The 55,732-nt window shown below is 62.2% G+C and carries 58 protein-coding genes (2 of these 58 cut by a window edge); 35 read left to right on the plus strand and 23 right to left on the minus strand.

The features are described from left to right. Window positions 1–125 carry the 5' portion of an AEC family transporter gene (locus tag HK439_RS17155; RefSeq protein WP_190292740.1) on the minus strand. Its footprint begins 793 nt before the window's first position, so only the first 125 of its 918 coding nucleotides appear in the window; it begins with the start codon at window positions 123–125; the stop codon falls past the left edge of the window. Then, window positions 122–1,372, minus strand: a complete 1,251-nt coding sequence (locus HK439_RS17160) for an NAD(P)/FAD-dependent oxidoreductase (protein ID WP_190292741.1) — start codon at window positions 1,370–1,372, stop codon at window positions 122–124. The genes HK439_RS17155 and HK439_RS17160 overlap by 4 nt, the downstream gene beginning before the upstream one ends. A 112-nt stretch (window positions 1,373–1,484) precedes the next feature. Between HK439_RS17160 and HK439_RS17165 the strand changes: the two genes are divergently transcribed. The 7 genes from HK439_RS17165 to HK439_RS17195 all read left to right on the plus strand — a co-directional run bounded on the left by HK439_RS17165 (window position 1,485) and on the right by HK439_RS17195 (window position 7,798). Further along, a complete protein-coding gene (locus tag HK439_RS17165; RefSeq protein WP_190292742.1) occupies window positions 1,485–2,450 on the plus strand; it encodes a sodium:proton symporter in 966 nt (321 codons plus the stop codon). Between the two features lie 57 nt (window positions 2,451–2,507). Continuing rightward, window positions 2,508–3,251 (plus strand): DUF2259 domain-containing protein, encoded by a 744-nt coding sequence (locus HK439_RS17170; RefSeq protein WP_190292743.1) that lies wholly within the window; start codon window positions 2,508–2,510, stop codon window positions 3,249–3,251. 124 nt (window positions 3,252–3,375) lie between these two features. Then, the gene (gene rpe / locus HK439_RS17175; RefSeq protein ID WP_190292744.1) at window positions 3,376–4,047 is read left to right on the plus strand and encodes a ribulose-phosphate 3-epimerase; all 672 of its coding nucleotides are present in this window, start codon (window positions 3,376–3,378) and stop codon (window positions 4,045–4,047) included. A 55-nt stretch (window positions 4,048–4,102) separates the two neighbouring features. Next, window positions 4,103–4,657 (plus strand): hypothetical protein, encoded by a 555-nt coding sequence (locus HK439_RS17180; protein WP_190292745.1) that lies wholly within the window; start codon window positions 4,103–4,105, stop codon window positions 4,655–4,657. 75 nt (window positions 4,658–4,732) lie between these two features. Then, window positions 4,733–6,061 (plus strand): adenylosuccinate lyase, encoded by a 1,329-nt coding sequence (purB, locus tag HK439_RS17185; protein WP_190292746.1) that lies wholly within the window; start codon window positions 4,733–4,735, stop codon window positions 6,059–6,061. 223 nt (window positions 6,062–6,284) lie between these two features. Continuing rightward, window positions 6,285–6,869, plus strand: a complete 585-nt coding sequence (locus HK439_RS17190) for a BA14K family protein (RefSeq protein ID WP_190292747.1) — start codon at window positions 6,285–6,287, stop codon at window positions 6,867–6,869. A gap of 371 nt (window positions 6,870–7,240) precedes the next feature. Continuing rightward, window positions 7,241–7,798, plus strand: a complete 558-nt coding sequence (locus tag HK439_RS17195) for an RBBP9/YdeN family alpha/beta hydrolase (RefSeq protein WP_190292748.1) — start codon at window positions 7,241–7,243, stop codon at window positions 7,796–7,798. 65 nt (window positions 7,799–7,863) lie between these two features. Here HK439_RS17195 and HK439_RS17200 read toward each other — a convergent pair whose 3' ends face one another. Next, window positions 7,864–8,427, minus strand: a complete 564-nt coding sequence (locus tag HK439_RS17200) for a hypothetical protein (protein ID WP_190292749.1) — start codon at window positions 8,425–8,427, stop codon at window positions 7,864–7,866. Window positions 8,428–8,519: 92 nt separating this feature from the next. On the opposite strand from HK439_RS17200, the gene HK439_RS27380 reads away from it, so the two are divergent. Further along, the gene (locus HK439_RS27380) at window positions 8,520–8,723 is read left to right on the plus strand and encodes an Imm27 family immunity protein (protein WP_190292750.1); all 204 of its coding nucleotides are present in this window, start codon (window positions 8,520–8,522) and stop codon (window positions 8,721–8,723) included. A 149-nt stretch (window positions 8,724–8,872) separates the two neighbouring features. On the opposite strand, the gene HK439_RS17210 is transcribed toward HK439_RS27380, so the two are convergent. From HK439_RS17210 to HK439_RS17220, 3 genes are all read right to left on the minus strand, one after another. Then, complete coding sequence (locus HK439_RS17210) at window positions 8,873–9,091, minus strand: hypothetical protein (protein WP_190292751.1); 219 nt, start codon at window positions 9,089–9,091, stop codon at window positions 8,873–8,875. A gap of 129 nt (window positions 9,092–9,220) precedes the next feature. Further along, complete coding sequence (locus tag HK439_RS17215; protein WP_190292752.1) at window positions 9,221–9,988, minus strand: HpcH/HpaI aldolase family protein; 768 nt, start codon at window positions 9,986–9,988, stop codon at window positions 9,221–9,223. Window positions 9,989–10,147: 159 nt separating this feature from the next. Continuing rightward, window positions 10,148–10,471: a DUF1476 domain-containing protein gene (locus HK439_RS17220; RefSeq protein ID WP_190292753.1), complete on the minus strand. Its 324-nt coding sequence runs from the start codon at window positions 10,469–10,471 to the stop codon at window positions 10,148–10,150. Between the two features lie 273 nt (window positions 10,472–10,744). Between HK439_RS17220 and purC the strand changes: the two genes are divergently transcribed. The 7 genes from purC (at window position 10,745) to HK439_RS17255 (ending at window position 16,572) form a co-directional block, all read left to right on the plus strand. Continuing rightward, window positions 10,745–11,542: a phosphoribosylaminoimidazolesuccinocarboxamide synthase gene (gene purC, locus HK439_RS17225; RefSeq protein WP_190292754.1), complete on the plus strand. Its 798-nt coding sequence runs from the start codon at window positions 10,745–10,747 to the stop codon at window positions 11,540–11,542. 172 nt (window positions 11,543–11,714) lie between these two features. Then, window positions 11,715–11,957 (plus strand): phosphoribosylformylglycinamidine synthase subunit PurS, encoded by a 243-nt coding sequence (purS, locus tag HK439_RS17230; RefSeq protein ID WP_190292755.1) that lies wholly within the window; start codon window positions 11,715–11,717, stop codon window positions 11,955–11,957. Continuing rightward, window positions 11,954–12,082 (plus strand): phosphoribosylformylglycinamidine synthase-associated small membrane protein, encoded by a 129-nt coding sequence (locus HK439_RS26955; RefSeq protein ID WP_190292756.1) that lies wholly within the window; start codon window positions 11,954–11,956, stop codon window positions 12,080–12,082. Before purS ends, HK439_RS26955 begins: the two co-directional genes overlap by 4 nt. 24 nt (window positions 12,083–12,106) lie before the next feature. Further along, entirely contained in the window at window positions 12,107–12,781 is a 675-nt protein-coding gene (gene purQ, locus HK439_RS17240) for a phosphoribosylformylglycinamidine synthase subunit PurQ (protein ID WP_190292757.1), read from the plus strand. Between the two features lie 9 nt (window positions 12,782–12,790). Next, the gene (locus tag HK439_RS17245) at window positions 12,791–13,993 is read left to right on the plus strand and encodes a hypothetical protein (RefSeq protein ID WP_190292758.1); all 1,203 of its coding nucleotides are present in this window, start codon (window positions 12,791–12,793) and stop codon (window positions 13,991–13,993) included. Between the two features lie 55 nt (window positions 13,994–14,048). Further along, entirely contained in the window at window positions 14,049–14,303 is a 255-nt protein-coding gene (locus tag HK439_RS17250; protein WP_190292759.1) for a DUF2164 domain-containing protein, read from the plus strand. Between the two features lie 238 nt (window positions 14,304–14,541). Continuing rightward, the gene (locus HK439_RS17255; RefSeq protein WP_190292760.1) at window positions 14,542–16,572 is read left to right on the plus strand and encodes a methyl-accepting chemotaxis protein; all 2,031 of its coding nucleotides are present in this window, start codon (window positions 14,542–14,544) and stop codon (window positions 16,570–16,572) included. A gap of 14 nt (window positions 16,573–16,586) precedes the next feature. Here the strand turns inward: HK439_RS17255 and HK439_RS17260 are convergent, their stop codons facing one another. Then, window positions 16,587–17,390, minus strand: a complete 804-nt coding sequence (locus tag HK439_RS17260; RefSeq protein WP_190292761.1) for an AraC family transcriptional regulator — start codon at window positions 17,388–17,390, stop codon at window positions 16,587–16,589. 113 nt (window positions 17,391–17,503) lie between these two features. On the opposite strand from HK439_RS17260, the gene HK439_RS17265 reads away from it, so the two are divergent. Further along, entirely contained in the window at window positions 17,504–18,040 is a 537-nt protein-coding gene (locus HK439_RS17265) for a peroxiredoxin-like family protein (RefSeq protein ID WP_190292762.1), read from the plus strand. A gap of 123 nt (window positions 18,041–18,163) precedes the next feature. Here the strand turns inward: HK439_RS17265 and HK439_RS17270 are convergent, their stop codons facing one another. From HK439_RS17270 to HK439_RS17280, 3 genes are all read right to left on the minus strand, one after another. Next, the gene (locus HK439_RS17270) at window positions 18,164–18,886 is read right to left on the minus strand and encodes a M15 family metallopeptidase (RefSeq protein ID WP_235987984.1); all 723 of its coding nucleotides are present in this window, start codon (window positions 18,884–18,886) and stop codon (window positions 18,164–18,166) included. Between the two features lie 80 nt (window positions 18,887–18,966). Next, the gene (locus HK439_RS17275; RefSeq protein WP_190292763.1) at window positions 18,967–19,359 is read right to left on the minus strand and encodes a hypothetical protein; all 393 of its coding nucleotides are present in this window, start codon (window positions 19,357–19,359) and stop codon (window positions 18,967–18,969) included. Between the two features lie 134 nt (window positions 19,360–19,493). Continuing rightward, window positions 19,494–19,736 (minus strand): DUF1127 domain-containing protein, encoded by a 243-nt coding sequence (locus HK439_RS17280; protein ID WP_190292764.1) that lies wholly within the window; start codon window positions 19,734–19,736, stop codon window positions 19,494–19,496. 101 nt (window positions 19,737–19,837) lie between these two features. Here HK439_RS17280 and HK439_RS17285 point away from each other — a divergent pair, with 101 nt between their 5' ends. From HK439_RS17285 to HK439_RS17305, 5 genes are all read left to right on the plus strand, one after another. Next, window positions 19,838–21,343: a PLP-dependent aminotransferase family protein gene (locus HK439_RS17285; RefSeq protein WP_190292765.1), complete on the plus strand. Its 1,506-nt coding sequence runs from the start codon at window positions 19,838–19,840 to the stop codon at window positions 21,341–21,343. Window positions 21,344–21,504: 161 nt separating this feature from the next. Beyond that, the gene (gene purL, locus HK439_RS17290) at window positions 21,505–23,703 is read left to right on the plus strand and encodes a phosphoribosylformylglycinamidine synthase subunit PurL (protein WP_190292766.1); all 2,199 of its coding nucleotides are present in this window, start codon (window positions 21,505–21,507) and stop codon (window positions 23,701–23,703) included. A 41-nt stretch (window positions 23,704–23,744) separates the two neighbouring features. After that, on the plus strand, window positions 23,745–23,978 hold the full coding sequence (locus tag HK439_RS17295) for a BolA family protein (RefSeq protein WP_190292767.1): 234 nt from the start codon (window positions 23,745–23,747) through the stop codon (window positions 23,976–23,978). Window positions 23,979–24,043: 65 nt separating this feature from the next. Then, a complete protein-coding gene (gene grxD / locus HK439_RS17300) occupies window positions 24,044–24,376 on the plus strand; it encodes a Grx4 family monothiol glutaredoxin (protein WP_190292768.1) in 333 nt (110 codons plus the stop codon). Window positions 24,377–24,643: 267 nt separating this feature from the next. Beyond that, window positions 24,644–24,916, plus strand: a complete 273-nt coding sequence (locus HK439_RS17305) for an antitermination protein (RefSeq protein WP_190292769.1) — start codon at window positions 24,644–24,646, stop codon at window positions 24,914–24,916. Window positions 24,917–24,944: 28 nt separating this feature from the next. Here the strand turns inward: HK439_RS17305 and ttcA are convergent, their stop codons facing one another. From ttcA to rpsD, 3 genes are all read right to left on the minus strand, one after another. Beyond that, window positions 24,945–25,928 (minus strand): tRNA 2-thiocytidine(32) synthetase TtcA, encoded by a 984-nt coding sequence (ttcA, locus tag HK439_RS17310; RefSeq protein WP_190292770.1) that lies wholly within the window; start codon window positions 25,926–25,928, stop codon window positions 24,945–24,947. A gap of 319 nt (window positions 25,929–26,247) precedes the next feature. Beyond that, window positions 26,248–27,042, minus strand: a complete 795-nt coding sequence (locus tag HK439_RS17315; protein WP_190292771.1) for a dienelactone hydrolase family protein — start codon at window positions 27,040–27,042, stop codon at window positions 26,248–26,250. 228 nt (window positions 27,043–27,270) lie between these two features. Beyond that, window positions 27,271–27,888, minus strand: coding sequence for a 30S ribosomal protein S4 (rpsD, locus tag HK439_RS17320; protein ID WP_190292772.1), 618 nt, complete (start codon window positions 27,886–27,888; stop codon window positions 27,271–27,273). Between the two features lie 499 nt (window positions 27,889–28,387). On the opposite strand from rpsD, the gene HK439_RS17325 reads away from it, so the two are divergent. After that, window positions 28,388–30,217, plus strand: coding sequence for an EAL domain-containing protein (locus HK439_RS17325; protein WP_209011896.1), 1,830 nt, complete (start codon window positions 28,388–28,390; stop codon window positions 30,215–30,217). Here the strand turns inward: HK439_RS17325 and murI are convergent. From murI to HK439_RS17355, 6 genes are all read right to left on the minus strand, one after another. After that, window positions 30,206–31,060 carry a glutamate racemase gene (murI, locus tag HK439_RS17330; protein ID WP_419247594.1) on the minus strand — a complete coding sequence of 285 codons (855 nt, stop codon included), beginning with the start codon at window positions 31,058–31,060 and terminating at the stop codon, window positions 30,206–30,208. The genes HK439_RS17325 and murI overlap by 12 nt on opposite strands. Beyond that, window positions 31,002–31,814 carry an RNA methyltransferase gene (locus HK439_RS17335; RefSeq protein WP_190292774.1) on the minus strand — a complete coding sequence of 271 codons (813 nt, stop codon included), beginning with the start codon at window positions 31,812–31,814 and terminating at the stop codon, window positions 31,002–31,004. The genes murI and HK439_RS17335 overlap by 59 nt, the downstream gene beginning before the upstream one ends. A gap of 86 nt (window positions 31,815–31,900) precedes the next feature. After that, window positions 31,901–32,446, minus strand: a complete 546-nt coding sequence (locus tag HK439_RS17340) for a GNAT family N-acetyltransferase (RefSeq protein WP_190292775.1) — start codon at window positions 32,444–32,446, stop codon at window positions 31,901–31,903. After that, window positions 32,443–33,021, minus strand: coding sequence for a helix-turn-helix domain-containing protein (locus HK439_RS17345; RefSeq protein ID WP_190292776.1), 579 nt, complete (start codon window positions 33,019–33,021; stop codon window positions 32,443–32,445). Before HK439_RS17345 ends, HK439_RS17340 begins: the two co-directional genes overlap by 4 nt. 64 nt (window positions 33,022–33,085) lie before the next feature. Then, entirely contained in the window at window positions 33,086–34,348 is a 1,263-nt protein-coding gene (fabF, locus tag HK439_RS17350; RefSeq protein WP_190292777.1) for a beta-ketoacyl-ACP synthase II, read from the minus strand. 77 nt (window positions 34,349–34,425) lie between these two features. Beyond that, on the minus strand, window positions 34,426–34,845 hold the full coding sequence (locus tag HK439_RS17355) for a MarR family winged helix-turn-helix transcriptional regulator (protein WP_190292778.1): 420 nt from the start codon (window positions 34,843–34,845) through the stop codon (window positions 34,426–34,428). Between the two features lie 169 nt (window positions 34,846–35,014). Between HK439_RS17355 and HK439_RS17360 the strand changes: the two genes are divergently transcribed. The 6 genes from HK439_RS17360 to HK439_RS17385 all read left to right on the plus strand — a co-directional run bounded on the left by HK439_RS17360 (window position 35,015) and on the right by HK439_RS17385 (window position 40,534). Then, entirely contained in the window at window positions 35,015–35,581 is a 567-nt protein-coding gene (locus HK439_RS17360) for an HdeD family acid-resistance protein (protein ID WP_190292779.1), read from the plus strand. A 231-nt stretch (window positions 35,582–35,812) separates the two neighbouring features. Further along, complete coding sequence (locus tag HK439_RS17365; protein WP_190292780.1) at window positions 35,813–37,030, plus strand: NADP-dependent isocitrate dehydrogenase; 1,218 nt, start codon at window positions 35,813–35,815, stop codon at window positions 37,028–37,030. Between the two features lie 251 nt (window positions 37,031–37,281). Continuing rightward, window positions 37,282–37,824: an iron transporter gene (locus tag HK439_RS17370; protein ID WP_190292781.1), complete on the plus strand. Its 543-nt coding sequence runs from the start codon at window positions 37,282–37,284 to the stop codon at window positions 37,822–37,824. Window positions 37,825–37,887: 63 nt separating this feature from the next. Beyond that, a complete protein-coding gene (locus tag HK439_RS17375) occupies window positions 37,888–38,247 on the plus strand; it encodes a cupredoxin domain-containing protein (RefSeq protein WP_190292782.1) in 360 nt (119 codons plus the stop codon). Window positions 38,248–38,276: 29 nt separating this feature from the next. Beyond that, the gene (locus tag HK439_RS17380; protein ID WP_190292783.1) at window positions 38,277–39,116 is read left to right on the plus strand and encodes an FTR1 family iron permease; all 840 of its coding nucleotides are present in this window, start codon (window positions 38,277–38,279) and stop codon (window positions 39,114–39,116) included. A 5-nt stretch (window positions 39,117–39,121) separates the two neighbouring features. Next, window positions 39,122–40,534: a 4Fe-4S binding protein gene (locus HK439_RS17385; protein WP_209011906.1), complete on the plus strand. Its 1,413-nt coding sequence runs from the start codon at window positions 39,122–39,124 to the stop codon at window positions 40,532–40,534. Between the two features lie 51 nt (window positions 40,535–40,585). Here HK439_RS17385 and HK439_RS17390 read toward each other — a convergent pair whose 3' ends face one another. The 3 genes from HK439_RS17390 to recA form a co-directional block, all read right to left on the minus strand. Next, window positions 40,586–41,869, minus strand: coding sequence for a cyclic nucleotide-gated ion channel (locus HK439_RS17390; protein ID WP_190292784.1), 1,284 nt, complete (start codon window positions 41,867–41,869; stop codon window positions 40,586–40,588). Between the two features lie 182 nt (window positions 41,870–42,051). Then, on the minus strand, window positions 42,052–44,715 hold the full coding sequence (gene alaS / locus HK439_RS17395) for an alanine--tRNA ligase (RefSeq protein WP_190292785.1): 2,664 nt from the start codon (window positions 44,713–44,715) through the stop codon (window positions 42,052–42,054). Between the two features lie 245 nt (window positions 44,716–44,960). Then, window positions 44,961–46,046, minus strand: coding sequence for a recombinase RecA (gene recA, locus HK439_RS17400; protein ID WP_190292786.1), 1,086 nt, complete (start codon window positions 46,044–46,046; stop codon window positions 44,961–44,963). Window positions 46,047–46,333: 287 nt separating this feature from the next. Between recA and HK439_RS17405 the strand changes: the two genes are divergently transcribed. The 7 genes from HK439_RS17405 (at window position 46,334) to HK439_RS17435 (ending at window position 53,293) form a co-directional block, all read left to right on the plus strand. Next, a complete protein-coding gene (locus HK439_RS17405) occupies window positions 46,334–47,284 on the plus strand; it encodes a PfkB family carbohydrate kinase (protein WP_190292787.1) in 951 nt (316 codons plus the stop codon). Window positions 47,285–47,362: 78 nt separating this feature from the next. Continuing rightward, complete coding sequence (locus HK439_RS17410; RefSeq protein WP_190292819.1) at window positions 47,363–48,256, plus strand: pseudouridine-5'-phosphate glycosidase; 894 nt, start codon at window positions 47,363–47,365, stop codon at window positions 48,254–48,256. A 182-nt stretch (window positions 48,257–48,438) separates the two neighbouring features. After that, entirely contained in the window at window positions 48,439–49,650 is a 1,212-nt protein-coding gene (locus HK439_RS17415; protein ID WP_190292788.1) for a cell surface protein, read from the plus strand. Window positions 49,651–49,709: 59 nt separating this feature from the next. Continuing rightward, complete coding sequence (locus tag HK439_RS17420; RefSeq protein ID WP_190292789.1) at window positions 49,710–50,639, plus strand: DUF6384 family protein; 930 nt, start codon at window positions 49,710–49,712, stop codon at window positions 50,637–50,639. A 37-nt stretch (window positions 50,640–50,676) separates the two neighbouring features. Continuing rightward, complete coding sequence (locus HK439_RS17425; RefSeq protein ID WP_190292790.1) at window positions 50,677–52,152, plus strand: hypothetical protein; 1,476 nt, start codon at window positions 50,677–50,679, stop codon at window positions 52,150–52,152. 39 nt (window positions 52,153–52,191) lie between these two features. After that, on the plus strand, window positions 52,192–52,695 hold the full coding sequence (locus HK439_RS17430) for a DinB family protein (protein ID WP_190292791.1): 504 nt from the start codon (window positions 52,192–52,194) through the stop codon (window positions 52,693–52,695). A 118-nt stretch (window positions 52,696–52,813) separates the two neighbouring features. After that, entirely contained in the window at window positions 52,814–53,293 is a 480-nt protein-coding gene (locus HK439_RS17435) for a hypothetical protein (protein WP_190292792.1), read from the plus strand. Window positions 53,294–53,305: 12 nt separating this feature from the next. On the opposite strand, the gene cckA is transcribed toward HK439_RS17435, so the two are convergent. Beyond that, window positions 53,306–55,732, minus strand: the 3' portion of a protein-coding gene (cckA, locus tag HK439_RS17440) for a cell cycle histidine kinase CckA (protein ID WP_190292793.1). Its footprint extends 123 nt past the window's final position; 2,427 of the gene's 2,550 nt are visible here — the last part of the coding sequence; its start codon lies beyond the right edge, outside the window — the gene reads right to left on this strand; it ends in the stop codon at window positions 53,306–53,308.

A 55,732-nucleotide genomic window follows, 5' to 3' on the forward strand; every position in this document is an offset into this window, starting at 1 on the left:
AACTTGTTGATCGACGTGGCATCCGCCCGGGTGAGAACGCCGCGCCATCCAAGTCCGAGCCCGAGGGCAAGTGCTGCGAAGACCGGCAGGATCGCGGTCTGCAGAGCAGCCAGAATGAGGCTCATGCAATAAACCTCAGGGGCGAAAGCGGGCTCGCATCCGCGCATGGCTTCGCGCCGGTCATCAGCTCCGCCAGGATCCGCGCCGTCACCGGACCGAGCGTGAATCCCTCGTGTCCGTGACCGAAATTATACCAGAGACCGGGATTTTCAGGCGACGGGCCGACGACGGGCAGGGAATCCGGCAGGCAGAGCCGGCTGCCGAGCCAGGGTTCGTTGTCGATCTGGCGCCCGAGGGGAAAAATCTCCTCCGCCCGCTTTCGGGCCATCTTGATCAGCCCCGGCGACGGCGGCGCGTCGCGGTCGGCGAACTCGACCCCGGTCGTCAGCCGGATCCCCCGTTCCATCGGTGTCAGGACGAAACCGTGCTCGACATCGACAACGGGCCGGGACAGGGAGGCGCCGGAAGCCGGACGGAAATGGGAGTGATAACCGCGTTTGACCGCAAGCGGATAGCTCTCTCCCATTTTCTTCAGGAAATCGCCGGACCAGGGACCAAGGGCGACGACCGCCTGGCCCGCCCTGATATCGCTGCGTTCGGCACGCAAGTGCCAGCCGTTTCTCTTGCGCTCCAGTTCAAGGGCGTTTCCGGAAAAGAACCGGCCGCCGTCCTGGATGAAGCTGCGCCAGACGGCATCGGTCACCGCCGCCGGGTTGGACACCGATTCGCTTTCCGGCCAGTAGACCCCGAACAGCCCGTCGGTGATCAGGCCCGGCTCCACGGCATTGATGTCGCCGCCGCTGAACTCCTGGTACTCCACGCCGTAGATCCGGGCGAAATGGCGCTCCGCCTCGCCGGCCGCCGCCCCCTTTGCCGACCGGTAGACGTGAAGCCAGCCGCTCTTGCGGTAGAAACGCTCCGCATTCGCCTTTTTCGCCAGCGCCTTGTGCTCGCCCAAAGCCAGCGCCTTGAGCGGCGCCATGGCCTTGGCATAATCCTGCACGGCCAGCGCCGTATTGGCGAAGCGGTGGTAGCGGTAAAGCCACGGAACCAGGCGGATCAGGGTTCCAAGATCATAGGTCACCGCCGTGGACTGCTTCAGCGCGATGTCGAACAGGGCCGCCGGGTCGGTCGGAAACGGAAACGGGCAGAAACCGCTGCGCTGGACGATGCCGGCATTGCCGAAGGAGGTCTCTTCGCCGGGATGCCGCCGGTCGATCAAAGCAACATCGAGGCCGCGCTGACGCAGATGAGCCGCGGTGGACACGCCCGCAATCCCGGCACCGAGCACAATGACATCGACCTGATGCAAAACCGCCTCTTGGATTTTTCTCCCTTTCCGCTCATACCTTAAAAATCGGAAAAACCATATTCTTTGGCGACGGGGACATACCTTTATGCTCCCCGGAGAGGACAAACCCCGTATGCTGAGACTACCCCTGGAAGCCCTCGGATGGCTGGGACGGCGCGGAACCGTGGCCGTCGCGGCCAGCCTGTTCGTGGGCATGGCGCTGCCGTCCTGGTCCGCCTATGCCCGGCCCTGGCTGTCTCACACCGTCTTCGTACTGCTGGTGCTTGCCTTCCTGCGCGTCGATCCGGTCGCCGTCCGCAGCCGGATGAAACGCCCTGTCCTGCTGCTTGCCGCCGGCGCCTGGATGATGCTCGGACTGCCGGCGATCGCCGTTTTGCTGCTAAAGGCCTTCGGGCTGACCGGCATCGGCCCGGAATTCACGCTCGCCATCTTCATCGTGACCGCCGCCCCTTCCGTCATGTCCGCGCCCGCCTTCATCTACCTGATGGGCCTCGACGGCGCCCTCAGCCTCACGGTGCTGATCGCCTGCGTGCTGATGACACCGGCCACGGCCCCTCTGATGGGCGGCCTGATCCTGAACGGTGTCCTGCCGATCAGCGCGCCGGACCTTGCTCTCCGGCTGTTTCTCCTGCTCGGCGGCGCGTTTGTGGTCGCCTCGCTCATCCGCCTCGTCACCGGTCGAGAGCGGATCGTCGGCTACAAGTCCCAGATCGACGGGCTGAACGTGCTGATCCTGTTCTTTTTCGCGGTCGCGGCCATGGACAATGTGGCAGCCACCTTCGCCGACCGTCCGCTCTACACCTTTGCGATCGCGGGCCTCACTTTCGTTGTCGCCTTCGCCCAGATCGGCCTCACCCTGCTGGTGTTCCAGCCGGCCTCGCGCGCCGATGCCTTCGTGATCGCCCATTCTGCGGGAAACCGGAACCTGGGGCTGATGGTCGCGGCCCTTGGCGGCACGGTTCCGGAGTTCACATGGCTCTGGTTCGCGCTCGGCCAGTTGCCGATCTACATGCTGCCGCTGATGCTCAAGCCCTTCGGGCAGTGGTATTCGGAGAGCCATCCGCCAAAGACCACCTGACATCCGGGGAAATTATGCGTAACGTGCCCCCGTCCTGGGCACACAGGAGTTTGGTTTATGAGAATTTTCAGTCGGGCCTGCGCCGCCGTTTCCGGCACCTTGCTCGCCGCTATCCTGGTCTCCTCGGTCCATGCCGGCGATTTTGCGGATCTCAGCATTATCGGTTTTTCCAAGGACGGCCGGCGTTTCGCCTTCGAGCAATATGGCATCCAGGACGGATCCGGCTTCCCCTATTCGGAAGTCTTCGTCATCGACGTCCAGAAAGACAGCTGGGTGAAACCCTCGCCCTTCAAGTTCGTCGAAAAGGATGTGCCGGAAGGCGCCGATCCGGACGTGATGCTGGATGATACGCGGCATGTGGCAATACAGGCGGCGAGCGATTCCGGCCTGCTGGACGGTATCGATTATTCCGGACAGACGGTCGGCGACAATCCGGTGACCGAAGTGAGCGCGGATCCGCATCTCATGGTCGTCAATCCGCGCAAGGTTGTCCCGGCGTTCGACGACCCGATGGAGTTTTCCATCGAGGAATACCCGCTGGCCTCAGACAAATGCGCCGGCTACGGCGCGCAGACCCGCGGCTTCCGGCTGACCATGCTCTACCAGGGAATGGCCAGGGTCCTGAACGACGACAACGACCTCCCCGAGAGCCGGGGCTGTCCGCTGTCCTACCGGATCGAACGGGTGATCACCCGTTATCCGGATGCGGGACCGCCGGTCTTTGCGGCCCTGATTCTCATGCAGACCCACGGCTTCGAAGGTCCTGACGGCCGTTATCTGGCGATAACCGGGCGGTTTTGACCCGATCTCCGGTGTCAGGCCGGGTCAGCTACTTGCTCCGGCCGGGATAGCGTGATAGCCGCCCGGCTGAGCCAAATTGCTATGGGCGCCACACTTGGCGCCCGGCCTTTTCCTGGAGCCGGAAATGACCCGTCACATCACCATCGCCCCCTCGATCCTCGCCTCCGACTTTTCCAAGCTCGGCCAGGAAGTCCGTGACGTCGTCGAGGCGGGAGCGGACTGGATCCATCTCGATGTCATGGACGGCCATTTCGTGCCCAACATCACCTTCGGCCCGGACGTGATCAAGGCGCTGCGCCCGCACACGGACAAGGTGTTCGACACCCATCTGATGATCGAGCCGTGCGACCCTTACCTGGAAGCCTTCGCCAAGGCCGGGTCCGACATCATCACCGTCCATGCGGAAGCAAGCCCCCACCTGGACCGCTCGCTGCAGGCGATCCGCGCGCTCGGCAAGAAGGCCGGCGTCTCGCTCAACCCGGCAACCCCGGAAAACGTCCTGGAATACGTGCTCGACCGGCTCGACCTGATCCTGATCATGACCGTCAACCCGGGCTTCGGCGGCCAGAAGTTCATCCAGGCCATGGTGGAAAAGACGGCCCGGATCAAGGCGATGATCGGCGACCGGCCGATCGACATCGAGATCGACGGCGGCATCACCCCGGAAACCGCGCCGCTGGTTTCTGCCGCCGGCGCCAATGTGCTCGTCGCCGGCTCCGCCGTCTTCAAGGGCGGCTCGGTGGACAGCTACGCCGCCAACATCTCCGCCATCCGCAAGGCCGCGGAAGAGGCGTGAAGCCGCTGCCGCTGACACCCTTTCTCAACCCTTTGCTGTCACGGTCCCGTGTCAAATGTCAGGAGACAGAAAGCACGTGGTCAGCCCGGCCTCATTGAAATCCGGCATCCGGACCCTGCCTGAAAACCGGTGGCTCCCGGTCAGGGCCCTCGGGTTCTCTCTGGTCTGGGCCCTGCTGATCACCGGCCTCGTCACGATCGAGCTCGCCCTCGCCAATCAGGGAATGACCGCCCGGACGACCGCCGTCGTGATCCTGTTCGCGCTCGGCTCCTTCGCCGGCGCCCTGTTCGCCCGGGCCCTGGCCGCGTTCCTCAGCCGGTTCCGTCCGCAGCAGAGCGCGCGCTTTGCCGCCATGTTCTTCGGCCTGATCACCGGCACGGTCGGCATGACCGCCTTTTTCCACTTCCTGCAGTTCCGCAGCTACTATTCCATGACCCACAGCGACATCCTGACGGTCCACTGGGCCATCGAGATGATCATGACCGGCGCAAACGCGGTCTACATCTTCATGATCGAAAGCGCGATGCTGCTCCTGCCCTGGGGCCTGCCGCTCGCGCTCGCCGCAGCCTGGGACTATGCGACAGCGCCGATCGAGCGCAAACGGCAATAAATCGCGGCTCTCCATTGAGTGACGGCAAGGCGTCTGCTAAACGGCAGCCAGATTTTCTGAAAACGAGGACGCTCGATGATCCCGCGCTATTCGCGACCGGACATGGTCGCCATCTGGTCGCCTGAATCCAAATTCCGCATCTGGTTCGAAATCGAGGCACATGCCTGCGATGCGCTTGCCGAACTGGGCGTGATCCCGAAAGAGGCCGCCAAGACCATCTGGGACAAGGGCGGCCCGGCCACCTTCGATATCGACCGGATCGACGAGATCGAGCGCGAAACCAAACACGACGTCATCGCCTTCCTGACCCATCTGGCGGAAATCGTCGGCCCGGACGCCCGCTTCGTCCACCAGGGCATGACCTCCTCGGACGTTCTCGACACCTGCTTCAACGTCCAGCTCGTCAGGGCGACCGACATTCTGCTCGCCGACATGGACGCCCTGCTTGCCGCCATCAAGCGCCGGGCCTTCGAGCACAAGGACACGGTCACCATTGGCCGCTCCCACGGCATCCACGCCGAACCGGTCACCTTCGGCCTGAAGATGGCGGAAGCCTATGCCGAATTCGACCGCTGCCGCACCCGCCTGGTCAATGCCCGCGAGGAAATCGCCACCTGCGCCATCTCCGGCGCCGTAGGCACCTTCGCCAACATCGACCCGCGCGTGGAAGAACATGTCGCCAAGGCGATGGGCCTGACGGCGGAACCTGTATCGACCCAGGTCATCCCGCGTGACCGCCATGCCATGTATTTCGCGACCCTCGGTGTCATCGCCTCGTCGATCGAGCGCGTCGCAGTCGAAATCCGCCATCTGCAGCGCACCGAGGTTCTGGAAGCCGAAGAGTATTTCTCTCCCGGCCAGAAAGGCTCCTCGGCGATGCCGCACAAGCGCAACCCGGTGCTGACGGAGAACCTGACCGGTCTGTCCCGTCTGGTGCGCATGGCGGTGACCCCGGCCATGGAAAACGTCGCCTTGTGGCACGAGCGCGATATCTCGCACTCCTCCGTGGAACGCATGATCGGCCCGGACACGACCGTCACCCTCGACTTCGCGCTGGCCCGCCTCACCGGCGTCATCGACAAGCTTCTGGTTTATCCGGAACGGATGATGGGCAACATGGATCGTCTCGGCGGTCTGGTGCACTCGCAGCGCATCCTGCTGGCGCTGACCCAGGCCGGCTGTTCGCGCGAGGACGCCTACCGCCTCGTCCAGCGCAACGCCATGAAGGTCTGGGAAAGCTACCAGGTCTCCGGTTCCGCCGGCGTCGACTTCCTGACCGAGTTGCTCAACGACCAGGACGTTCGCAAGTACCTGTCGGAAGATGACATCCGCGACCGCTTCGACCTTGGCTACCACACCAAGAACGTCGACGTGATCTTCAAGCGCGTGTTCGGCGAAAGCTGAACGGACGGCAAAGACCGGATCCGGGCGGCCCTTTGGGGCGAAACTTGTGCACTATGACCGGGACATGGCCGCCCGCAAGGCCAGACGGATGGGACGGCCCGACTGGGCCGGCCCCTGCCCTGACCACGGATGTTTGTTCCAGGTCAAAGACAAGTCCGCCTCATTTCCCGCAACAATGTCCTCTACAAACCAGGTCTGTGGGGCCCATGACCGGAGGACAGTCATGCTTCTTAAAATCCTGAATGCCGGCTTTGCCGGCTGTCTTGCCGCAGCGACCGCCTTCACCGGTTTCGCCGGCCCGGCGCAGGCGCTGCCGCTCCCGCGGACCAACCCGCCGATCACGGAAGACCTCGGCGGAAACGTCATCAGGGTCCAGAACGAGATCCCCGCGAACCCGAAATGGATTTACCCGCGCAGCTACAAGGAGCGGTATGAACCGCCTGATAGCTATGGACATCAAGGACGGACCAACCGCTCCCAAAGGGTCGACCGCTCCCAAAGGCATCACCGATCGAACAGGGGATTTTACCGGCACAACGGTCATACCTACTACAACGGCCACCGCGGCTATCGCCACCCGAGGCGCGGGTACCGGCAATATAACGGTTGGTGGTTCCCGCTCGGAGCCTTCACCTTCGGCACGATTATCGGCCCGGGCTATTACTACCCGTCTTACCCGTCGCGCGGCCTGAGCCAGGCCCATTACAACTGGTGCTACCGCAAATACCGGTCCTACCGGGCCTACGACAACACCTTCCAGCCCTATCACGGGCCGCGCAAGGCCTGCCGGTCGCCGTACTGGCCGTAATCGCGCCGGGAGCGAAGTGTTGTTTTTTCAGATGGCGGCCCCGGGCCGCCATTTTGGCATGATGATAAAGACTGATTTCGTCATCTACCCTGTTATTCGACCAGCAACAAAGGTGGATTGGAACCGGCGGCCTTACCCCACATTCTGCCGTCATCACACGGCGAAGTCCGGGTGATCCAATCCACCTCGCCACATGCCGGGAAAGAGGGGAAAGAAACCTGTCTACGCTCTCTCACATCTCTCCGGCAAACGGACAGGCGAGTAGATTGCCCGGACTTCGCCGGGCAATGACACTTGAGGAAAGTTGCAGTTGACACGGCTTTTCCACTTGCGCCAAGACAGCGGGAGAGACAAACAAATTAGGTCCGAACGTGAAAATTTCCGACACCGATATCCTGCTCGTTCCGGGCTACGGCGACACGCCGTCCGGACACTGGATGATGCGCTGGCAGGCCAAGATGGCCAATGCCTGGGTCGTGGAACAGAAGAACTGGTTTCAGCCGGTGCGCAAGGTCTGGCAGGACGCGCTGGAAAAGCGCCTTGAGAAGACCACCCGTCCCGTCGTCCTGGTGGGCCATTCGCTTGGCTGCATCCTGATCGCCCATGCGGCCCACGCCCTGCCGAAGGACAAGGTCCGCGGCGCCTTCCTGGTTGCCCCGACCGATCTGGAACGGGACGCGCCGAAACCGGCCTTCGACACCGGCAACTTCGTGCCCCTGCCCCGCGCCCCGCTGCCGTTTCCAGCCCATGTGGTTGCAAGCCGCACCGACCCGCATTGCGCCTACGCACGGGCCGAAGAGCTGGCAAAGGCCTGGGGCGCCACGTTCCAGGATGCCGGCGAAGCCGGCCACATCAACCTGGAAAGCGGCCGCGGTCCCTGGCCGGAAGGCATGATGTCGTTTGCCTATTTCATGAAGCGGCTGGGGTAATACGAAAGCGTCAGCCAATATCCGGCGAGACGAAGCCCGAACTCAAAAATGTCAGCCGGTCTGCCTTATCGCCGAACGGACAAAGTACCGGCATTGCACAGAGTGATATGACGGCCACTATGCTGGCTGAAGATGTACTTCGAAAAAGCACTGTCTCGCTCCGGTCCCTCGGCAACGAGTGAAAGGCCGCCGGACCAGCGCCCCATCATCGTCAGCCTGAACACGATGGCCTCTTTGTCGGGATCGGATGGGTAGACGAAAAACGCTTTGAGTATCCCGCCATCATCTGCCATCCAGATTTTCTTCAACACGAACCCTTGATCGTTGTGAGGTCCGTCAGCCCAGCATTTGAAGGCTTTCTTGTAGGCCTCGTAAATCTCCGGCTCCTTGTCGTAAGGAATGGTGGCGTTCAGGGGCAGCATGAATGAGCGCCTGCCAGTCATATCCGACATCTGGTCCGACACCTTGGATTGGCAACCGGCAAGAACGACCGCGACCATTGCGGCCAGAAAAATAGAAAATTTCATGAAAAGCCTGAATTTTACGACGATCGAATTGGCTGAATAGACTAGATATTTCAAGGTCTCGCCGCAATCAATGGGAGCAGGATTTTTTTTCACGCACTTCATTGGGGCAGAGATTTCCTCCGATCTTCCTGAGTGTTAAAAGCTTGTTCCGAGCGAACCGACCGGCAGCGGATTTTGCGGTTACGGAGAAATTCATGCGAACTTCCAAACAGGAATATTTCGGTTCGGAAGCGCTCGCATTTGCCCGGGAATTACGTAAAACCCGCGTCGTTTCCGATAGCTGGGTAACCGAATATGTTGACCCGCGCACAGGAGAGGTTTGGATCCTGGACTATCCGAATTCGGAACATCAGGGTGGCGGCCCTCCCAGATTGCGCCTCAAGAGCAACCGGACATGAAGGGTCGACGCTTTCCTTTCCTCATGGCGAGGTAGCTCCTGGGCCCACAGGTTCGGGGTAAGTTCACGCCGGGAAAATAGCCATATGACCGGCCCCACGGGTTTCCTCGCCGTGCGGCCGCAATTCTTGCAGAAACGTCCGACCCCGCCTCAGGCGGTCACACCGCCCTTCGATGAAATCAGGTCGTTGATCTTCTTGCCGAGGAACAGGCTGACGGGAATGGCGATCACCGCACCGACGATCGCGCATCCGGCCAGAAGCAGCGGGTTGATTTCATTCACGCCGTGGATCGTCAGAGGGATCAGCGCCCCGATACCGGCGAGCGTCGGCCCGACAATGATGAAAAGGATAATACCAAGTTTCCACATGAAGCTGTCTCCATTTCCTTCCCGAATGGAAATCAGCAGCTCCGCAACCCGCCCGGGCGCCCCAGCCCGTTCCTTGCCGCAATGCTTGTGGATCCTTGCAAATTACCCTGCGTCCGGCTTTGACCGATATCAACGGCAGGCGTCGATCGCAGCCGTTGCGGCCCCCATGAACAGGGACACGTCAAAGCCGTAGGCCATCAGCCGGTAGCCCTGCTTGCGCGATTCGTGCACCCGCTCCGGGCTCATGCAGAAAATTCCGGCAATCTTGCCCTTGGCCCGTGTGCGCTCGGCCAGCTCCGCACAGACCTCGATGGTCTTTTCCCCGTTCGGATCCAGCTTTGCCCCGTTCGACAGGGTGAGCGACATGTCGCTCGGCCCGACGAAGATGCCGTCGATGCCGGGCACGTCCAGGATATCGTCGAGCGCGGCAATCGCTTCCGGCGTCTCGATCATGGCCAGCGCCACGGTCTCGTTGTTGGCGCTTGCCAGATAATCCGGCAGGGCCTGACCGTTTAGCATGGCCGCCCGGTGCGGTCCCCAGCTGCGCTTGCCGACCGGCGGATACTTCATCGCGTCGGCGAAGGCCCGCGCATCCTCCACGGAGTTGATCATCGGCGCGATCACGCATTCCGCACCGATATCCAGCGCCCGGCTGGCGGTCGACATCTCGCCGACCGGGATGCGGACGATCTTGTGGGCATCGGTCAGGGAGAGGAACGACAACCCTTCGCGCACGGCGCCGAAATCGTGCTGGCCGTGCTGCATGTCGAAGGTGACGGCCGGATAGCCGCTGCGGCCGAGCAATTCGGCCAGGATCGGCACGGCGAGCGACGCCCAGGCGGTCACGATGCTCTCATCGGCGCGAAGTTTGGCGGCAAGGCTCTTGGGGGAGGTCATCGGACGGTCCTTTAGTGGTCGAAATCAGGCGACATGAAATCCCCGGACCCGCCTCTGCGCAAGACCGGTTTTCGGAAAAACCGTCGCCCTCGGTTCGGAAAAAGGAAAACCCCCGCCGAAACGGCGGGGGTTCCATGAAAACCGTTGAAAAAGACCGGATCAGCCTTCGGTTCTGATCTGCTCGACGGCCTTGTGCATCAGTTCGTCCATGGTGCGGCGAATCTGATGGTCGGACTGGTCGACATTGCCCGCATCGAAATCCGCGCGGATCTTGCGGAAGACATCCTCGTCCCCCGGCTCCTCGAAATCGGCCCGGACCACGCCCTTGGCATATTCCTGTGCCTCATCGCCTTCCAAACCGAGGGCTTCGGCAGCCCATAGGCCAAGCAACTTGTTACGCCGGGCGCTTGCCTTGAACCTCAGCTCCTCGTCATGCGCGAACTTGTTCTCAAAACCTTCTTCGCGCTTGTCGAATGTGCTCATCCTGGTGTCTCCTGAACTGCGGATCGCCTCTACGACCTGAATATAGGATCGAACTGGCCCTTTCCATATCCTCGCAAGCGGCCCAAATCAACGCAAGATCAGCGCTGTGCCCCAAATGGATGAGGGAAGGCGTAAAAGCTTCGCTGTCTTTGATTGTACTTTCGGCTCCGTTCGGTTAAGTTCCGCGCCGCTAATGCGGGTCGTTTCCTCTCGGCACTGATCTATCGCTGAGGCTGGGGAGGAAAAACACAAACGCGAGTAAGACCCCGTTCAATGGATTTTCGAAACACACGGTACCTGCCAATGAACCGCCGCCGCCGAATCTATGAAGGCAAGGCCAAGATCCTGTACGAAGGCCCGGAGCCTGGAACGCTGATCCAGCATTTCAAGGACGATGCCACCGCCTTCAACGCCAAGAAACACGAAATTGTCGATGGCAAGGGCGTGTTGAACAACCGGATTTCCGAGTTCATCTTCAACAACCTGAATGCGATCGGCATTCCGACCCACTTCATCCGCCGCCTCAACATGCGCGAGCAGTTGATCCGCGAAGTGGAAATCATTCCGCTGGAAGTCGTGGTGCGCAATGTTGCCGCAGGCTCCATCTCCAAGCGCCTCGGCCTTGAAGAAGGCACCCAGCTGCCCCGGTCGATCATCGAGTTCTACTACAAGAACGACGAACTCGACGATCCGATGGTGTCGGAAGAACACATCACCGCCTTCGGCTGGGCCACCCCGCAGGAGCTTGACGACATCATGGCGCTCGCCATCCGCGTCAACGACTTCCTGTGCGGCCTGTTCCTGGGCGTCGGCATCCGTCTGGTCGACTTCAAGATCGAATGCGGCCGCCTGTTCGAAGGCGACATGATGCGCATCGTCGTCGCCGACGAGATCTCGCCCGACAGCTGCCGGCTGTGGGACACCGTGACCAACGACAAGATGGACAAGGACCGGTTCCGCCGCGACATGGGCGGCATGCTGGAAGCCTACCAGGAAGTCGCCAAGCGCCTCAGCATCCTCAACGGCAACGAGGAACGCCCGGCCCCTTCCGGCCCGACCCTGGTAAAGTAAATCCTTCTGTCTCCGGCGCCAAAAGCGCCGGAGCATATTAGTCCTGCCGCCACCGGCCCTTTCCCGCCGGCCCTTTCCCGCCGGCCCTTTCCCGCCGGCTTGGGCTGGTGTATTGAGCGGCCGGAACGAATAACGGGGTCAGCCCCCGGCTTGCGCAAGGAAGTAGACCCACATGAAAGCACGCGTGACCGTCACCTTGAAGAACGGCGTTCTCGATCCTCAGGGCAAGGCCATTGAAGGCGCCCTCGGCGGCCTCGGCTTCGGCGGCATCGGTTCGGTGCGCCAGGGCAAGGTGTTCGACATCGAACTGACCGGCTCCAATAAGGACGCCGTACGGGATGACCTTGCGCAGATGTGCGAGAAGCTGCTGGCCAACACGGTGATCGAAAACTACGCGATCGAGATCGTCGAATGACCGTCAGGCAACGCGCCGCGAACGACGACACAGTCAGGATCGTGCGGTTCGTCGCCATGAAGGCGACCATCTTCATCGTTCTGCCGATGGCGCTGTCCGCGCTTGCCGTTTATCTGATGCTCTGAAACCGAACCGGGACTGTAAGCCTGATGAAAACCGCCGTTATCGTCTTTCCGGGATCCAACCGCGACCGTGACATGTTCCATGCCCTGGAACTGATCACCGGCACCCGGCCCCTGTCGGTCTGGCATACGGAAACAACACTTCCCGATGTCGATCTCGTCATTGTTCCGGGCGGCTTTTCCTATGGCGATTACCTGCGTTCCGGCGCGATTGCGGCCCGCTCGCCAATCCTGAAGGACATGATCGCCAGGGCCAATGCCGGCGTCTCCATTCTCGGTGTCTGCAACGGTTTCCAGATCCTGACGGAAGCCGGCCTCCTGCCGGGCGCCCTGATGCGCAATGCCGGACTGAATTTTGTCTGCAAGGAAGTCCTGCTGGAGACGGTCAACAACACGACCCGTTTCTCCAACGCCTTTGCAAAAGGCCAGGTCTGGCGCTGCCCCGTCGCCCATCACGACGGCAACTATTTCGCCGATGCCGATACGCTGAAGGCCATCGAAGACAACGGCCAGGTTGTCTTCCGCTACGCGAACGGCACCAATCCGAACGGCTCCATCCACGATATTGCCGGCATCATCAATGAAAAGGGCAACGTGCTCGGCATGATGCCGCATCCGGAAAATCTGGTCGAACCGCTTCAGGGCGGCACCGACGGACGCGCACTCTTCGAAAGCCTGATATCTGCGCTTGAGACCGCGTGAGCCGGTGAGATGATCGGCGGTCTCGCCATCGCGGTCACGCTGGTCGCCGCAGCTCTGCTGTTTCACCCGCGTCTGGTCGGCTCCGCCCACTGGCGCGCCATTTCCACACCGCTCGCCTCGATCATCGGCAGCGGTTTTCTCGTTTCCGTTCCGATCCTGCGTGATCTTTCCGGCTCCTGGGCGACCGCCCTGATGGCCGGGCTTCTGGCGATCGCCTATTTCGTCGGCGCCGCGGTCCGTCACAACATCCTTCATGTGGAACCGCTGCTCAGCAACGGCCAGGCCACGCGCCCGATCCTGTCGCTTGAACGGATCTCCCACGCAGCCCTTGCCTTCGCCTATTTCGTCTCCGTAGCTTACTACCTGGTGCTGTTTTCAACCTTCCTGTTGAAACCGCTCGGTATCGGGAGCGGGACGGAGATCAAGCTGATCGTCTCCGCCTGTCTGGCCCTGATCGCCGTCGTCGGCCTGTCGCGCGGGTTCGGCGCGGAGGAAAAGCTGGAAATCTACGCCGTTTCGGTCAAGCTTGCGGTCATCGGCGGCCTGCTGGCAGCCCTGGTGGTCTATGCCCTCCATCACGTCTTTACCGGCGTGGTCTCGACCATACCCGGTCATTTCGAGGTCAAGAATGTTCCGGTTCTGCTCGGCCTGCTGATCGTGGTGCAGGGATTCGAGACCTCCCGCTTTCTCGGCGACGCCTATCCTGCGGAACTTCGGGTCCGGACCATGAAGCAGGCACAGCTTCTTTCGGCCGTCATCTATCTGGCCTTCTTCCTGGCCATGACACCGCTGTTTTCGGTCGACAGCAAGCTTGAAGGCGTCGCGGCCATCGTCGACATGCTGGCGCCGGTCGCCGCCGTATTGCCGATCATGATCATCGTCGGGGCGCTTGCCAGCCAGTCGAGTGCAGCCATCGCCGATACGCTCGGCGCCGGCGGCCTGGTCCGTGACGTCAGCGCCAAACGGATCAACATTCGCTATGCCTATCTGCTGACAGCGGCCATCGCCGCGCTGGTGACATGGGAAACGGACATCTACGCCCTGATCGCCCTCGCCTCCCGCTGTTTTGCCTTCTACTATGCCCTTCAGTGCCTTGTTGCCGCGATCAGCGCCTATCGGCTGAAACAGACAAGGCAGGCCGCCGGCTTTCTCCTGCTTTCGGTGGTCTGCGCGCTCATCGTCGTGTTCGGCGCGCCTGTGGAAGGCGAGTAGGCGCGTTCGTTCTGCGTGTCTTCCTCTCCCGACAAACCGAAACCTGGAGCCCGCCATGTCCGATATCAGACTATCCAAGGAAGATCACGCCTGGCTGGCCGAATGCATCCGGAGCTATTTCGAGACGGAGCTGGATCAGGAAATCGGCAACATGGATGCCGGCTTCCTGATCGACTTTTTCGCCGAAACAGCCGGCCCCGTGTTCTACAACCAGGGCCTGCGTGACGCCCAGGCCCTGCTGAGCCGCAAACTGGAAGATGTCGCCGACGAACTGTCGGCAATGGAAAAACTGTTGCCTTCCCGGCGCTAGAACGCTGGCAGATGTGATCGGACCAGCCCTGGCCGGATCCGGACGATTGCGACCTAATTCTTCTGCAAAAAATCGGATGACTTAGGTAAATTTACTACGTAATTTTCAAAATATTGAAACAATAAAAGCTTGGTTGAGCAATCACCAAGAAGCAACTTTCATTAAACGAATGTTCAGCATTCTGAAAAATACTTGAAAACAATGTCTTATTATTCTTGAGCGCTGGAGCCATCATCTGATGCTTGCCTTGAATTTCTTCGACCGTTTCACCCTGCGCAAACGGGTAACGGCGCTCGCAACCTGTGCGATCCTTGGCTTCGTCGCGATCGGCGTCGTTCAGTTCTGGACGGACAGAAAAAGCGAAAAGACCTCCTCCGACTATGCCGCCACGGATGCGGCCTATGAGAAACTGACCCAGCTTGAGCGGCTCATTCTCACACTGAGGGTTGCGGAGCAGAATCTGCGCGCCGAACGGCATGCGGATACTCTCCCGGGGGTTGCATCGGCGGAAGCGGATGTAAACCGGCAGCTCGCCAGGGTTCACGACGACCCGACCCTGACCGCCATCGAGCCGGAACTGGCATCGGCCCTGAAAACCTATCTCGGCGCTCTTGAGGACTATTCCAGCATCCTGTCACAACTCGGCTACCGCGACCGGCAGAGCGTGCAGATCACGGAAGAAGGCCAGGCAGGCATCGACAGCCCGACCGGCTTTACCGTCGACCTGAGCAATGCGGTGGCCAAACTGGCAACGCGCATTTCGGAAGAACTGGAATTCGACGACCAGGCCGCCGTCTTTGGTGTCAACGCAGCCTTTGAAGGGATCCGCCGCGATATCCTGATGCTCGTCAACCAGGCGGATGGCTCCTATGTCACCCTGATCGAACAGAAGTTCGCGGAGCTTCGGGATCTGCTCAAGAACGAGGATCTGGATCCCGATTTCGCCGCAACCTCAAACGGCCTTATCGACGCGCTTCAGACCCACCTCGACAATCTGGGAAAAGCCGAACTGGCGCTGGCACAGGCCGGCGACACGATCAACGCCAGTTACGACCGGCTCAATCAGGATCTGGCGGAAGTCCTGGCCGGCACGAGCGAACAGGCGAACCGCATTCGCGGCGTCATGAACGACGAACGCGCCCTCCTGTCGGGTCTGATTTTCGCCGTGGTCATCTTCACCCTGGTTGCCGTAATCGCCGCAAGCGTCCTGATCGTGCGCAGCGTCAGCCGGAACCTCGCTGATATCACCGGCGCGACCGCCGAACTGGCGGATGGAAACGTGGACTGCGACATCCCCTATACGGGACACAAGACGGAGATCGGCGCCCTGGCAAGAGCCTTGACCGTCTTCCAGGAAAACGCGCGTCAGCGGCTGCGCCTTGAAGCCGATGCGGAAGCGGAAAACGATGCGAAGGCGGCGCGCCAGCAGGAAATCGAAGCCTCGATCGCGGACTTCAAGAGCGATATCCTGCAGCTTCTCTCCACCGCGAGCGAGACCGTCTCCGGCGCGCGCCATACGGCAAACGACCTGCTGGAAGCCAACGACCGCAACGACGAGCAGGCCATTGCTGCGAACGAAGCCTCCCAGCAGGCCTCGACCAATGTCGAAACCGTCGCCGCCGCGAGCCAGCAGCTGAGCTCGTCCATCCAGGAAATTTCCGCCCAGATCGCCGCCACGTCCGCGCAGGTGGAAAGAGTCAGTGCGAGCGCCCAGGACACGAACAGGGATGTCGACGACCTGGCCCAGGCGGCGACCAAGATCGACGAAATCATCCTCTTGATCCAGGCGATTGCGGAACAGACCAATCTTCTCGCCCTCAACGCCACGATCGAGGCGGCCCGCGCCGGAGAACACGGCAAGGGTTTTTCCATCGTGGCCAGCGAGGTCAAGTCGCTTGCCAATCAGACCGCCAGCGCGACCGAGGAAATTTCCAGCCAGATCAAGGCGATCCAGCAGTCGAGCCGCTCCACCGTCTCGGCCATGACCGACATTGCCGACATTATCGGCGAAGTCCAGAACAACACCGTCGCCATTGCCGGGGCGATCGAGGAACAGACGACCGCAACCGGCGAAATCAGCCGGAATGTCCGGGAAGCGGCGGAACGCACCCGTGTGGTGGCGGACACCATTTCCAGCCTGCAGGCAACGGCCGCTGCCGCCAAGACATCGGCCGGTCAGATCCGCGACGCCTCGGAAGGCATCGACGGCATCAACAACCAGGTGAAATCTCGCATCGACGCCTTCCTGCGGAAGGTCGCGGCCGCCTGATCGGTTCCAGGTGTTTACGCCACCTTGCGCCGTTCCAGTTTGGGCGCGTGGCCATAGCGGCGCGAAAAGGCCCTGGAAAAGGCCGCTGCACTCGAGAAGCCGCACATGCGGGCAACGATCTTGACCGGGCTGCCGCCTTCCAGCTCCGCCCGGGCAATTTCCAGCCGCCAGTTGGATAGGTAAACCCCGGGCGTCGTTCCGACGACATCCTTGAACGTCAGCGCAAATTGCGTGCGCGACATGCCCCCGGTCTCCGCCATCCTCTCCAGGGCCCACTGTCCGTCCGGTTCTTCGTGAAGCGCGACCAGGACGGGGGCGAGCCGGGGATGGGCGAGCCCAGCCAGAAGCCCCACATCGGCTGCCCCGCATTCCAGCGCGTGGCGCAGGAGACGGATCACCACCACCTCGCACAACCGGTGAAACACGGCCTGTCCGCCGCAGCGCGGATCGGTCACCTCCTCGATGAGCGGCATCACCGCCGCCTCCAGATAAGGGGCGTCTGCGAGCGGAACGGAAATGCATTTCGGTAACGCTTCGACCAGGTGGTCTCCCGCCCCGCTGATCCCGATAAAGGCCGATACCTCGACCGCCTCGCCGTCCCCGCGCATTTCGGCACGGCAGCAAGGATCGGTTTCACTGCGTTTGGGAACAAAGACCAGACGCCGGGTTTCGCCGCCATTCCGGAACACGAAGAAATTCGCGGTGGGAACCTGGGCAATGCCGGCGGGAGCAATCACGGCGGTCACACGAAACCGTTCAATCAATGACGACAGCCGGTCCAGCCCGCCGTCAAATCGCGCACGTGCAACGCTTCCCATTCCGTACTCCAAATCAATAAATACGAACAAACGATTTCCGTCCGTTCATTATTCTCATTTTCGCGCTCATTGAAACTTATTTTGACCGATTGGTCCACAACAGGAGTTGAACCATGCTCACCCCCCGTCAGGCCGTCCCGGACCTGGCCGTCGAAACCGTTGCCGGCGGCACGTTCGATCTGGCCAGCGAAAACCCGGAATTCGCAACACTTGTCGTGTTCTACCGCGGCCTTCACTGCCCGATCTGCGCCACCTATCTGAAGGAACTGGAACGTCTGACGCCCGAATTCGAAAAACGCGGCGTCAAGACCGTCGCCATATCCTCCGACAACGAGGACCGGGCCCGGCAGATGGCGGAGAAGGTCGGCGCCAGCACCCTGCGCTTCGGCTACGGCCTGCCGCTTTCCAAGGCGAAGGACTGGGGGCTCTTCATTTCCACCAGCCGGGGATCCACGTCCATCGGCATCGACGAGCCGGCGCTTTTCTCTGAGCCCGGCGTGTTCCTCGTCCGCCCGGACAACACGCTCTATTTCTCCGCCATCCAGACCATGCCGTTCAGCCGGCCGCATTTTCAGGAAATGGTGGGCGCGCTGGATTTCGTGCAGAAAAGCGACTACCCGGCCCGGGGCGAATACACCGGCGCGGTGTAACCGGTTGCAAAGACCGAACCCGTCATCCGCGGTTCGACTTCCGGATCGCGGATAGATCCTTGTTCTTCAGGACGCTTCAACTGCTGGAGCATGATGAAAGAAACACGGAACCGGCGACACCCCCTACCGCGCGCAGGCATCGACACCGGCCGCGTTGGAAATGGCGATCAGTTCGGGGCGATATTCGAAATGCATGGTGTCGTAATGGTACCAGCGCCCACCCCAGATAAAGCCGTGGCGCTCGAAGATCTCGACGATCTCCAGGGGCATCCGGTTCTTGTAGACCGGGACATTGCCGGGCTTGCCCCCCGCCCAGCGCCAGTAGTCGGCATACGCGGTGTCGAGATCGATGGCTGCGCCGAAACTGTGGACCGACAAACGGTCCGTTCCGGCAATATTGCGCCAGTTGAAGGTGCCGGCACTCTTGAGCGCCGGACGGCGCAGCTTTTCCGGCAGGCTCTTCAGTTCGTCGCGAACCGCGACAAGAGCCTTGTCCACGCCGAAGGCCGTCGTGACCTGCAAAGGGCCGCCGAACCAGTCGATCGTCGTCAGCCGTCCGGCAACGTCCTTTCGGGACTTGCCGTAGAACCGCGTCATCAGGTCCTGCGAGCGGATTCGTCCGGGATCGAAGTTGACGGCGGGCCGGGTCTCGCACGGCCCATGCGGATAGAGCTGGGACAGCATGTCCTCCACGTCCCCATCGGCCAGGGCTTCGGCATGGCTCTTGGCCTTGCCGTCGTCGATCACGATCGCAGGGCCGCCGTCCTTCAGGATCAACCGGTTGCCGTCCACATGGGAGAGGACGTCCGGATAGCTGGCGATCAGAACATCCAGCCGATCGCTCAAGCTGACCTCTGCGGCCTGAACGGGTCCGGACCAGACGGCTATCTGGCCCAGTGCCAGCAGTGAAATCAGAACGGACCGGATCAATTGACGGTCACATTCACCGAATTCTCGTAGACCTCGACCCGGATCCAGACATTGTCATTGACGATCCGCCAGGCGGCGTTCGGGTCGATATAGCCGTTGAGGATCATCCGTTCCATGCGTCCCCGGTTGGCAATCGAGGCGAAGAACCGGTCACTTTCGTCGCCCCGGTCGCGAATCCCGAACTTGTGGAAGTTCGCCCGGTCCTGCCGGATGATCTGCCACGGTTCGCTCAGCCGCGCGCCTCTCGAATTGTAATGATCGGCCGGGCCGAGAAAGGCGACATAGGTTTCAAGAAGCGGCCCCTGGGCCTGCGCGCCCGGCACGCCTGCGCCGGCCAGTCCGGCTGCAACGATCGCAGTTGCCGTCAGATTTCTCAATATGCGTTTCATGGGTCGCTCCCCTTCAGAACAGTTCGGAACAGAAGCTACACCGCACACTGCAATGTCCCGTTGATACGGATCAACAAACACTGCCGAAGGCAAAGAATTCTGAAGTGAAGTCGGCCGATCAGAACTTCATCCGGTCAACGACCGCGCTTCCACGGTACGGTATTGGTATCCCAGAACGGCCGGCCGGCTTCGCGCAGGGCCATGTCACGGGTCAGGCCGATGTCGGCCAGCGCGTTATCCGGCAAATCGGCGAGCTGCTTGCGGGTCCGGGCCGCCTGGCGCCACAGGGCCACCTTCCGGACTCCGTAGGTCAGAAGGCTGACTATTGCCGCAGTTCTGGAGGTATGCGCGCTCCAGACGATATCGATCGAACTCATATTGCACCTAGTATTGCTACAATTTTGATAATTGGACTAATTGTCTCGGTTCAATCATATGAATTGACTCTAAAATTGTTGCAAGATACAAAATTGTCACCATGACAAATTGGATGCCTGATATTCCGGCCGGCAAAGGGCCGATGTACGTTCGCCTGGCAAATCGGATCGCCGATGACATTGTCACCGGCGCACTGGCGGCCGGCGCGAAACTGCCGCCGCAACGCGATCTGGCCTATGATCTCGGAATTACGGTCGGCACCGTCGGCCGCGCCTATGCGCTGGTGCGCGAACAGGGCCTTGTCAGTGGCGAGGTCGGCAGGGGCACCTATGTTCTCGGCAGCGCTCCGGATACCGACCTCGTCGAGGACCCGAAGCCGGACCTCAGATCACCAACAAACGCCGTTCCAGCCACCACGGCGGCCTCCAGCACTGTCGCCTGGACCCAGATGGCAACATCCGTTACCGATCCGGGTTTTGCCGGAACGCGAATCCCCGTACCCGCGACCGGCGCGATCCGCCTGGATTCCACCTCCGCGCCCGAAATCGGCCAGGCAGACGTCATCCGGGATCTGACGCTCCGGATCACCGCTGATTCGCCCTATGAAATCGCAAGTTACACCCGTGCTGTGCCGGACAGCTGGCGTCAGGCCGGTCAGCAATGGCTGACGCGCTCAGGCTGGCAGCCGCCGGAAGCGACCATTGTGCCGACCACGGGCGCCCAGGCGGCGATCATGGCGATCATTGCGGCGACCACCAATCCGGGCGACAGGGTCATTTTTGAGGAACTGACCTACAGTTCCATCGCCCGCGGCGCCGCACTGTCCGGCCGGCAGATCGTCCAGGTCCCCCGCGACGACGAGGGGCCGTTGCCCGACGAACTCGACAGGGTCTGTTCCCAGAAGCACCCCAAGGTCCTGTTCCTGATGCCGACCATGCACAACCCGACGCTGGGAACCATGCCCGAAGAGCGGCGCAAGGCGATCGTCGCCGTGGCGCGGCAGCATAATCTCTGGCTCATCGAGGACGAGGTTTACGGTTCCCTGAGGGAGACCGCGCTCACACCGCTGGCGGCCTTGGCACCCGAACGCACCTTCCACGTCGGCTCGCTGTCCAAGTCGGTGACCGCCGGTGTCCGCGGCGGCTGGGTGTCGAGCCCTCTTTCCCATGCCCAGCGCGTTTACACCGCCCACAAGATGCTGACCGGCGGCATTTCCTTCCTGCTGGCGGAACTCTCCGCCCGACTGGTGCTTTCCGGCGCCGCCTCCGACTTCCGGCAAAAGGTTCTGGCGGAGATCGCGGCCAGACATGACCTGGTTCAGGCCTGTCTACCCGGCCATGACATGAATTCCGCCGCCGATGCCCCGTTTTTCTGGCTAAAGCTGCCTTCGCCCTGGCTTGCCGGCAATTTCAAGACCGCCGCCGCAGCGGCTCACGTCTTGATCGACGACGAAGACGAATTCAAGCCCGGGCGGACCGGTAATGTCTATCACCGGGTCCGCATCGGCTTCAGCAATCCGCACACCCGGGAGGAAACTGCCCAGGCTCTGGAAGTCATCCGTCAGCTTCTGGAGGATTCCGGAGCCTGCTACGACAGCTTTGAATAAAGGCACCGTCTCTCAGGCACCTGACGATAAAAAGCGGCCAAATGTCTGCGTATTGGCCTGATTTGCCTCTCCCCTTCCCCGGTCTGATCTGCTAAACCCTCCGCAAAACCGCCCCGGCGCTAGAGCATCGGGCGATAACCGCCGCAAAGATCCGGACCGACATGATCCCCAACGACATCAAGATCACGCCCGAACTCGTCGAATCCCACGGCCTGAAGCCCGATGAATACGAGCGCATCCTTCAGCTGATCGGACGCGAGCCGACCTTCACCGAGCTCGGCATTTTTTCCGCCATGTGGAACGAGCACTGCTCCTACAAGTCTTCCAAGAAATGGCTGAAGACCCTGCCGACCACCGGTCCGCGCGTTCTGGTCGGTCCCGGCGAAAATGCCGGCGTGGTGGATATCGGCGACGGCCAGGCGGTGGTCTTCAAGATGGAGAGCCACAACCACCCGTCCTATATCGAGCCCTATCAGGGGGCTGCGACCGGCGTCGGCGGTATCCTGCGTGATGTCTTCACCATGGGTGCGCGTCCCGTTGCGGCCATGAACGCCCTGCGTTTCGGTGCGCCGGACCATCCGCGCACCCGGCACCTGGTGTCCGGCGTCGTTTCCGGCGTCGGCGGCTACGGCAACTCCTTCGGCGTGCCGACCGTCGGCGGCGAAGTGGAGTTTCACGCCCGCTACAACGGCAACTGCCTGGTCAACGCCTTCGCTGCCGGTCTTGCCAGGTCCGATGCAATCTTTCTGGCCAAGGCGGAAGGCGTCGGCCTGCCCGTCGTTTATCTCGGCGCCAAGACTGGCCGCGACGGGGTCGGTGGCGCGACCATGGCCTCGGCCGAATTCGACGACACCATCGAGGAAAAGCGCCCCACCGTTCAGGTCGGCGACCCCTTCACCGAAAAGTGCCTGCTGGAAGCCTGCCTGGAACTGATGGGCACCGGCGCGGTCATCGCCATTCAGGACATGGGCGCTGCCGGCCTGACCTGTTCGGCGGTCGAAATGGGCGCCAGCGGCGATCTCGGCATCGAACTGGACCTGGACAAGGTTCCCGTCCGCGAGGAGCAGATGTCGCCCTACGAGATGATGCTGTCGGAAAGCCAGGAGCGCATGCTCATGGTGCTGCGCCCGGAAAAGGAGGCGGAAGCCGAAGCCATCTTCAGGAAATGGGGCCTCGACTTCGCCATCGTCGGCCAGACCACCGACACCCTGCGCTTCATCGTCAAGCACCAGGGCGACGTGGTCGCCGATCTGCCGATCAAGGAACTCGGCGACGAGGCGCCCGAATACGACCGTCCCTGGGTGGAATGGCAAAAGCGTCCGGTTCTGGCCGCAAGCGACATTGCCGAGCCGGCGAGCTACGAGGACGCCCTCTTGAAGCTGGTCGGCGGTGCCAATGGCTCTTCACGCCGCTGGGTCTACGAGCAATATGACACGCTGATCCAGGGCAACAGCATGGCGACGCCCGGCGGCGACGCCGGCGTCATCCGTGTGGATGGCACCCGCAAGGGGCTTGCGTTTACCGTCGACGTCACACCGCGCTACTGCGAAGCCGATCCGTTCGAGGGCGGCAAGCAGGCGGTCGCCGAAGTCTGGCGCAACCTGACCGCCGTCGGCTCCGAGCCGCTGGCGGCCACCGACAACCTGAACTTCGGCAACCCGGAAAAGCCGGAGATCATGGGCCAGTTCGTCGGCTGCATCAAAGGCATCGGCGAGGCCTGCCGGGAACTCAACTTCCCGATCGTCTCCGGCAATGTCTCGCTCTACAACGAAACCCATGGCGAGGCGATCCTGCCCACGCCCGCCATCGGCGGCGTCGGCCTTTTGCCCGATGTTTCGGTACGCGCGGGTGCAGCCTTTGCGAATGAGGGCGACGCCATCGTCGTCATCGGCGGCAAGGGAACCCATCTCGGCGCCTCCCAGTACCTCGCCGACGTTCTCGGCCGCGAGGACGGCGCTCCGCCCCCGGTCGACCTGGCCGCGGAAAAGCGCCACGGCGATCTGGTCCGCCAGCTTATCGGCGGCGGCCGGGTGACCGGCGTTCACGATGTCTCCTCCGGCGGTCTCGGCGTCGCCCTGGCCGAAATGGCCATGGCCCGCGGTATCGGCGCCACCGTCAAGCTGGACGGTCCCGCCCATGCGGCCCTCTTCGGCGAAGACCAGGGACGTTATGTGGTTACCGTTGCCGCAGACCGGCTCGACGCCCTCTTGAAAGACGCTGCCGATCAAGCGATCGCGGCGGATCACATCGGCACAACCGGCGGCAGGGATTTGACTGTTGAGGGTACCCTCACCATATCCATTGCAAAGCTGAAGGAAGCGCACGAGAATTGGTTCCCGAACTACATGGCCGCGCCGTAACGGCCATGAGTGGGAATAGAGTGCGGGAAGGATAATAACAGATGCCCATGGACGCGAATGAGATCGAGACCCTGATCAAGGCCGCTTTGCCCGACGCAAAGATCGAGATCCGCGATCTGGCCGGCGACGGCGACCACTATGCAGCCAATGTCGTGTCGGAAGCCTTCCGCGGCATCAGCCGGGTGCAGCAGCACCAGCTTGTCTACAAGGCCCTGAAAGGCAACATGGGCGGAGAGCTTCACGCACTCGCCCTGCAGACGTCGGCGCCGGACTAGATCCGGCCGCGCGTCAGTTCAGAAACAGCAACGAACGGCACCGGAAGCCAAAAGGACGGAACATCATGAGCATCCAGGACTGGATCAAGAACGAAGTCGAAACCAACGATGTCGTGCTCTTCATGAAGGGCACCCCGAATTTCCCGCAGTGCGGGTTCTCCGGACAGGTCGTGCAGATCCTCGATTATGTCGGTGTGCCTTACAAGGGCATCAACGTTCTCGAAGACGACGATCTGCGCCAGGGCATCAAGGAATTCGCCAGCTGGCCGACCATCCCGCAGCTCTACATCAAGGGCGAATTCGTCGGCGGCTGCGACATCATCCGCGAGATGTTCCAGAACCAGGAACTCCAGGCAGCCTTTACCGAAAAAGGCATCGAGGTTCAGCAGAGCGCCTGAGGAAACGGGTCCACGGAATTCGTTTTTAAAGAAAGGGCGGACACCTTGTCCGCCCTTTGCTTTTGCCGACGGTCCACATTTCTCCACACCCGGACAGAGCATCCAAACCCGGCAATTTTTGCCGATTTCCTCGAATCGTCTATCATGAATGCGAGGTGAATGCCGGATTCAGGGTCAGTTCAGTCGTGTACCGCCATTCTCCGTTCATGACGCACAGGCAGACTGCTACCGTAAAGGCAGCTCGCCAAAGACATGGGAACGGGGACTATGAGGATTGTCACAGTTGCAGTCGCGGCAGCGGCCCTTGCCGGAGCGATCTATAGCTCGGCCTCCGGCCAGCAGAAGGACACCGATCTCAGGCGCATCGACTGCTCCCGCATGACGGTATTCGCTCCCAGGAGCGGAACTTCGGCGGATGACGTGTGCCGCAGCTACGGCGGCGTGGCCAAGATCGGCGCAGCCCCCTCCGAGACCGGACTGGTGATCCTTGTCCGCAATCAGCCCATGGGCGGGTTTGACGGCCAGACCACCGTGCGTTAGGCCACCATCCACCGCGACCTGTCAGACCTCACTCGGCGGCAAACAGCTTAGCCGTCATCGCAAGGCTTGCGCCGCAAGGCTCTTCGGCCTCGCCTGGCCCGGTATCGTCCGAACTGCCTCCCGGCCGCAGATTGACGAAATCATAAAGAGACCGGTCCAGGAGATGCGACGGCCGTGTGTGGGCCAGTGCGCGCGCCATGACCCCGAGACGGCCCGGCGACTGCCTTTCCCAGCCCTGCAGCATCTGCTTGATTTCTTCCCGCTGCAGCCCGTCCTGCGAGCCGCACAGGTTGCAGGGGATGATCGGAAACGCCATTCCCCGGGCGAATTTCTCGATGTCGCTTTCCGCCGAATAGGCCAGCGGACGCAGGACCAGAAGATCGCCTTCGTCATTCACCAGCTTCGGCGGCATGGACGCCAGCCGCCCGCCGTGGAACAGGTTCATGAAGAAGGTTTCCAGGATGTCTTCCCGGTGGTGGCCGAGCACGATGGCCTCGCAGCCCTGTTCGCGCGCGATCCGGTAGAGAATGCCGCGCCGCAGACGGGAACACAGCGAGCAATAGGTCCGATGCGCCGGGATCTTGTCGGTGACGATCGAGTAGGTGTCCTCGCGCACGATGATGTGCTCGATACCGTTTTCCTCAAAGAACTGCGGCAGCACATGCGCCGGAAAGCCGGGCTGGGCCTGATCCAGATTGCAGGCGATCAGGTCGACCGGTAAGAGCCCCCGCCATTTCAGCTCCATCAGCACGGCCAGCAGCGTGTAACTGTCCTTGCCGCCCGACAGGCAGACCAGCCATTTGGCAGGCTTGCTTGCCGTTTCCTTCGGCAGCATCCCGAAATCGTCGATCGCCTGACGCGCCTGGCGCAACAGCCGCTTGCGCAGCTTCTTGAACTCTACGCTTGCCGGCGCATTGCGGAACAGGGCCGGAACGTCTGCATCCGCTGCAGCTTGCTCCGCGCGCGGACTGTCGTCGATCTCTGCTTCGGGCAAGGGCGTCTGCTTTTCCATATCTCGTCTCGGGCGTCGGGATCCGTCTCCGCCGCTCAATATCGGAATGGCGGAACCGGAGCAAATTTTCTTTTGCTTCGGCTGGGAGTGGGCGCCTGGATTGCCGGTCGCCGAAACACGCTTAGCTTTGCGACATACTCAGTGTCATCCCGGCCGGAGCGCAAGCGGAGAGCCGGGACCCAGTAATCCGTTAGGCCGGTTGCTTGAGCAAAACTGACACGGCGTACTGGGTCTCCGGTCGCGCTTCGCTTGCCGGGGATGACAACCGATGAGAAGGAACCTCCATGCCTCGTGTTCAGCGTCATCCCCGAAAGCCGCCCTACTTCAGCGTTTCGCCGAAGACCTCCAGCATGGCCGACCAGGACCGCTTGTCGGCCGTCTCGTTGTACTGAAGGTTGTCCATGCCGTAGTCGCCCGCGTCCGGATTGGTGAAGGCGTGGCGTGCTCCGGAAAAGATCATCATTTCCCAGTTGGCATTGGTCCGGTCGAGACCCTTCTGAAAGGCATCGATACGCTCTGCCGGAATGAAGGCATCGTCCCGGCCGTGGGCGACGAGAACCTGGGGCTTGATCGACGTCACCGTTTCGGGCGCCGGCGGCAGCGATCCGTGGAAGCTGACCACGGCCTGCACATCCGCGCCCGCATAGGCCATCTGCATGACGGTCGCCCCGCCGAAGCAATAACCGATCGCGGCCACCTTGCCCCCGTCGACATTATCCTGGGCCTTCAGCACGTCGAGACCTGCCTGCGCGCGGGCCTGCCAGGCCTCGATGTTGGAGGTGATCTGCTTCATCCATTCACCGGCTTCCTTGCCGTGCTCGGTGACCTTGTCGTCGCCATACATATCGAGGGCGAAAGCGACATAGCCTTCCTTCGCAAGCGCTTCGGCGCGCGACTTGGCGTAATCGTTCAGTCCCCACCATTCATGCACGACCAGTACCCCCGGCTGCTTGCCGGACATCGCGTCGTCCCAGGCCAGCACGCCCTTCAGTACCGTGTCGCCGTCCTTGTATTCGATCGTTTTCGTCTGGACCTCGGCCTGTGCGCCAAAGGCGGAAAGTCCCGCACCACCCGCGAGAACCAAAGCCACGGCAAACCGGAATATCTTCTGCATCTGTCGTCCCTCCATTTTTCGATGTACCCGGCCATTGCGGTCACGCGGCACGGTCAAACAGAAAAAACATAGGCTTGGCGCCGGCGGGCATAAAGTGCCTTTGCCCCCAACTGCAGTAACGGTTCCGTTACGGCACCATCCGGACAAACAAAAACCCCGCCGGAATGCGGCGGGGTCTTCGTTTCGATAAAAGCTTTTTGGAAACGGTGGCCCGCTTCCTTCGCCCGATCAGCGCGAGTAGAACTCGACCACCAGGTTCGGTTCCATCTGCACCGGATACGGCACGTCGGAGAAAGCCGGAACGCGGGTGTAGGTCGCGGTCATCTTGTTGTGATCGGCGTCGATGTAATCCGGCACGTCACGCTCTGCGGACTGCACGGCTTCCAGAACCAGAGCCATCTGCTTGGAGCGGTCACGAACTTCGATCACGTCGCCCGGACGAACGCGGTAGGACGGGATGTTGACCCGCTTGCCGTTCACCTTGACGTGGCCGTGGTTGATGAACTGGCGCGACGCAAAGACCGTCGGCACGAACTTGGCGCGGTAGATGATGGCGTCGAGACGGCGCTCGAGGAGGCCGATCAGGTTTTCCGACGTATCGCCGCGCATACGGGACGCTTCGTCATAAACCTTGCGGAACTGCTTTTCGGAGATGTTGCCGTAATAGCCCTTCAGCTTCTGCTTGGCGCGGAGCTGAACACCGAAGTCGGACAGCTTGCCCTTGCGGCGCTGACCGTGCTGGCCGGGGCCGTATTCACGCTTGTTGGCCGGGCTTTTCGGACGACCCCAGATGTTTTCGCCCATCCGGCGGTCGATTTTGTACTTTACGCTATGGCGCTTCGACATCGCGGTTTCCTTTGATTTCGCGTTGTTCTTACAAGGAAACGCGCCCTCCTTTGTCTCTCTTCCGGACGTATCTTAAAGAGGAGAGACCGACAGGGACCTGGCTAGACTGCGCCGGCCGGATGCCCACGGGTGCGTGTTGACCGCAAACATGACGTTCACGGATCGCGGCGTGTTACCCAAACCCGGCCTGAATGTCAATCGCTCTTGCGGTTTCCCGCCGGCGTTCTCGCGGGTTTCCGCAGGGCTTCAACCCTCCTACAACCCAAAATGCGTGCACTCAGTGCATTTAATGCGCCTTAAAATCGGCCATAATCGCAGAAGTCTGCGGAATAGGATTTATGAAACAAACTACCAGCGGTAGAATTAATGCATTCATTTAGAAATTTTTAAGTGCGTATCCGCAGTATCGCCACAATTGTTACACTGTCAAAATTTGGGAGGCGGACGGCAGCCAGACGGGCAGCCGGTTTCTTCCCCGATTTCGTCCGGAGGCACCGCATTGAGCCCCGCTGTTCAAACCTCGCTGGATAACTTCGATCAACTGCGCGAAATTGCCGCCCGCGGCCTCGCGGTGAACCATATTGTCAACTCGGTCACTTATGCCTTTCAGCCGATCGTCGACCTGGGCAGCGGCGTTGTCTATGCCTATGAGGCCCTTGTCCGCAATCTCGACGAACTCGGCTTCAAATACCCCGAACAGCTTTTTGACTTCGCCTTCAACGCCGGTGTCCTGCCCGAACTGGAATACCGTCTGTTTGAAAAGGCGCTTGCCGACTTCTGCCACCTGCCGATGGCCCGCGGCACCAAGCTCTTCTTCAATATAGACGGCCGCGATCTGGGCCAGGGCGACGATCCCCGGATGAAGCTGGACGACGCCCTTCCCCAGTTCGGCCTGTCGCCCAGCCAGATCTGCCTGGAGCTTTCCGAACGCCACAAGGACGCCTATAGCGACATAACCGATCATGCGCTGAGCAACCTGCGCCAGAGAGGATTTCTCCTCGCCCTTGACGATTTCGGCCGCGGCTTTTCGGACCTGCGCCTGCTGCACGATATCTCGCCCGACCACGTCAAGATCGACCGCTTTTTCCTGAGCAGCATCGATGCCGACCCCCGGCGCAAGATGTTCGTGACCACCGTTGCCAATCTGGCCCATGTGCTCGGCGCCCGCGTGGTTGCGGAAGGGGTGGAAACCGAGCGGGAATACAAGGCCTGCCGGGACGCCGGCTGTGACATGATCCAGGGCTACTATGTCGCCAGACCCTTTATAGAAAAGTCCGAAGCCAAGCTCTTCTACGATCATATCCGCGGTCCGATCTTCGGCGGGAAACGCCAGGAGGAGGAGACCCGGATCCGGAACGAGCTTCTGGAACTTCCGACCGTCCCGTTCGACGCCTCCATGCGCGACCTGCTCGATCTTTTCGTCAGCGACCAGGATATCAGCGTCATCCCGGTGGTCGATTCCAGCAACGAACCGCGCGGCCTGATCCACGAACGCGACCTCAAGGCTTATCTTTATGCCGGCGGCTCGGACGAGGATGACTACGACGCGGCTCTGGACCTGCCGCTCCGGAGCTTCGTGCGCTCCTGCCCGATCGCCGACATCGATTCCAACGCGGACATGCTGCTGGTGACCTTCGCCTCGTCGCTGAATTCCGACGGCATCCTGATCACCCAGAATTTCCGCTATGTGGGCTTCCTGTCGGCGACGTCGCTTCTGAAGATCATCCACGAAAAGCGTCTGGAGGAAGCCCAGGACCAGAACCCTCTGACAAGGCTTCCGGGCAACGGCGCCGTCAATCGCTTCATTATCGATGCCGCCCGCCCCCGCAATACCATGCGGCACCTGTGCTATTTCGACTTCGACAATTTCAAGCCCTTCAACGACACCTACGGCTATCGCCAGGGCGACCGGGCCATCATCCTGTTCGGCGAGTTGCTGCAGCGCCATGTAACCGGATCGGGCACCTTCCGCGGCCACATCGGCGGCGACGACTTCTTTGCCGGCTTCCTGTCCGGCGACCAGACTGAAATCGCGGCGAAGATGCTGTCGCTGAAACGGGCCTTCAAGTCGGATGTCGAGAGCTTCTACGAGCCCGAACACCGCGAACAGGGCTATATCGAGGCCGTGGACCGATTCGGCTCGAACCGCCTGTTCTCGCTTCTGGACTGTTCGATCTCGATCATCTCCCTGCCGCCGAACACGACAATGCATCCCGATCAGCTCAACGACGCCATGGCGGCGCTGAAGCGGGAGGCCAAGCGCTCTGACGACGGCCTCGCGGTCAGAACGCTTGAAGCTTACGAAACCGTCGACGTTTCAAAAAGATAATCCGAATCCTGCGAGAAAACGGCTGAGTTCGGGCGTGCTCGTTCCGGAGGTAAAGATGGCGACGTCCGGCTTGGCGGACGGTACACCGTTCATGTCGCCGTCCAGCACCCGGTAGACCTGACGGGCGATCGCCTCCGCCGGGTCGAGCCAGTCGACCGGCCAGGGCGCAATCCGGCGGAAGCGGTTGGCCAGGAACGGATAGTGCGTGCAGGCGAGGACCACGATATCGGTTCTCCGCCCCCCCTGCTCCAGAAAACAGTCGCTGATTTCGGCAAGCAGGTCCTCATCGCCGACCGCCTGCCGGCGCACGTGCCGTTCCGCCAGTTCCGCCAGCCGGTCGGATCCGACCAGACGGACATGGCACCGGCTGGCGAAGGTCTCGATCAGTGAGCGTGTATAGGCGCGCTTGACGGTTCCGGGCGTTGCCAGCACCGAAATAAGCCCCGAGCGCGTCTGTTCCGCCGCCGGCTTGATCGCGGGTACGGTACCGACGAAACGGGTGTCCGGATAGGCCGCGCGAAGATCGGCACCGGCCAGCGTGAACGCCGTGTTGCAGGCAATGACGATCGCCTTCGGATCGTGTTCGCCAATCAGGCGCCCGAACAGATCCAGAAGCCGGGCCTTCAGCGGTTCCTCTTCCCAGGCGCCATAGGGAAAGCCGCCGTCGTCGGCCACATAAAGCAGCCGTTCATAGGGCAGCGCCAGACGAACTTCCCGCAAAACGGTCAGCCCTCCAATTCCGGAATCGAATACGAGAACTGGCCGGTCTGCCTCAGTCATCGGATCAAATGTCCTGTTGGTCGTCCGTTTCTTCGGGCCTTGGCCGACCCTTGCGTTTTTCAAGGGCGGCCACGACCCCGCGCAGGGCGCGGACTTCCTGGTCGGTAAGCTGCGCCTTCTGGAAGATATTGCGCAAGGTTCTGACCATATGAGGGCGTCTTTCGGGCGGCCGGAAGAAAGTCACGCCATCGAGCGCCCCTTCCAGGTGCTCGAAGAAGCGGAAGAGGTCATCCTTTGAAGCCGGCGGGTTTTCCTCTTCGCTCAGGCGGAAGGGCAGCGCCCCGGAGGTCGCCGTCTTGCGCCACTCGTAGGCGCAGACCAGAACCGCCTGGGCGATGTTGAGGGAAGCGAACTCCGGATCGACCGGCAAGGTCACGATCTCGTCGGCAAGCGCCACTTCGTCATTGTTGAGACCCCAGCGTTCGCGGCCGAAGAGATAGCCGGTCGCAAGACCGTCGGCACCGAGCCCGACAACCTTTGCCGCCGCCTCGTCCGGCCCGCGCACGGGCTTTGCCACCTCGCGCGAGCGTGCGGTCGTCGCATAGACGAAGCTCAGGTCGGCAATGGCCGCCTCGACGCTGTCGAACACCTGCACGTGGTCGATCACATGATCTGCCCGGCTGGCGGCCGCCCGCGCCTTTTCGCTCGGCCAGCCGTCGCGCGGATTGACGATCCTCAGATCGGTCAGGCCGAAATTCGCCATGGCGCGCGCGGCCGTGCCGATGTTCTCGCCGAGTTGCGGCTCGCACAGGATGACGGCCGGCGGCTTCACCATCACCTGCCGCGCCTCATCGCGGATATTTGCGTTTCTGCTCATGGAAGGGGCATGTAGCCGAAGGCCGCCGGATTTGGAAGGGGGTATGACACGCGTAGGGCGCCGACTGCCGCACCTTTCCTGGCTTTTTAAAGCGCAAGCTGCTTGTAGAACACCGTGGTCGCGTCCAGTCCGCCCCGGGCGGCTTGGGCATAGCCCGGGATGACGCCGACGCGGCAGTACCCCGCCTTGGGATAGACGCCTTCGGCCGTATCGCCGGTCACCGTGTCGAGCACCAGAAGCGTCCGCCCGAGCGACAGTGCCAGAGCCTCAACCGCGGCCAGCAGCTGGCGCGACAGGCCCTGCCGTCTCGCCTCAGGATGCACCATCAGCTTGGCGACCTCGGCCCGATGGCGGCCGTTGTCCTGGGACGCCAGCTCCAGCATCACCGTCCCGACGATCCTGCCGTCGACGCGGGCGGCAAGAAGATGCCTCTCTCCGGCGCGCAGTCCCGGCAACCGGCTGCGCCAGAAGGTCTCCGCCTCTCTCTTTTCGAACGGCAGCACGAAACCGATTCCCGCGCCGCCCTGGACACAGGCCCACAGCACGTCGCCCAGCGCGGCAAGCTCCGCTTCGGCCTGATCCGCGGTCAGGTATTCAATCGGAGGAACGACTGAAAAGCCGGATTTGCTCATGGCGCGATCACACACAGAATATAGTGCGCGTCCTCCGGACCGGGCGCGCGGTAACTGTTGCCGCCTGTCAGCTTGAACCGCAGACAGTCACCGGTCTCCAGCACATGGGAAGTCCCGCCGAGCACCACCTCCAGACGGCCGGAACGGAGCAGAAGATGATGTTCCAGGCCTGGGATCGGCGTATCGGAATAGGTCACCTTACTGCCGGCAGGAAGCGTGCCCTCGATGACGGAGCCCTTGTAGCCGGCCCTTGCCGGGGAAACGCTTCGGCGACGGAAGCCGGACCCGGGATCGGTCCACTCCGGTTGATCGGCGCGGGAAACCAGATCCTCGCCCGGATCCTCCAGTCCTGAAAAGAAGGCGGCCATGGGCATCCGATACGCCGCCGCCAGCTGGCCGAGCACATGGGCGGTCGGGCTGGTTTCGCCGCGCTCGATGCGCGACAGGCTCGCCCGGCTGATACCGCTCTGCTCAGTAAGCTCTTCCAGCGACCAGCCACGCGCCTGCCGGAGACGGGTCAGCCGCGCCGCCAAGGAAGCATCGAGTGGAACCGGTTTTATATCGTCATTTCTCATATTCGGGAATTAATCCCGAATATGAGAATATTGCAAGCCTGATTATTTGGCTGTGAGACCGGCGTCAAACGCGGGAGAAGACCGCGCTGGCATTCACCCCACCAAAGCCGAAGCCGTTGGTAAGGATGTGATCGACCTTGCGGACGATCGCCTTGCCGGGGATCAGCTCGAACCGGGAGAGCGTCTCGTCGGGCGTCTCCAGGTTGCGCGACGGCGGCAGCAGACCGGAGGTCAGCGCCTTGACGCAGGTAATCGCCTCGACGCCGCCAGCGGCGCCGAGCAGATGACCGAACATGGACTTGCTGGAGGAAACGGCCAGATCCTTGGCCCGTCCGGCGAACAGGGTGGTCAGAGCGGTAATCTCGGCAGCATCGCCCACCGGCGTCGACGTGGAATGGGCATTGATGTAGCCGATGTCCTTCGGCTCCAGCCCGGCCATCTGCAGCGCCTTGCGCATGGCCCGCAGCTCGCCCTCTCCGTCCGGCGGCGAGGCCGTCACGTGATAGGCATCCGCCGACGTGCCGTAACCGGCGACCTCCGCCAGCGGCTCTGCACCACGAGCCCGGGCGTGTTCCTCGCTTTCCAGCACCAGAATGCCCGCACCTTCGCCCATGACGAAGCCGTCGCGGTCCTGATCGAAGGGGCGCGAGGCATGGGACGGATCGTCGTTGCGTTTGGTCGACATCGCCTTGGCCGCGGAAAAGCCGGCCATGGACACCGGGTCCAGGCAGGCCTCGGTTCCACCGGCCACCATCACCTCCGCCTCGCCGCTGCGGATCATGCGTACCGCATCGCCGATGGCCTGCAGGCTGGCGGCGCAGGCGGTGACCGGCGCGCCGAGCGGGCCTTTCAGACCATGACGGATGGACACCTGCCCGCTTGCCAGATTGGCGAGAAACGACGGCACCAGGAACGGCGACACCCGGCGCGGACCGCGTTCGGCAACCAGTCTGGCCGCCGCGGTCATCGCCGGAAACCCGCCGACACCTGTGGCAATGATCGTTCCGGTCGCTTCCTGGTCCTCCGCCTTTTTCGGAAACCAGCCCGCCTGGGCGAGCGCCTCGTCGGCGGCGGCAATGGCGTAGTGGATGAACCGGTCCATGCGCTTCTGCTCGCGCGGCTCCAGATATTTGTCGACATCGAACCCGTCCGGATCCTCTTCGTCCGTCGGAACTTCACCGGCAATCTTGCAGGCAAGGTCGGCCGTATCGAACCGGGTGATCTGCCGGATCCCGTTCGCCCCCTCGCAGACACGCCGCCAGAAAGCCTCAAGTCCCACCCCGAGCGGCGAAACCACACCCATTCCCGTCACAACGATCTTCTTCATAAGTCCTCCAGACTGTGTAAATACACACTTCAAATTGCCGTTTAACCACCGCGACAGCGCACGATCGACTGCCGCACCTAAACCTTCGACAGAACCTTCAATTGCCTGATGGTGTCGTGGAACGCGTCGGCACCCATTTCTTCCGCCAGATCGGCCTGCGCCTTGCGCCAGAACGGCAGGGCTTCCTCAACCAGAGCCTCGCCTCTGGCGGTCAGCTCATAGACCTTGCCGTTGCCCCGGTCGGCCTCGAGAACGCGGACCAGACCTTTCTTCTGCAAAAGCGCGATGTTGCGGATCAGCGTGGTCCGGTCCATGGACCCGAGTTCCGCCAGTTCGCCCGTCGTCTTGCCCTTTCCTTCCCGAATATGAGTCAGGGCGGAGAACTGAGCCGCCGTCATGCCCATCTTGCGGGCTTCCCTGTCATAACGCCTGCTGACCGCCCGCGCCGCGCGACGGACATTGGCCAGCATGCAAAGCGAAAAGTCGTCCTTGATCATGGCCTTCTTTATCTGTGCATATACACAGTCCAGTCAAGAGCCATGACGTCGACTGGCCCGCGCCCTACCTCCCGAACGGACGTGTAATTCCCCGGCCTGTCCGCTATAGTGGCATCCACATGGTATTTTTCACGATCTGCCCTTGCTCAACGCGACTGCGGAGGCCTTCATGACTGAGATGTCCCGGAATGCTCAGAACCTGAAACAGAAGATCGAACACAATTGGGGCTGGATCCTCGCCCTCGGCATCCTCCTGGTTCTCGGCGGCATCGTTCTGATCGCGGCCCCGCTTGCCTCCTCGATCGCGGTCACCCTGCTGATCGCGGCGGTCCTTGTCGTCGGCGGCGTATTCCAGATCATCCAGGCGTTCCGGACCCAGAACTGGTCCGGCTTTCTCTGGAGCCTGATCGTCGGCGTCATCGCTGTCATCGGCGGCATCGTGATCTACACGAATCCGCTGGCCGGAACCTTCGCCCTCACCCTCGTCATCGCGGCGGTCTTCATCGCCCAGGGCGTCAGCCAGTTGCTGCTGGCCTTCAAGATCAAGCCGCATACCGGCTGGGGATGGGTTGCCTTCGCCGGGGTCATCGCCATCCTCGCCGGCTTCATGATCTGGTCCGAACTGCCCTCGTCCGCCGCATGGGCGCTCGGGCTGATCGCCGGCATTTCGGTCATGCTCAACGGCTGGAGCTATATCGCGATCGCTCTGGCCGCCAAGGCGATGAAATCCTCCTGAGCGGAGGGCCGGGCCGGCCCATCAGCAGATTAATTAGAGACCGGAAAAACACCGTTTTCCGGTCGCCTGCCGGAACTGACGGTTGCCATCGCGAAGGGCTTTGTTAGCATTTGCACAAATCCTCCCTTTGCGGGGGTGGCTTTTGATTGCGTACATCGGTATACAACACCGCAAAGCTTGCCTCCCAAGGCCCGATTTCTCCTATCGCAAAGCACGAGGTCTCAGCAAACCATGGCGAAGATCAAGGTAGACAACCCGGTCGTCGAACTCGACGGTGACGAGATGACCCGGATCATGTGGCAGTTCATCAAGGACAAGCTGATCCACCCCTATCTCGATATCGATCTGAAATACTACGACCTCTCCATTCAGGAACGCGACCGTACGGACGACCAGATCACCGTCGACGCGGCGAACGCCATCAAGGAACACGGCGTCGGCGTGAAATGTGCGACGATCACGCCGGACGAGGCCCGGGTGGAGGAATTCGGCCTGAAGCGCATGTACCGCTCGCCCAACGGCACGATCCGCAACATTCTCGGCGGCGTCATCTTCCGCGAGCCGATCATCATGCGCAACGTGCCGCGCCTGGTGCCCGGCTGGACCCAGCCGATCATCGTCGGCCGCCACGCCTTCGGCGATCAGTACAAGGCCACCGATTTCCATTTCCCGGGCAAGGGCAAGCTGACCATCAAGTTCGTCGGCGACGACGGCACCGAAATCGAGCATGACGTGTTCGACGCGCCGTCCGCCGGTGTCGCCATGGCCATGTACAATCTGGACGAATCCATCCGCGATTTCGCCCACGCCTCCTTCAACTACGCGCTCCAGCGCAAGGTGCCCTGTTATCTCTCCACCAAGAACACCATCCTGAAAGTCTATGACGGCCGCTTCAAGGACCTGTTCCAGGAGATCTACGACGCGGAATTCAAGACGAAATTCGCCGAGGCCGGGATCTGGTACGAGCATCGCCTGATCGACGACATGGTCGCCTCCTCGCTCAAGTGGTCCGGCGGCTATGTCTGGGCCTGCAAGAACTATGACGGTGACGTCCAGTCCGATACGGTGGCCCAGGGCTTCGGCTCCCTCGGCCTGATGACATCCGTCCTGATGAGCCCGGACGGCAAGACCGTCGAGGCGGAAGCCGCCCACGGCACGGTGACCCGCCACTACCGCATGCACCAGAAGGGCGAGCAGACCTCGACCAACCCGATTGCGTCGATCTTCGCCTGGACCCGCGCGCTGGCCCACCGGGCCAAGCTCGACGGCAACGACAAGCTGGCACGGTTTGCCAAGACCCTGGAAACGGTCTGCATCGACACGGTCGAAAGCGGCTACATGACCAAGGATCTGGCCCTGCTGGTCGGACCGGACCAGGGCTGGCTGACCACCAACGGCTTCCTCGACAAGATCGACGAGAACCTGCAACGGGTGATGGCTGCGTCGTAACACGCCTCTTCGGCGGATCCTCATCGCAATGCATCTGCAGGCGGAGACCCTGTCTCCGCCCGTCGGGCCGCCATGCCGCGCAATGGAAGCCGTAGGCGGTTGCGACATCTTGTCCACCGGCCCGGACCGGCCTTGAACGCGCCCCTAAAACTTGCCCTTAATACTCAAGTTAATCTTGACGACGGCCGGGCCCGGGCGTTACACGTTTGAGCCGGAGCCGCGATACCATCACAAGAAAGGGCTTCCGTCTTATGAGCCGGACACTTACCAGGACAGGCGCACTTGGCGCCGCCGCAGTCGCACTGGCATTTTCCCTCCCCGCCCATGCGATCGAATATCCGATCGGAGCGCCCCAGGAAGCCGGCGGCATGGAAGTGGGCGCGGTCTTTCTCCAGTCGGTCACGATGGAACCGGACGGCATGATGCTTGCCGCGGACCAGTCGGACATCCATCTGGAAGCCGACATTCATGCCCTGGCGGACAACAAGAACGGCTTCGCCGAGGGCGAATGGATGCCGTATCTCCAAGTCAAGTATACGCTCACCAAGGAAAAGACCGGAGAGACCCAATCCGGGATGCTGATGCCGATGGTTGCCAGCGACGGCCCGCACTACGGCGACAACGTCAAGCTCATGGGCGTCGGCAAGTACAAGCTGACCTTCGACATTGCGCCTCCGGGCGCAGAATTCGGCCGCCATGTGGACAAGGAAACCGGCGTCGCCGCATGGTTCGCCCCCTTCACCACGACCTATGAATTCATCTTCTCCGGCGTCGGCAAGAAAGGCGCCTACTAACCTCGACAGGATCATCCGGCCCGGCGCTTCCAAGGTTCCGGGCCTCACTTCGGCAGACACCTCATGTCAACCCAACGTTCTTTCCTGACCACCCTTTTTCTCGGCATCGCCCTGACCGTCTCCGCGTCCCTGGGCCCTGCCTTTGCCGAGGAGTTGAAAACCTACGACCTGGAACTGAAGGACGGCGTCGTCACGCCGAACCGGCTTGAAGTCGAAGCCGGCACGACCTTCAAGATAGTCATCCGCAACTCCGGCACCAAGCCCGCTGAATTCGAGAGTTTGCGCTTGCGCAAGGAGAAGGTGCTCGGACCCGGTGTAACCTCTTTCGTCGTCATCCGCCGGCTCTCTCCCGGCACCTATGAATTTTACGACGAATTCAGCATCGACAAGGACACCGCCCACGGCGTGATCGTCGCCAAATAGGGACCGCGCACGAGGCAGAGAACGACCGAATGACCACGCAAATCATCTTCATCGTCTGGCGGGAAAGCGTCGAAGCGCTTCTTGTGATCGGCATCCTGAATGCCTGGATCGGTCACGATCCCGCCTATGCGCCCGGTCGCCGTTATCTGTGGGGCGGCGTCCTTGCAGGCCTTGCCGCCGCCGTCGCGCTCGGCTTCGGCCTTCTGGAAGCCTCCGCCGTCCTGTCCGGGCCGGGGCTGGAATATTTCCAGACCGGTCTGGTCTTTCTCGCCGGCGTTCTGATCGTCCAGATGGTTTTCTGGATGCGCCGGCACGGACGCACCTTGAAACGCAACCTGGAACAGGGGCTCGGCGAAGCCGCCCGGGACGGGCGCTGGTGGACGATCTCCCTTCTGGCCCTGATCGCCGTTGCCCGCGAGGGCAGTGAAACCGTCGTCTTCCTTTATGGCATGTTCGCAGCCGGCCCGGCGATCGGCACATGGTCCGTCTTCGGCGGCCTGGCGGTCGGCATCGCCCTGGCGGCCCTGACCTACGGCATCCTGCAACTCGGCGGACGGGTGCTGTCCTGGCGTCTGTTCTTCAAGGTCACCGAGGTGCTTCTCCTGCTCCTGGCCTGCGGCCTGTTCACCACCGGTGTCGGCAACCTCGTTTCCCTCGGCCTCATCCCCTACATGGATCCGCTGTGGGATACGACATGGCTGCTCGACGATGCGAGCCGCTTCGGCGGTGTCATCGCCTCGCTCACCGGCTACCGCGCCCTCCCCGAGCCTGCGACCGTCGGCACGTGGATCGTTTATTGGAGCCTCGTCGCAATGGTCTTTCGCCGGCAGACACGCAGGTCCAATGCAATGGCGGTGCAGACATCGTGACCTTCATGCCCTCCCCCCATGCCTATGCCCTGGCAAAGCCGCCGCGGCACAAGCGGATGCTTGCCGCGGCCGGCGACTGGATGCGCCGCCACCAGCGGCTTATCCGGAACCTGCAATGGGGGGTGGTCGCCGTTTACGCGGTGCTGCTGATCGTTCCGAACCTGGTGCCGTTGCCGGACCGGACCGCCCATGTCTGGGACAACATCACCGTCTTCGCCCAGTTTGTATTCTGGGGCATCTGGTGGCCGGGCGTGCTCCTGTCCATGCTGATTTTCGGCCGGCTGTGGTGCGGTGTTCTCTGTCCGGAAGGCGCCCTGTCGGAATTCGCCAGCCGGCACGGCCGCCAGCGCGCCATTCCCCGCTGGGTCAGATGGCCCGGCTGGCCGTTCGCCGCGTTCCTGATGACCACCGTCTACGGTCAGCTGGTCAGCGTCTACCAGTATCCCGCGCCTGCCCTTTTGATCCTCGGCGGCTCGACCGTTGCGGCCATCGGCATCGGCTTCCTCTATGGCCGGGAAAAGCGCGTGTGGTGCCGTTATCTGTGCCCGGTCAACGGCGTCTTCGGGCTGTTGTCGAAACTCGCACCCGTGCACTACGCGGTCGACCGCAAGGCCTGGGATGCCTGTCCGCCGGAAAGTGCAGCACGCGAGGCCTTCAACTGCGCGCCCCTCGTCCCCGTCCGCACCATGCAGAGCTGTTCGGCCTGCCACATGTGCGGCCGCTGCAGCGACTTCCGTTCCGCCGTTCATCTGGAAGCCCGCGCGCCCAACAGGGAAATCGTCGAGGTTTCCGACAAGACGGCGACCGTCTGGGACAGCGCGCTCATCATCGTCGGCCTGCTCGGCGCGGCCACCGCGGCCTTCCAGTGGTCGTCGAGCCCCTGGTTCGTCACCCTCAAGCAGTTCTTCGCCGGCTGGCTGATCGAGCACGACACGATCTGGCCGCTGGAAACCTCCGCGCCCTGGTGGCTTTTGACCAATTACGCCGGCCACAACGACGTGATGACGGTGCTCGATGGCGCGGTTTGCCTGCTTTATATCGGCCTGATAACCGCCGCGATCACCATCGCCGTCAGTCTCCCACTGGCCCTGTCGGTCCGCCTCACCGGCCCCTGGCGCCCGAAAAGCTTCCATCACCTGAGCCACGCCCTGATCCCGCTCGCCGCCTGCGGCGTCATCCTCGGCCTGTCGGCGACCACCGTCACCCTTTTGAGGGCGGACGGTTTCGATCTGACCTGGCTGCCGCAGGCCCGCATTGTCGCGATTTCAGGCGCCTTCATGTGGTCGGTCTGGCTCGCTGGCCGTATCGCCTACAGGAAGAGCACCTCCTGGCCGCGCGCCGCGCTGGCAACCATGGCCTTCGCCCTTGCCACCCTCGCCCCGATCGCCGCCTGGGTGCTCATGTTCTGGATCTGGTAACCGGGCACCGCACCCATCCCCGGATCAGGGGTGGAACAGCGCAAAAAACACTCAGCGCTTGTCTTCGCCGCCCTTTTCCTTTTCCTGGAACAGTTCCGGTTCGGACTCGGCTTCCTCCTCGTCGGACGGATAGACATCCGCCATTTCCAGTTCTTCCTCCGCCAGATCGCCGAGAACGCGCCGACCTTCCCGCGCCCGTTCTTCCGCCTCCTGCAGGATCTTGTTCGCAAGCGGGGGGTTCCGGTCCATCAGCTGCTGCAGGGCAAAGGCTTCAAGCACCAGTAGCTCGCAATCGTGATAGGCGGTGACCGTCGTCTCCCTGAGCCGCTGGTGGATCAGGGCGAGTTCTCCGAAGAACTCGCCTTCCCCCAGATAGACCGATTGCGCTTCGAACTTGATCTCCACATCGCCGTCGGTGATGAAATACATCTTGTCGGCCACATCGCCTTTCTGGGCAATGACGACGCCCGCACGGACTTTCTGGGCCTTGAGGAGTTTCGTGACATCCGCAATCTCGGTCGCCTTGAGGTCTTCAAACAGCGGAACACGGGCCACCATCGACCAGCTGACAACGAAATCCCGGCTGTGGATCTCCCGGGCGAAGGCAGAGGCGATAATACCGACCGGCAATGCGATGAGGCCATAGCCCATCAGCATGACGGCGCCGCCGATGACCTTGCCGAGATCCGTGACCGGCACGACATCGCCGTAGCCGACGGTCGTCACCGTCGCCAGCGCCCACCACATCGCTTCCGGGATGCTGGTAAGCTTCTCCGGCTGAACATCATGTTCGACGATATAGAGCATCGTTGCGGCAAGCAGGACCACGCCGAAGATGATCACGGTCGACCCCATGAGCGCCTGCCGCTCGGACGCCACGGCGGAAAGCAGCGAGCGGAGAGCTGGAGAATAACGGGCGAGCTTAAGGAACCGCAGCAGGCGGAGAACAACAAACGTGGTAACGGCGGTGTTCGTTTCGAAGGGCACCATCAGCAGCGGCAGCACCGCGATCAGATCGATGATGGCGTCCAGATGGATGGCATAGCGCAGCCGTGCGAAGACCGGACCGTAGCGGCGCAAGGGCGGGTGCAGATCCGCAACATAGAGCCGGAGCACATATTCCACCAGGAAGATCAGGCCCGTAACGAGTTGCAGCAGCTTCAGGATCGTCCCGAAGGATTCCCGGATGTCGGGAACGGTCTCGATGACCGACAGGGCCACATTCATGATGATCAGGAACACCAGGAACTGCCGGACCGTACGTGCCGCCGTGCGCTCCTTTCCCGTATCCTCAAAGATATTGTAAAGCGTTTGTTTGAATTCTGCTCTTTTCACGCTTTTCGGTCTTTCTCGGCCTAATCATTATTGCGGCATTTCAAGTTTCTGCCCGCCGCAAAACAATTCTTGACCCGAGAATACCCTAGGGTTTGCAAAGTGACTCTTAATCAAAATGAAAAAGGCGGACCGCAAGGCCCGCCCTTTCTGTCATGGCTGCCCAGGGTCCTGGCCCTGGTGGTTCATAGCCCGGAGAGATAGGCCTCGATCGCGGCAATCGCGGCATCCGCCTTGGCGCCTTCCGGACCGCCGGCCTGGGCCATGTCCGGACGGCCGCCGCCGCCCCGGCCGCCGAGCGCTTCGGAGCCCAGCTTCACCAGGTCGACCGCGCTGACCTTGTCGGTCAGGTCCTTGGTGACACCGGTGACGATCGCCGCCTTGCCGTCGTCCGCGACGTTGATCAGCACCACCACACCGGAGCCGAGCTGAGCCTTGGCGTCATCGGCCAGGCCTTTCAGATCCTTCGGATTGATGCCTTCCACAACGCGCGCCATCAGCTTGAACGCACCAACGTCCTTGACCGCATTGCCGGCCTCGCCCGATCCGCCGCCACCCATGGCGAGCTTCTTCTTGGCGTCCGCCAGTTCCTTTTCAAGCCGCCTGCGGTCCTCCACCAGCTGGGCGACACGGGCGGTCACGTCGCCGGCGCCGACCTTCAAAAGGGCAGCCAGTTCGCGAACCCGCTTGTCCTGTTCGTCGAGATAGGCCCGGGCCTCGGCGCCGGTCAGCGCCTCGATCCGGCGCACGCCGGCGGCAACCGCGCTTTCCGACACGAGCGTGACCAAGCCGATGTCGCCGGTCCGGCTCACATGGGTCCCGCCGCACAGCTCGACCGAATAGGCCTTCCCGGCCTTGTCGCCGTGAAGGGCGGTTCCCATGGTGACCACGCGGACCTCTTCGCCGTATTTCTCGCCGAAAAGCGCCATGGCGCCGCTTTCGATCGCGTCGTCGACCGCCATCAGACGGGTTTCGACCGGCGCATTCTGCAGCACGATTTCGTTGGCATAGCCCTCGACAACGGCCAGTTCCTGGTCCGACATGGGCTTCGGGTGGGAGAAGTCGAAGCGCAGGCGTTCCGGAGAAACGAGCGATCCCTTCTGCGCCACATGGGTGCCGAGCACCTCGCGCAGGGCTTCATGCACCAGGTGGGTCGCCGAGTGGTTGGACCGGATCGCACCGCGGCGCGAATGGTCGACGGCAAGTTCAAGGGCAAGACCGACCGTCAGCTTGCCTTCTTCCACCGTCACCGCATGAACGAACAGCCCGTCGGCCTTCTTCTGGACGTCGGTCACCCGGACCCTGACCCCGGATGCGGTCATCAGACCGGCATCGCCGACCTGACCGCCGGATTCGCCGTAGAACGGGGTCTGGTTCAGGATCGCGAAGCCGGACTGGCCGGCGGAGATTTCCTGCGTCTCAGCGCCATCGGCAACAAGGCCGGTCACGACGCCTTCCGCCTTCTCGGTCTCGTAGCCGAGGAATTCGGTGGCGCCCAGCTTGTCCTTGAGCGCAAACCAGACCGTTTCCTCAGCCGCCTCGCCGGACCCGGACCAGGCCGCACGGGCCTCCGCCTTCTGCCGCTCCATGGCCGCGTCGAAGGCATCGGTGTCGACGGTAATGCCGCGGGCGCGCAGAGCGTCCTGGGTGAGGTCGAGCGGAAAGCCGTAGGTGTCATAAAGCTTGAACGCCGTTTCGCCGTCCAGCTCACCGCCTTCGCCGAGGTCGGTGGTCGCGCTGTCCAGCAGGCCGAGGCCGCGTTCCAGCGTCTTGCGGAACCGGGTTTCCTCCAGCCGCAGGGTTTCTGTGATCAGGGCTTCGGCGCGCACCAGTTCCGGATAGGCCCGGCCCATTTCCCGGATCAGGGCCGGCACCAGCTTCCACATCAGCGGTTCGCGCGCGCCGAGCAAATGGGCGTGGCGCATGCCCCGGCGCATGATCCGGCGCAGCACGTAGCCGCGGCCTTCGTTCGACGGCAGCACGCCGTCGGCGATCAGGAAGCTGGTGGAGCGCAGGTGGTCGGCAATGACCCGGTGGCTGTTGCTGGCCGCCCCCTCCGCCTCGACGCCGGTGGCGTTTTCCGATGCGGCGATCAGAGCACGGAACAGGTCGATATCGTAATTGTCGTGCACGCCCTGCAGAACGGCGGCAATGCGTTCGATGCCCATGCCGGTATCGATCGACGGCCGCGGCAGGTCATGACGTCCGTCCGCGGTCTGCTCGTACTGCATGAAGACGAGGTTCCAGATCTCGATGAACCGGTCGCCGTCTTCTTCCGGCGATCCCGGAGGGCCGCCCCAGATATGTTCGCCATGATCAAAGAAGATTTCCGAACACGGACCGCAGGGGCCCGTATCGCCCATGGTCCAGAAATTGTCCGACGTCGGGATCTTGATGATCTTGTCTTCCGGCAGGCCGGCAATCTTCTTCCACAGGTCGAAGGCCTGCTGGTCTTCCGAATAGACCGTCACCAGGAGCTTGTCTTTCGGCAGGCCGTATTCCTTGGTGATCAGGTTCCAGGCAAGTTCGATTGCCCGGTCCTTGAAATAGTCGCCGAAGGAGAAGTTCCCCAGCATTTCGAAGAAGGTATGGTGGCGCGCGGTATAGCCGACGTTGTCCAGGTCATTGTGCTTGCCGCCGGCGCGAACCACCTTCTGGGCGGTTGCCGCCCGCTGGTAGTCGCGCTTTTCCAGCCCGGTGAAGACGTTCTTGAACTGGTTCATGCCGGCATTGGCGAACATCAGGGTCGGGTCGTTACGCGGCACCAGCGGACCGGATTCGACGATCGTGTGATCGTTCTTCTCGAAATAGTCCAAAAACGCTGATCTGATTTCGTTTACGCCGGTCATTCGGTGTCTTGCCTCGATCGTAGCTCGGTTCTGGCGGAGCGGCCCCAAAGAAGTTCATTTCCCGGCAAGATCTCTGATCGCCGGGTCGAAGCAGCCTTTTAGCTTTCGGCTCTTCACCTGTCCAGAAAAGCCAGCGGATGAAAGGCCGTTCGGACGGAAATTCTAATGACAAACAGAAAAACCTCCGGAGCGGGCCTCCGGAGGTTTGCTTCTGTGAAGATCAAGGATCGGTCGCGGACCGACGCTTATTCCTGATCCAGGACGGGGCCGTCGTCGTCCTCGCCGCCGCTCGGGTCGATGATCGCATCGGCGATCAGGCCCGCGTTCTGACGGATTGCCAGTTCGATTTCCCCTGCCAGTTCCGGATTTTCGCGCAGGAACTGCTTGGAGTTTTCGCGGCCCTGACCGAGCCGCTGGCTGTTGTAGGAGAACCAGGCGCCGGATTTCTCGACGATGCCGCCCTTGACGCCGAGGTCGATCAGCTCGCCCATCTTGGACACGCCCTCGCCGTAGATGATGTCGAATTCCACCTGACGGAAGGGAGGCGCCAGCTTGTTCTTGACCACCTTCACGCGGGTCTGGTTGCCGACCACCTCGTCGCGGTCCTTGATGGAACCGATCCGGCGGATGTCGAGGCGGACAGAGGCGTAGAACTTCAGCGCGTTGCCGCCGGTGGTCGTTTCCGGCGAGCCGAACATCACACCGATCTTCATGCGGATCTGGTTGATGAAGATCACCATGCACTTCGACTTGGAGATCGATGCAGTCAGCTTGCGCAGGGCCTGGCTCATCAGCCGTGCCTGCATGCCCGGAAGGCTGTCGCCCATTTCGCCTTCGAGTTCCGCCTTCGGCGTCAGGGCCGCGACGGAGTCGATCACCAGAACGTCGATAGCCCCGGAGCGGACCAGCGTATCGGCGATTTCAAGCGCCTGTTCGCCTGCGTCCGGCTGGGAAATCAGAAGGTCGTCGATATTGACGCCGAGCTTGCGGGCATAGATCGGATCGAGCGCGTGTTCCGCGTCGACGAAGGCGCAGATCCCGCCCTCCTTCTGCGCTTCGGCCACCGTGTGCAGCGCCAGGGTGGTCTTGCCCGACGATTCCGGTCCGTAAATCTCCACGATGCGGCCGCGCGGAAGGCCGCCGATGCCAAGGGCGATATCGAGCCCGAGCGATCCGGTCGAAACGGCCTGGACCTCCACGACCTGCCCCTGCCCCATCCGCATGATGGATCCCTTGCCGAAGGCCCGTTCGATTTGCGACAGCGCTGCATCGAGCGCCTTGGTCTTATCCATCTGGTTGCTTTCTACGAGACGAAGTGAACTTTGTGACATGGCTCCAGCTCCTTATTCCACGATGGACCCGCCGTTTCAAACTTTGCCTTTGTACCAGTTTTGTTCTCTTTTCGCAAGCATGCGTAAATAATTGAAAATTATGACGAAAATTCAATATGTTCACAAGATGTTCCGTTTTTATACAAAAAAATGTAACGTTGCGTCAGTTTTGAATCAATTTCCGTTATACAGAGAATCGCTCACATTGCCGCCGAGACCCATTGCAGCCAGGTCGCGCAAATGCGCCCGGCGCGTCCGTTACCGCCCTCGCCTTCCGCGGAGATGAAATGCCCGATACCCCTTCCCGGTCTGTCAGCCCCGTTGTGTGCGTCGGCGCGGTTCACTGGGACAGCCTCGCCCGGGCCCGCCGCCCGATTGCACCCGACACCTCCACGCCGTCGGACATAATCCAGGCCCCCGGCGGTGTCGCAACGAATGTCGCCCGGGCCCTGATCCGGCTCGGTATCCCCGCGACGCTTTGCGGCGTCATCGGCGACGATGTTCCCGGCCGGGCGCTGGCCGAACAATTGGGCCGGGAGGGCCTCTGCCTTCGCCTGGCGGAACGAAAGGGACAGGTCACCGGCCAGTATCTTGCACTTCACGATCCGGACGGCAGTCTCGTCGCGGCCTGTGTCGACGATACCATTCTGGCGGAGGCGTCGCCGGAGATATTCCAGGCCGGGCTCGCGTCCCTGGCGGCCGAGATGCCGGCACATGCCTTCTGGTTCGCCGATGCCAATCTGCCGCCGGACATTTTGAAGGCGATCGCCGGCCATGCCCCGTCAGGCCGCCTCGCCGCCGATGCGGTTTCCGTGGCCAAGGCGGATCGGCTCACCGCAATCACGGGCGCGCTCCGGCTCCTGTTCGCAAACCGGGCGGAGGCCGCCGTCCTCGCAGGCTGCCCTGAAACGGCGCCCTTGAGCGAAATTGCGGCCCGCCTGACCGACCGAGGCATTTCCGAAGCAGTCATAACCGATGGAACCGCGCCGGCCCTGGCATCGGACGGCTCCGGCTTCCGGGAATACCGCCCCGATCCGGTCGCCATCCGCGATGTGACCGGAGCCGGGGACGCCCTGATTGCCGGAACACTGGCTGCCCTTGCCCGCGGATATGACCTTTTCGACGCCGTTCCCCCGGGGCTGGCTGCGGCACGCCTGACCGTTCAATCCGCCGGAGCCGTTTCGGCCGATCTGTCGTGGCAGAACCTTTCAGGTAAACCTGATATCAATCCCGTTTGATTAGGAACGGTCTGAGGGAGCATACCCCCTTAGCCGACCCATCCGGACAACAAGAGGCCGCACGTGAAACGTTTCGAGATGATCACCATTGCCGAGGAGGTCCAGACGGCCCTTGCCGAAGGCAAGCCGGTCGTGGCGCTGGAATCCACCATCATCACCCACGGCATGCCTTATCCGGCGAATATCGAGACGGCCCGCCAGGTGGAGGATGACGTCCGGGCAGCCGGCGCCACCCCGGCAACGATCGCGGTCATGGACGGCAGCATCCGGATCGGACTGACCAATGCGGATCTCGACCGCCTGGCCAATGCGGATGACGTCATGAAATGCTCCCGTGCGGATCTGGCCATTGCCATGTCGCAGGGCCGGATGGGATCCACCACCGTGGCGGCGACCATGATGGCCGCCCATGCGGAAGGCATCCGCGTCTTTGCCACAGGCGGCATCGGCGGCGTGCACAAGGGCGCGGAGGAAAGCTTCGATATCTCGGCCGATCTGGATGAGCTGAACCGCACGCCGGTCTGTGTCGTCGCCGCCGGCGCCAAGGCCCTGCTCGACCTGCCCAAGACGCTGGAAGTGCTGGAGACCCGGGGCGTTCCGGTGATCGGCTATCGCACGGATGAGCTGCCCGCCTTCTGGTCGCGGGAAAGCGGGATTGCCGTCCCCTACCGGATGGACACCCCTGAGGAGATCGCCGATCTGTTGAAGGTGCGGCAGGTCTTCGGCTCCCACGGCGGCGTCCTAATCGCAAATCCGGTGCCGGCCGAACACGAAATTCCGCGCGCGGAAATGGCTGGCTACATCGATGAGGCCGTCGCCCGGGCGGCAGCGGACAACATCCGCGGCAAGGCGGTGACTCCTTATGTCCTGTCGGCGATCCTGGAACTGACCGGCGGGCGCAGTCTGCGGACCAATATCGGGCTTGTCCGCAACAACGCACGGCTCGCCGCACAAATCGCCGCCGCTTTATAGCCACCTTCTGCGCGAGACTGTCGCAAGCGGGTAACAGGCCCGCGCGGAAGGACCCGTCCCGCCGGTTAAGTCGTTGACACTCTGCACCAAGCCTGCCCTATTTGACGCGCTGCGGCATGGCATCGCTTCCATTGATGCGGGATTATGGGCCATGGCCTGCAGCCAGCGAAGGAGGCTTGCAAATGGTTGACACGCCGACGACGGAATCAAGCACCACACCGGAAACGACCTCGGGGGCGATCACCCCGCTCCAGTATCTCGACCGGGCGCTCGCATCGTTGCGCGACCTCGGTATCAAGCCGGAAACGGAAACCGACGCGCCGATCAATGCGCTCCTGGAACAGATCTCGGAACTGTCGCCCGACAAGATCCTGATCATCACGCGCACCCTTGGCCAGGCCTCCCACTTCAACGAGGTGGTCCGCACCCAGGTTCAGCAGATGGACATCGGCGAGCGCTACGAGCAGATCACCGAAGCCTTCAATTCCATCCGCGATGACGCCAAGGCCCTGGTCGACCAGCTGGCCGACGGCAGGATTTCCTTTACCGAAAACCTTGCCAACAAATGGCGTGACATGCGCCGCGGCACGATTTCCGACCGCTTCGACGACATCCGCGGCACCTACAAGGACGTGGCCCGCGCCACCAAGGACCAGATCGAGCGTGAACAGACGATCCTGGAAGCCTATCTCGATTTCCGCGGCGCCCTGAAACAGGCCGAGGTTTACGCCCTGGAAGTCCTGAAGGTCGCCACCGATCGGCTGGATGCCGCAAAGACCACCCTGGAGGCCGCCTCCAACGCGGTCGCAGCCTTCACCGGCGACGATGCGGCCGCCAAGGCCAGGCTGGAACTCGCCCGGGATGAAAAGCTGCGCGAGATGCAGGATGAGGAAAAGCGTTATCAGGTCGCCAAGGATCTCTCCGACAACCTGACCATCGGCTACAATACGTCCGAGATCATCATGGCGCGTCTGATGCAGACAACCAACGCCAAGGAACGGGTCTACGCCCAGTCGGTCAGCTTCTTCTCCACCAATGAATCGGTGCTGACGGCCCTGAACGCCTCCTTCACCGGCCTCAAGGGCCTTCATGAATCCACCGAGACCCTGAACGCCATGAAGGAAGGGGTCAACAAGAGCCTGGAGACCCTTGCCGAAATCGGTGATACGGTTCAAAAGGAAGCCCTGAAAGCGGGCTACGGCCCGACGGTACAGGCGGCATCGGTGAAGAAACTCGTTGATTCCGTTATCAATTTCCAGGTTCAGTCACGCGAGATCATCAACGAAATGCGTGAAATGTCGACGAAGAATTCGGAAGAGATCCGGACCGCCGTCGAAGACGGAAAGCGCCGGCTTGCGAAACTCGCGGCCGAAGGAAACGCCCTGAAGCACTGATTGAACGGCTTGCCGGAGCGCTTGTGTTCCGGCAACCGCCCAACGGAGAAGATGGCTGAATGGCGGATAAGGCCGACGCCCCCCTCGACGATCTGATGATGGCAATGGATGTCGTGGACACCCTGCGCCACGATGAGGACCTCGTTGCCAAGGAGCTGGGCGCGGAAGACCGGGACAAGCGGATGATTGCGCGCCTGCGCGAGGTCTATGCGTCCCAGGGCATCGAAGTTCCCGATCATATTCTGCAGGCCGGTGTGGAAGGGCTGAAGGAAGACCGCTTCGTCTATGCGCCGCCGTCCGCCGGCGCCATGCGCCTGCTCGCCCGTATCTATGTCACCCGCATGATCTGGTCCAAGTGGCTGGGCGGCCTGGTTCTGGCCTGCGTCATTCTCGTTGCCGGCTGGCAATTCCTGGTCGTCGCGCCCCGGGAGCGCGCCGCCGCCGCCCTTCAGGTCGAACTGACCCGGGAAATCCCCGAAACACTGACTTCGCTTTCTCAGCGGATCGCCGGCCTGAACCCGGAAAAAACCGCCCTTGAGGAAGCCGGCCGTCTGGAAAGCGCCGGACGAACGGCGGCGGAAGACAAGAACATCGAGGCCGCCCGCAAGGCGGTCGCGGATCTGCGCACCCTCGCATCGGACCTTGCCGCCGTCTATGATGTGCGCATCGTCTCGCGCCCCGGAACGCCCACCGGCGTGACCCGGATCCCGGACGCGAACCCGAACGCGAAGAACTACTACCTCATCGTCGAAGCCATCGGACCGGACGGCAAGGCGGTGGAACGCACGGTCAAGTCGGAGGAAGACGGCAAGGAAAAGACCGTCACCATCTGGGCCCAGCGCGTTCCTGAATCGACGTTCGAAAAGGTGCGCAAGGACAAGGAAGCGGACGGCATCGTCCAGGACAATCTGCTCGGCACGAAAGTCCGCGGCAAGCTCGGGGTCGACTGGAAGGACGCGGTCGAAAAGGGAGCCATCACGACATGGTAGGTTCTTTCCGCGCTGACATCACGAGGAGCTTTGCGCCATGCCGCTGACCGGACGCCAGGCTCTCGGATCGATCGAACAGGCCCTTGCCGATCTGAGGCGCGAGGAGGCCGAACTGGTCAGCCGCATCGACCGGGCAACCCGTTCTCTCACCGACCTGCAAACCCGGCAGGGGGAAGCCTACCGGGAACTGGCGCGTTTCCGTCTCGACAATCAGGCAGCCGATACCCTCGACAGCCGGCTGGACAAGGCCGCGCGCGAGGCACGGCGCCTTCTGGAAAAACGGGCATCGGACCATAAGGTCCTGTCCGATCAGCTGCGGGAAAAGGAAACCGCACGCTCCGAAAAGCAGAAAAACCGGGAGGCCCTGGCGCAGGAGCGGGAAGAAGCGGCCTCGCGCATGGACGAATTGATGGAAACCGTCGATGCGCAGCTGGAGACCGATGCGGATTTCCTCAAACAGAAACAGATCACGGAGCAGGCGGCCCGAACGGCGCAAGCCGCTGCCGCCAAGGCGGAAACCTCGGAACAGGACCGGCAGGAAAAGAGCAAGGCCTATGAGGCCGATCCCCTGTTCATGTATCTGTGGGAGCGCGGATTCGGCACCCCTGAGTATGACCGGCGCGGCATCATCCGCTCGCTCGACCGCTGGGTTGCCGGCCTGATCCGGTTTCACGATGCCAGGGCCAATTACGCCATGCTGACGGGCATACCCGAGCGGATGGCGAAACACGCCGAACATTGCGCCGAGATGGCCCGACAGGAAGAGGAAAAGCTCGCGAACCTCAGCCGGAAGGCCATGTCCGACGCAGCCGGCGAGGATCTCGCCGGCCGGATCGATCAATTGTCCGACCGGATCGCCGAACTCGATAAAGACCTGCAGGCGATGGACCAGTCCATCGACACCCTGTCCAGGGCGCTTCAGGAATATGCCGAGGGCGAGGACGATGATTACAAGAAGGCGGCCGACGAACTTTCGACGTCCCTGAAGACGGACGAGCTGGAAGACCTGTGGCGGCACGCGCTCGACACGCCGTCTCCGGAAGACGAAAAAATCGTGCGTCGGATCGAGGACATGCTCGAGCGCATGGAACAGGTGTCCCGGGAGATGCGCCAGGACCGCGAGTTGCAGCGCGACATTTCCCGTCGGCGGGCAGAGATGATCGAGGTCACGCAGAAATTTCGCCGAAGCGGCTATGACGACTGGGATTCCACCTTCTCCGACAATTCCCTGACCACCGTCCTGCTGGGCGAACTCGTCAAGGGGGCGATCAGCGGAGCCGAGTACTGGGCCCGGGCGAAGAAAAGCCACCGGCGCCGCAAACCGCGCGGCGGCCGGATCGGGTTCCGGCACGGCAGGGGCCTGCCGGGGTGCATGGGCGGTGGGTTTTCCGGCCGAGGCCTGGACGGAACGGGTCGGGACTCCGATGGCGGATCCGGGGGGTTCGGCGGCGGCGGCTTCAGGTCCGGCGGCAGCTTCGGCGGCGGCGGTTTCAAGACCGGCGATACGTTTTAGCCGCTTCAACGGTACAAAGCCCCATCCAGGAAGGGACCTATGATCGATCCGAAGCCTTACCGGAAATTCGCAGCCTACAACGCCGCAATGACAGCCAGGCTCTACGACACCTGCGCGCAGATGTCCGATGAAGACCGGAAGGCCGACCGCGGCGCCTTCTTCAAATCGGTCCATTCCACGCTCAACCACCTGTTGTTCGCCGACCGTGTGTGGATGAGCCGTTTCACCGGCAAGGCATACGAATTCGGTGCCATGGGCGTCGATCTCTACGACGATTTTTCCGAGCTGAAAAACGCCCACCTGGAAATGGCCGGTGACATCGAAGCCTGGGCGGAGACCCTGACGCCGGAGTGGCTGTTAGGCGACCTGCGCTGGACGAACATCGCGGGAACGGTGACCAGCGAGCAGCCGAAATGGCTGCTGGTCTCCCATCTCTTCAATCACCAGACCCATCACCGGGGCCAGATCACGACGCTTCTCACCCAGGCCGGGCTGGATATCGGCGTGACCGACCTGCCTTTCATTCCCGAATTCCAATCCTGAACGGCGACCCTCACAACCGCTGGTGTAACAAAATTTCAACCCTATTTATGGCTAACCTGTAATTAATGGGTCCTGGCCCTAGGTTTCAGCGCTTCACCCGGAAACGAAGGACAGCGTCATGCGCAAGCTGCTCATCCCCGCCATCCTGATGGCCCTGTCGGCCTGTCAATCGTCGACGCAGGGCCCGTCGCGGCCACAGCCGACGCTTGATGTTCCGGACGGCGCCCAGAGCGTGACGATTGCTGCCGATCCGGCCGCTGTCCATGCCGCCCTGGTGGCGAGTGCCGCGGAAAAGGGGACGCCGATCGTCCAGGACGAGCCGAACATGGTGGTCATGGAACGCCAGATGACCGGCGCGAACCCGGCGCTGGACGCGGAATTCGGTCCCTCCGACAACGGCCTGCGCGTCGTCAGGATCCGGGTGCGCTTTACCGGCGACACCTGCAAGACGGTCGCCGTGCAGGACCTGGCGGTGATCAACAACACCCATACGGCCCTGGAACAGAGTTTCGTTCTGCCCGGCAATCCGAACACGATGGAAAGCCTGCAGGGCCTGAAGTCCCGCGCGGAACTGAACAGCTCCTGCCCGAAGTTTTGAGCGAGGCCCGCCTCAGCTCGACAGGACTTCCTTCACCGTGGTGGCGAGCTGCTTCAGCGTGAACGGCTTCGGCAGGAAGAAGAACTTCTCGTTTTCCGGCAGGTTTTCCTCAAAGGCGTCTTCCGCATAGCCAGAAACGAAGATGATCTTCAGGTCGGGCCGCGTCTTGCGCAATTCCACAAGCAGCGTCGGCCCGTCCATTTCCGGCATGACCACGTCGGAGACCACCAGATCGACCTCGCCGCCGGTCTCTTCCATCACTTCCAGGGCTTCCGTACCGGAACTCGCCTCGTGCACGGTGTAGCCGCGCGAGGCCAGCGCCCTGGCGGCAAAGGCCCGCACGGCCTCCTCGTCCTCCACCAGCAGGATCGATGCCGAACCGGTGAGATCGGCCACCTTTTCCGGCTCCGCCTGCGGCTCCGGCCTGGTTTCTTCCTCCACGGCGGGAATATATCTCGGCAGGAACAGGCGGAAAGTCGTGCCCGCATCGACCTCGCTGGTGCAGAAGATGAAACCGCCGGTCTGCTTGACGATGCCGTAGACGGTGGAAAGCCCGAGCCCGGTTCCCTTGCCGACTTCCTTGGTGGAGAAGAACGGATCGAAGATCTTTTCCATGACTTCCGGCGGCATGCCGGTACCGGTGTCCTCGACCTCCACCAAGGTATATTCGCCCGGCGGCATGCCGCGGGTGTTCTCGAACTGGGTGGATTCGGCTTCCGAGACGTTTTTGGTGCTTATGGTCAGACGCCCGCCGTCCGGCATTGCGTCGCCCGCGTTGACTGCCAGGTTGACGATCACCTGTTCCAGCTGGTTGAGATCGGCCATGACCGGCCACAGGTCCCGGCCGTGAATGACCTTCAGCTCCACCTTCTCGCCCAGAAGGCGGTCGAGCAGGATCGAGAGATCGGCCAGCACATCGTTGAGCTCCAGCCTTTGCGGCCGCAACGTCTGACGCCGCGAGAACGCCAGGAGCTGGCGCACCAGGCCGGCGGCCCGGTTCGCATTCTGCTTGATGTTCATGATGTCCTGGAACGACGGGTCGGTCGGCCGGTGGCTTGCCAGCAGCAGGTCGGAGAAGCCGATGATCGCGGTCAGGACGTTGTTGAAGTCGTGCGCCACGCCGCCTGCGAGCTGCCCGATCGCCTGCATCTTCTGGCTTTGGGCGAACTGCGCTTCCAGCGCCCGCTGCTGGGTGGTTTCAAGCGCATAGACGATGGCGGCCTCGCCGTCGCCTTCGCCTTCCTGGACCGCCGAGACATAAAAGGTCGCCGACCTCGGATCGTTGCCGGCGGAAAGCGGAATGTCGATCGGCGAGATCTCGCCGATCCCGTTGGCTGCGGCCTTGAGCGCCTTGGACAGTTCCTCCCGGCCGCTTTCGGCCACATAGGCCTCGAGCTTCGGCGACTCCTCGTTGAGGTCGATGGCCCCGAACAGGCGCAGGAACGGCGCGTTGGTGCGCAACACCCGGCCTTCCTTGTCGAGCGAGGCGATGGCGATCGGCGTGTTGTTGAAGAAGCGGGCGAACCGTACTTCCGCGGCCCTGAGGGCTTCCGACGCCTCCTCGCCGCGCGAACGGTTGAGGACCAGCGTCCGGCTGTCCCCGGGCTGGCCGTTTTCGCCGAACGGCACACGGTGCAGCAGGCGGACCGGCAGCCCCCGCCCCTGCCGGGTCATGAAGTCGAGGTCGAAGGTTTCGCTCTTGACCTCGCCGGCCTGTCCCTTGATGGACCGGATCAGCTCGGCCCCGTCGCCGCTGACGATGGCATCGAGATCCAGTTCACCGATTTCGAACTGCGCCAGGTCGTAGCCGAGCCAGTCGGCAAGCGTAGCGTTCAGATAGACGATCCGGCCTTCGCCGTCGCAGGAAAAGAAACCCGCGGGCGCATGATCTAGAAAATTGATGACCCGCTGAAGCTCCTGGAAGGAATTCTCCTGATCCGCCCGGTCCCGGGTAATGTCCGCCAGTTGCCAGACGGTCAGGCGCCGTCCGCTGCCGCCGTCCTGGGGGCTGACCGACAACGGCCTGATGATCACCCGGTACCAGCGCGCACCGCCTTCGCCGCGGCCGAGCGGAAAGGGCATGCGGATTTCTTCCTGGGCCCGCCGCCCGTCACGCATGGCCTGGGACAGGCGGAATATCGCGTCGGCCGCATCCGGATCGCTGGAAAAAACCCGCTCCAGCGCCCGGACATCCGCTGCCGTCTCCGCACCCGTCAGGTCCGCATAGGCCTGGTTGGCATAGATCAGCCGGCCCTCGGTGTCGGTGATAAGCGCGCCTTCGCCGAGCGTGTTCAAAAAAGCGGATGCGATCGGATTGCCGCTCTGCCGGGAGGACAGTTTCAAAAAGCCGATGGCTCCGGCGAACAGGCAGAACACGCCGACCACGGCCAGAATACCGAGCAGACCGAGGACGAACGGCTGGGCCCGGGCCTTGTCCAT

Source organism: Roseibium aggregatum, assembly GCF_014692675.1.
Classification (GTDB): domain Bacteria; phylum Pseudomonadota; class Alphaproteobacteria; order Rhizobiales; family Stappiaceae; genus Roseibium; species Roseibium aggregatum_C.

Excerpts from the sequence above, each read along its gene's own strand:
- HK439_RS17165 (WP_190292742.1), top strand. The coding sequence starts at position 1,485 with ATGCTGAGACTACCCCTGGAAGCCCTCGGATGGCTGGGACGGCGCGGA.
- HK439_RS17170 (WP_190292743.1), top strand. The coding sequence starts at position 2,508 with ATGAGAATTTTCAGTCGGGCCTGCGCCGCCGTTTCCGGCACCTTGCTC.
- rpe (WP_190292744.1), top strand. The coding sequence starts at position 3,376 with ATGACCCGTCACATCACCATCGCCCCCTCGATCCTCGCCTCCGACTTT.
- HK439_RS17180 (WP_190292745.1), top strand. The coding sequence starts at position 4,103 with ATGTCAGGAGACAGAAAGCACGTGGTCAGCCCGGCCTCATTGAAATCC.
- purB (WP_190292746.1), top strand. The coding sequence starts at position 4,733 with ATGATCCCGCGCTATTCGCGACCGGACATGGTCGCCATCTGGTCGCCT.
- HK439_RS17190 (WP_190292747.1), top strand. The coding sequence starts at position 6,285 with ATGCTTCTTAAAATCCTGAATGCCGGCTTTGCCGGCTGTCTTGCCGCA.
- HK439_RS17200 (WP_190292749.1), bottom strand. The coding sequence starts at position 8,427 with ATGAAGTGCGTGAAAAAAAATCCTGCTCCCATTGATTGCGGCGAGACC.
- HK439_RS27380 (WP_190292750.1), top strand. The coding sequence starts at position 8,520 with ATGCGAACTTCCAAACAGGAATATTTCGGTTCGGAAGCGCTCGCATTT.
- HK439_RS17210 (WP_190292751.1), bottom strand. The coding sequence starts at position 9,091 with ATGTGGAAACTTGGTATTATCCTTTTCATCATTGTCGGGCCGACGCTC.
- HK439_RS17215 (WP_190292752.1), bottom strand. The coding sequence starts at position 9,988 with ATGACCTCCCCCAAGAGCCTTGCCGCCAAACTTCGCGCCGATGAGAGC.
- HK439_RS17220 (WP_190292753.1), bottom strand. The coding sequence starts at position 10,471 with ATGAGCACATTCGACAAGCGCGAAGAAGGTTTTGAGAACAAGTTCGCG.
- purC (WP_190292754.1), top strand. The coding sequence starts at position 10,745 with ATGGATTTTCGAAACACACGGTACCTGCCAATGAACCGCCGCCGCCGA.
- purS (WP_190292755.1), top strand. The coding sequence starts at position 11,715 with ATGAAAGCACGCGTGACCGTCACCTTGAAGAACGGCGTTCTCGATCCT.
- HK439_RS26955 (WP_190292756.1), top strand. The coding sequence starts at position 11,954 with ATGACCGTCAGGCAACGCGCCGCGAACGACGACACAGTCAGGATCGTG.
- purQ (WP_190292757.1), top strand. The coding sequence starts at position 12,107 with ATGAAAACCGCCGTTATCGTCTTTCCGGGATCCAACCGCGACCGTGAC.
- HK439_RS17245 (WP_190292758.1), top strand. The coding sequence starts at position 12,791 with ATGATCGGCGGTCTCGCCATCGCGGTCACGCTGGTCGCCGCAGCTCTG.
- HK439_RS17250 (WP_190292759.1), top strand. The coding sequence starts at position 14,049 with ATGTCCGATATCAGACTATCCAAGGAAGATCACGCCTGGCTGGCCGAA.
- HK439_RS17255 (WP_190292760.1), top strand. The coding sequence starts at position 14,542 with ATGCTTGCCTTGAATTTCTTCGACCGTTTCACCCTGCGCAAACGGGTA.
- HK439_RS17260 (WP_190292761.1), bottom strand. The coding sequence starts at position 17,390 with ATGGGAAGCGTTGCACGTGCGCGATTTGACGGCGGGCTGGACCGGCTG.
- HK439_RS17265 (WP_190292762.1), top strand. The coding sequence starts at position 17,504 with ATGCTCACCCCCCGTCAGGCCGTCCCGGACCTGGCCGTCGAAACCGTT.
- HK439_RS17275 (WP_190292763.1), bottom strand. The coding sequence starts at position 19,359 with ATGAAACGCATATTGAGAAATCTGACGGCAACTGCGATCGTTGCAGCC.
- HK439_RS17280 (WP_190292764.1), bottom strand. The coding sequence starts at position 19,736 with ATGAGTTCGATCGATATCGTCTGGAGCGCGCATACCTCCAGAACTGCG.
- HK439_RS17285 (WP_190292765.1), top strand. The coding sequence starts at position 19,838 with ATGACAAATTGGATGCCTGATATTCCGGCCGGCAAAGGGCCGATGTAC.
- purL (WP_190292766.1), top strand. The coding sequence starts at position 21,505 with ATGATCCCCAACGACATCAAGATCACGCCCGAACTCGTCGAATCCCAC.
- HK439_RS17295 (WP_190292767.1), top strand. The coding sequence starts at position 23,745 with ATGCCCATGGACGCGAATGAGATCGAGACCCTGATCAAGGCCGCTTTG.
- grxD (WP_190292768.1), top strand. The coding sequence starts at position 24,044 with ATGAGCATCCAGGACTGGATCAAGAACGAAGTCGAAACCAACGATGTC.
- HK439_RS17305 (WP_190292769.1), top strand. The coding sequence starts at position 24,644 with ATGAGGATTGTCACAGTTGCAGTCGCGGCAGCGGCCCTTGCCGGAGCG.
- ttcA (WP_190292770.1), bottom strand. The coding sequence starts at position 25,928 with ATGGAAAAGCAGACGCCCTTGCCCGAAGCAGAGATCGACGACAGTCCG.
- HK439_RS17315 (WP_190292771.1), bottom strand. The coding sequence starts at position 27,042 with ATGCAGAAGATATTCCGGTTTGCCGTGGCTTTGGTTCTCGCGGGTGGT.
- rpsD (WP_190292772.1), bottom strand. The coding sequence starts at position 27,888 with ATGTCGAAGCGCCATAGCGTAAAGTACAAAATCGACCGCCGGATGGGC.
- HK439_RS17335 (WP_190292774.1), bottom strand. The coding sequence starts at position 31,814 with ATGAGCAGAAACGCAAATATCCGCGATGAGGCGCGGCAGGTGATGGTG.
- HK439_RS17340 (WP_190292775.1), bottom strand. The coding sequence starts at position 32,446 with ATGAGCAAATCCGGCTTTTCAGTCGTTCCTCCGATTGAATACCTGACC.
- HK439_RS17345 (WP_190292776.1), bottom strand. The coding sequence starts at position 33,021 with ATGAGAAATGACGATATAAAACCGGTTCCACTCGATGCTTCCTTGGCG.
- fabF (WP_190292777.1), bottom strand. The coding sequence starts at position 34,348 with ATGAAGAAGATCGTTGTGACGGGAATGGGTGTGGTTTCGCCGCTCGGG.
- HK439_RS17355 (WP_190292778.1), bottom strand. The coding sequence starts at position 34,845 with ATGATCAAGGACGACTTTTCGCTTTGCATGCTGGCCAATGTCCGTCGC.
- HK439_RS17360 (WP_190292779.1), top strand. The coding sequence starts at position 35,015 with ATGACTGAGATGTCCCGGAATGCTCAGAACCTGAAACAGAAGATCGAA.
- HK439_RS17365 (WP_190292780.1), top strand. The coding sequence starts at position 35,813 with ATGGCGAAGATCAAGGTAGACAACCCGGTCGTCGAACTCGACGGTGAC.
- HK439_RS17370 (WP_190292781.1), top strand. The coding sequence starts at position 37,282 with ATGAGCCGGACACTTACCAGGACAGGCGCACTTGGCGCCGCCGCAGTC.
- HK439_RS17375 (WP_190292782.1), top strand. The coding sequence starts at position 37,888 with ATGTCAACCCAACGTTCTTTCCTGACCACCCTTTTTCTCGGCATCGCC.
- HK439_RS17380 (WP_190292783.1), top strand. The coding sequence starts at position 38,277 with ATGACCACGCAAATCATCTTCATCGTCTGGCGGGAAAGCGTCGAAGCG.
- HK439_RS17385 (WP_209011906.1), top strand. The coding sequence starts at position 39,122 with ATGCCCTCCCCCCATGCCTATGCCCTGGCAAAGCCGCCGCGGCACAAG.
- alaS (WP_190292785.1), bottom strand. The coding sequence starts at position 44,715 with ATGACCGGCGTAAACGAAATCAGATCAGCGTTTTTGGACTATTTCGAG.
- recA (WP_190292786.1), bottom strand. The coding sequence starts at position 46,046 with ATGTCACAAAGTTCACTTCGTCTCGTAGAAAGCAACCAGATGGATAAG.
- HK439_RS17405 (WP_190292787.1), top strand. The coding sequence starts at position 46,334 with ATGCCCGATACCCCTTCCCGGTCTGTCAGCCCCGTTGTGTGCGTCGGC.
- HK439_RS17410 (WP_190292819.1), top strand. The coding sequence starts at position 47,363 with ATGATCACCATTGCCGAGGAGGTCCAGACGGCCCTTGCCGAAGGCAAG.
- HK439_RS17415 (WP_190292788.1), top strand. The coding sequence starts at position 48,439 with ATGGTTGACACGCCGACGACGGAATCAAGCACCACACCGGAAACGACC.
- HK439_RS17420 (WP_190292789.1), top strand. The coding sequence starts at position 49,710 with ATGGCGGATAAGGCCGACGCCCCCCTCGACGATCTGATGATGGCAATG.
- HK439_RS17425 (WP_190292790.1), top strand. The coding sequence starts at position 50,677 with ATGCCGCTGACCGGACGCCAGGCTCTCGGATCGATCGAACAGGCCCTT.
- HK439_RS17430 (WP_190292791.1), top strand. The coding sequence starts at position 52,192 with ATGATCGATCCGAAGCCTTACCGGAAATTCGCAGCCTACAACGCCGCA.
- HK439_RS17435 (WP_190292792.1), top strand. The coding sequence starts at position 52,814 with ATGCGCAAGCTGCTCATCCCCGCCATCCTGATGGCCCTGTCGGCCTGT.